This window comes from Streptomyces sp. NPDC107575, assembly GCF_055657265.1.
Window position 1 is genome coordinate 1,017,370 of record NZ_JBVKBG010000003.1, and the last position, 57,671, is coordinate 1,075,040.

Here is a 57,671-nt window from a genome sequence, read left to right on the forward strand (position 1 = left end):
GACACCGGCGGAGGCCAGCAGCGGCGCGAGGTTGATCTTGAACGCGCCGAGCACCATGAGGGCCGCGGTGCCCAGGATCACGAACGAGGCGACCGAGCGCAGCACGCTGCCGATGGCCTCCGAGCGCTGGCGCCGTCGCTCGGTGTTCACAAGAAGACCACCGAGTGCGGTGGTGGCGCCGCTCTCGCCACGACGGTTCATCCGGTCGACGAACTTGGTGATGGCACGGCGTATCACCGCGCGCAGCACGAAGGCGATGACGACGATCAGCAGGATCCGCAGACCCACGCTCAGCCAGGTGGACCAGTTCTGCTCGACCCAGCCGGCGGCCTGTCCGGCCTGCTCCTGGGCGTCCTTGAGGGTGGGTTTCGCGGGGTCGGACGAGGCGTCGCTCGCCCCCGTTTCCGACAGGACGGACAAGATCACGGCAGGTACCTCCAGGCGTAGCCATCCGCCCGCCTCGGGGCGAGGCTCGGGGACAGGAGCGGGCAGACCCACCACACTAACGGGGCATTGTGTGTGGATCATCGTCACATTCCACGGAGAGACGGTGCTCACGTGAAGCCGCGTGGCGCGCCAGGGGACTTCACCGGCCGGGGACCGGGAATGAGATGCCTTGTGGTCGAAAACACTCCAAGGCCGTTACGCGGACATGGTGGCGCACTGACCAGCCGTGAGGGGAGACTGGCTAGGAGATCGTCCCGGCGCGAGCCACGCGCCGCCGGCGTACAAGGAGGCATCCGTGCCGCATGTCCTGGTCCTCAACGCGTCGTACGAGCCCCTTGGCGTCGTACCGCTCCGCCGCGCGCTCGTACTCGTCCTCGAGAACAAGGCCACGTGCCTCGAGGAGTCCGGCGCCTTCATGCACAGCGCAACACGTACCGTCGCCGCTCCCAGCGTCGTCCGGCTCAAAAGGTTCGTCCGGGTTCCGTACCGGGGGCCCGTTCCTCTGACCCGACGCGCACTGTTCGCCCGTGACGGCGGCCGGTGCATGTACTGCGGTGGCGTCGCAACCAGCGTCGACCACGTGATCCCGCGCAGTCGCGGGGGTCAGCACGCCTGGGAGAACGTGGTGGCGTCGTGCCGCCGCTGCAACCATGTGAAGGCCGACCGCCATCTGGTGGAGATCGGCTGGCGCCTGCGCCACAAGCCCGCCCCGCCCTCGGGGCTCGCGTGGCGCATCATCGGGACCGGACACCGGGACCCGCGCTGGTTGCCGTATCTGCAACCGTTCGGCGCGGACGAGGCCCTGGCCCGGATCGAAGGCATCTCAGCCTGACGTCGATCCGGGTCTTCCTTGTCCCTGGGGCCGCGCACGAGAAGTGCGCGGCCCTTCCCTATTGACGCCCCGTTCACCCGCGGCTTACCTTCCTCGCAACCGAATAGGAAACCTTCCTAACAGTACGAGGAGGCCGGTCCCCGACCATGGCTGTCACCCCCGGCACCCCGAGCGTCCTGCGCGCCATGAACGACCGCGCCGCGCTCGACCTCCTCGTCGCCCACGGCCCGCTCACCCGCACCCGGATCGGCGAGCTGACCGGCCTCTCCAAGCCGACGACCTCGCAGCTGCTCGGCCGCCTCGAAGCGGCCGGGCTCGTACGGACCACCGGCAGCCAGACCGGCCGCCCCGGCCCCAACGCCCTGCTGTACGAGATCGCCCCCGGCGTCGCGCACGTCGCCGCCCTGTCCGCGGACCCGACCGGCATCACCGCGGTCGTCGCCGACATCACCGGCGCCGAGCGCGGGCGCCGCCGCATCGAGGCCGACGCCGTCAGCGAGGACGTGCGGCACCGCACCGCCCAGCTCGTCGCCGAGGCCGTCGACGGGGCCCTGGCCCAGGCCGGGCTCGGGCACGGAGACCTGGCCGCCACGGTCATCGGCACCCCCGGCGCCATCGACCCGGGCACCGGACAGCTCCGCTACGCCCCGCACCTGCCGGGCTGGCACTCCCGCACGCTGCGCGACGACCTCGCGCAGGTGCTCGGCACCCCCGTCTCCATCGAGAACGACGTCAACCTCGCCGCGATCGCCGAGCAGTACGAGGGCGCCGCGCAGGACCACGACGACTTCGTGCTCGCCTACGTCGACGAGGGCGTGGGCGCCGCGATCGTGCTCGGCGGCACGCTGCTGCGCGGGGCGACCGGCGGCGCGGGCGAGATCGGCTACATGCCGCTGCCCGGGGCTCCCCTCGCCCGCGGCGGCTCCGACTCCGTCGCCCGCCCGGACGGGGGCGGCGGCCTGCAGAGCCTCGTCGCCGCCGCCGCGGTCCGTGAACTGGCGGGCGGCGTCAAGGACTTGGCGGAGGCACTCACCGAGCGGGACATCCTCGACGAGGTGGCCCGACGCCTCGCCACCGGGCTCGCCGCGGTCGTCGCCGTCGTCGACCCCGAACTCGTCGTCCTGTCCGGACACGTCGCCCGGGCCGGCGGCGACGCCCTGCGCGACCGCGTCGAGGCCGAGCTCACCGGGCTCGCCCTGCCCCGCCCCCAGCTGCGCATCAGCGACCTGCCCGGCGACCCCATCCTCACCGGTGCCCTGCGCACGGCCCTCACCCAGGCCCGCGACTCCGTCTTCGACACGAGCAACCCCGCGTAACCCCCTCCCCGTACAGCACCCCAATTCCCGTACACGTAAAGGACGTTCGCCATGCCGCGATGGCGCATACCCCTGCGCGCGCCCGTAGGGCTCGCCGCGGCCGGACTGCTGCTCGCCGGCTGCGCCAATCCGAGTACCGGCAGCGCCGCCGACGACCCGACGAAGCCCGTGACGCTGAAGTTCTGGCACGGCTGGTCGGCGCCCGGCGAGGTGAAGGCGATCAACGACTCGATCGCCCGCTTCGAGAAGCTGCACCCGAACATCAAGGTGCAGGCCACCGGCAACGTCTCGGACGCCACCACCAATCAGGCCCTGCGGGCCGGTGGCGACGAGGCCCCCGACGTCGTCTCCTCCTTCACGACGAACAACGTCGGCCAGTACTGCGACTCCGGCATGTGGGTCGACCTCGACCCCTTCATGAAGAAGACCGGGCTCCAGAAGGACAAGGTCTTTCCGAAGTCGCTGCTCGACTACACGAGTTACCGCGGCAATCAGTGCGCCCTGCCGCTGCTCGCGGACGCCTTCGGCATGTACTACAACAAGGACGCCTTCAAGGAGGCGGGCATCGAGCGGCCGCCGCGGACCATGTCCGAGTTCGTCGCCGACTCCAAGAAGCTCACCGTCAGGAACGGCTCCTCGTACAAGCGCGTCGGTTTCATGCCGGACTTCCGGCTCTACCAGAACAGCCCGGACCGGCTGTTCGCCCAGTGGGGTCCCAAGTACTTCGACGCGAAGGGCAATTCACGGCTCGCCGAGGAACCGGCCTCGTACGAATTCTTCAAGACCGCGAAGAAACTCCGGGACGCGCAGGGCGGTTACCAGGCGCTCGAGCGGTTCCGGACCTCGTTCGGCGACGAGATGTCGAACCAGAACGCCTTTCTCAGCGGGAAGCTCGCCATGCACATGGACGGCGAGTGGCGCGGGCTCATGCTGAACGAGGCGAAGGCGAAGTTCGACTGGGGCGTCGCCCCGCTGCCCGTCCCGGACGACCAGGCCGAGACGTACGGGCGCGGCTATCTGACCGGCACCGTCGCCGGCATCGCGCACAGCAGCAAGCACCAGAACGCGGCCTGGGAGCTGGTGAGATTCCTGACCGCCGACACCGATCAGGTCGTCAGTTTCGCCAACGCCATTCACAACGTGCCGTCCACGTTCGCCGCGCTCAAGTCGCCGAAGCTGGACGCCGATCCGACGTTCCGCACCTTCCTCGACATCGCGAAGAACAAGCACAGCCAGGTGATGCCGCCCTCGGCGAACGGCGGCATGTACATCACGCAGCTGCAGGACTTCTCCTACGGCGAGGAGGCCGGTGAGGTCTCCGACCTGAAGTCCGGTCTGCGGCGCCTCGACAAACTCATCGACGCCGACACCCTGCAGTCGCAGAACTGAGGAACGGGACATTCTCGTATGGCACTCACCCTTTCCAGGCCTGCCCGCCGCAGACTGCGCACCGTGGGCTTTCTCTCCCCCTGGCTGATCGGATTCAGCGTCTTCTTCGCCTATCCGCTGCTCGCCACCGTCTATTTCTCGTTCATGCACTACAACCAGATCAAGGCGCCCACCTTCGTGGGGCTGCGGAACTGGGTGTACGTGTTCCGGGACATGCCGCTGTTCGGGCCCGCGCTGTGGAACACGGTGTGGCTCGTCGTGGTGATGGTGGCGCTGCGCGTGGTGTTCGGGCTCTCGCTCGGACTGCTCGTCACGAAGATCAAGAGCGGCGTCGGGTTCTTCCGGACGGCCTTCTACCTGCCGTATCTCGCGCCGCCTGTGGCCGCGACCGTCGCCTTCGTCTTCCTGCTCAACCCCGGCTCGGGCCCGGTCAACGAGCTGCTCGCCAAGATCGGCATCGACGGACCGAACTGGTTCAACGACCCGGCCTGGGCCAAGCCCTCGCTGGTCCTGCTGTCCCTCTGGGGCATCGGCGACCTCATGGTCATCTTCATGGCCGCGCTGCTCGACGTACCGAAGGAGCAGTACGAGGCCGCCGAGCTGGACGGCGCGGGCCCCTTCGCCAAGTTCCGCTACGTGACGTGGCCCTCGATCACCCCGATCGTCATGTTCGCCGTGGTGACGGGCGTCGTGCAGACCATGCAGTACTACACGCAGGCCCTCGTCGCCGGAAAGATCGCCTCGGGCGTCTCCATCGGCCCCGGCAGCGTGATCCAGCCGGGCTATCCCGACCACTCGACGCTCACCGTCCCGCAGCTCGTCTACTCGATGGGCTTCCAGAACTTCAACACCGGCGCGGCGTGCGTGCTCTCGCTCGTCCTGTTCGCCATTGCCATGGCCGTGACCTCGCTGCTCATGCGCAAGCGCTCGGGTCTGCTCGCGGCGGAGGACTGATCGACATGACCACTACGACACTCAGGCCGGGCACCGCCGTCACCGCCGGGCCCGCACCCGAACACGGGCCCGCCGCACGCCGCGCCCGCCGTCAACGGGTCCTGAACTGGATCGCCGTGCACAGCATCGCCATCGCCGTGGCGCTGCTCTTCGTCCTCCCGTTCGTGTTCGTCTTCCTCACCTCGGTGATGAGCGACGGGCAGGCGATGAGCGGCGACCTGTGGCCGGACTCCTGGCACTGGGAGAACTACAAGGCGGTCCTGGAGACCGACGGCTTCCTCGACTGGTGGAAGAACTCGCTGCTCTACGCGGGGCTCGGCACGCTGTTCACGGTGTGCTCGGCGATCCCCGTCGCGTACGCCCTCGCCAAGTTCCGCTTCCGCGGCCGGCGCACGGCGATGCTCCTCGTCATCTCGACGATGATGCTGCCGCCGCAGGTCATCGTGATCCCGATGTACCTGGTGTGGGCGCAGCAGTTCCACCTCTCCGGGACACTGTGGCCGCTGATCATCCCGATGGCGTTCGGCGACGCGTACTCGATCTTCCTGCTCCGGCAGTTCCTCCTGACGATCCCGAAGGAGTACATCGAGTCGGCGAAGGTCGACGGCTGCGGCGAGCTGCGCACGCTGCTGCGGATCGTCGTGCCGATGGCCAAACCGGGCATCGCCGCGGTCGCCCTCTTCCAGTTCTTCTACTGCTGGAACGACTACTTCGGGCCGCAGATCTACGCGGCCCAGAACCCGGCTTCCTGGACGCTGAGCTACGGCCTGGAGTCCTTCAAGTCCGCGCACAGCGTCAACTGGAACCTGACGATGGCGGCCACCCTCCTGGTGATGGCGCCGGTCTGCCTCGTCTTCTTCTTCGCACAGAAGGCCTTCGTCGAAGGCGTCACCCTCACCGGAGTAAAGGGCTAAGGGATTTCTATGAAGCTCGCCGTGGTCGGCGGAGGATCGACCTACACACCCGAACTCATCGACGGGTTCGCGCGGCTGAGGGACACGCTGCCGATCGAGGAGCTGGTGCTCGTCGACCCGGCCGCCGACCGCCTCGAACTCGTCGGCGGCCTCGCCCGCCGCATCTTCGCCAAGCAGGGCCACCCCGGCGTCATCCGGACGACGTCCGACGTGGACGCGGGCGTGGCCGACGCGGACGCGGTCCTCCTCCAGCTCCGCGTCGGCGGCCAGGCCGCCCGCAACCAGGACGAGACGTGGCCGCTCGACTGCGGCTGCGTCGGCCAGGAGACGACCGGAGCGGGCGGCCTCGCGAAGGCGCTGCGGACGGTGCCGGTGGTCCTCGACATCGCGGAGCGTGTCCGCCGGGCGAACCCCGACGCCTGGATCATCGACTTCACCAACCCGGTCGGCATCGTGACGCGGGCGCTGCTCCAGGCGGGCCACAAGGCCGTCGGCCTGTGCAATGTGGCGATCGGCTTCCAGCGCAAGTTCGCGAAGCTCCTCGACGTGACGCCCTCGCAGGTGCACCTGGACCACGTCGGCCTCAACCACCTGACGTGGGAGCTGGGCGTACGCCTCGGCGGCCCCGGCGGCGAGAACGTGCTCCCCCGCCTCCTGGCGGACCACGGCGACGCCGTCGCCGAGGACCTCCACATGCCGCGCGCGCTGGTCGACCGCCTCGGCGTCGTCCCGTCCTACTACCTGCGCTACTACTACCAGCACGACGAGGTCGTACGAGACCTGCGCACCAAGCCGTCCCGGGCCGCCCAAGTGGCCGAGATGGAGCGCGAGTTGCTGACGATGTACGCGGACCCCTCCCTCGACGAGAAGCCGGAACTGCTCGCCAAGCGCGGCGGCGCCTTCTACAGCGAGGCGGCGGTCGACCTGGCGGCCTCGCTGCTCGGTGGCGGCGGCTCCCCGCACCAGGTGGTGAACACCTACAACAACGGCACGCTCCCCTTCCTGCCCGACGACGCGGTGATCGAGGTCCAGGCCTCGGTGGACGCGAAGGGCGCCAAGCCCCTGCCCGTCCCTGCGCTCAACCCCCTGTACGCGGGCCTGATCGCGAACGTCACGGCGTACGAGGACCTGGCCCTGGAAGCGGCCCTCAAGGGCGGCAGGGACCGCGTCTTCAACGCGCTCCTCTCCCACCCCCTGATCGGCCAGATCGAGTACGCGGAGAAGCTCACCGACGAACTGATCGCGCACAACCGGGAGCACCTCGCGTGGGCATGACGGTCCTTGCCATCGACGCGGGGAACAGCAAGACCGACGTCGCGGTGGTCGCGGCCGACGGCACCGTCGTCGGCGCGGCCCGCGGCGGCGGCTTCCAGCCGCACCGCTCGAACGCCGAACCGGCCGTGGACGTCCTGGCGGAAGCGGTCGACCGGGCGTTCGCACAGGCGGGAGTGGCGTCGGTCGACCACATCTCGGCGTGCCTGGCGAACGCCGACCTCCCGGTGGAGGAACGGCAGTTGGCGCACGCCCTGACCGCCCGCCGCTGGGGCTCGCGGGTCGACGTCCGCAACGACACCTTCGCCGTACTGCGCGCGGGCCTCCTGGAGGACGCGGAGCCGCGCGGCGTCGCGGTCGTGTGCGGGGCGGGCGTCAACTGCGCGGGCATGCTCCCGGACGGCCGCACGGCCCGCTTCCCCGCGATCGGCCGCCTCTCGGGCGACTGGGGCGGCGGGGGCGGCCTCGCGGAGGAGGCCATCTGGTTCGCGGCCCGCGCGGAGGACGGCCGCGGCGAGGAGACGGCCCTGATGCACGCGTTGCCGGCCCACTTCTCCCTCCCCTCCATGTACGCCCTGATCGAGGCACTCCACCTGGGCCACATCCCGACGGCCCGCCGCCACGAACTCACCCCGGTCCTCTTCGCGACGGCGGCCGGGGGAGACCCGGTGGCCCGCGCCCTGGTCGACCGCATGGCGGACGAGGTGGTGTCGATGGCAACGGTGGCACTGCGCAGGCTCGACCTGCTGGAGGAGGACGTCCCGGTCCTCCTGGGCGGCAGCGTCCTGGCCGCCCAACACCCTCAACTCAACGACCGCATAGCCACCTTGCTGTCCACCCGAGCCCCCCACGCCCTCCCTCGCGTGGTGTCGGAACCCCCGGTACTCGGCGCGGCCCTCCTGGGCCTGGACGCAACAGGAGCACCCCCAGAGGTGCACGCCCGAGTACGAACCCACTACAAATCAGGACCCGTCGACGATTGAGGCGCGGGTCCATATCAAGCCCCTGCGGCGATTGAGCAGCGGGGCCCGGGGCGGAGCCCCGCGACCCCAACCCCGGCGCCGCAGACACAAACAGGGAACCGAACCCCCCGCCCCCACGTGTTCCAGAGCGGAGCGCTTCCGCACAAGATCCAGCGAATGCCCGTGCGGATGTCAGTCGCGGAAGCGATACTTGCGACCGACGTACGACCATGGGGGAGGGTCGAAGTGACATACCCGTCGAACGGGAGCGTGGCGCCGCCGGAGCGCCCCGCCGCCGCGCCGTCGATGCCGGGCGTGCCACCGCAGGCACAGCGGGGCGGCGGCCCACCGGCCGCGCCCGCGCCCCGGCGGCGTACCGCCTGGGCGGAGGGTGTGGACCGGCTGAAGGCGGGGGCCACGACCGAGCCGGGCCGGCTGCGCATCATCGGCGCCGTGCTCGCGCTGCTCGTCGTGGCGTTCGGCGCGACGACGGCCTGGCAGATGACGGACCGCTCGGCGGCGGCGGACGACGTACTGCACTCCAGTCAGCCGCTGAGCGCCGACGCCGCCGACATCTACCGCTCGCTCGCCGACGCCAACACGGCGGCGTCCAGCGGGTTCCTGGCGGGGGGCCAGGAGCCGGCGGCCGCGCGCGACCGGTACGAGCGGGACGTCAGGACCGCCGCGGACAAGCTGGTGACGGCGGCGACGAGCACCGACCCCGGCACCCGCTCCGCGGAGACGATCGCGCGCCTCAACAAGCTGCTGCCGCAGTACAAGGGCCTCATCGAGCGGGCCCGGGCCAACAACCGGCAGGGCTTCCCGCTGGGCGGCGCGTATCTGCGGTACGCGAACGAGAAGATGCAGACCGAGATGCTCCCGGCCGCCGAGGACCTCTACAAGACGGAGAACCAGCGGCTGCGGAACGACTACGACTCGGCGACGCCCTACCCGTGGATCGCCATCGCCCTCGGCGTGCTCGCCCTCGCGGGCCTCGCGTGGGCGCAGCGGCGCAACTACCGGCGTACGAACCGGGTGTTCAACCAGGGCCTGCTCGCCGCCACCGCCGCGTCCACCGTGGTGCTGCTGTGGCTCGTCGTCGGTCACACCGTCGCCCGCAGCGGACTCAGCGCGTCCTACGACCATGGCGTACGGTCCTTGAACGTGTTGCACGACGCGAGCATCGCCTCCTTGAAGGCACGCGGCAGCGAGAACCTGACGCTGGTCAGCCGGGGCGCCGAGACGGTGTCCGTGAAGGGCGAGACCAAGGACAAGTACGACGTCGACTTCCAGCAGGAGATGACCGCGCTCGCCGGCAAGCTGAACGCCGCGTACGCGCTGGCCGACGGCGAGGGCGACACCGCGGGCCGTACGCCCGTGACCAAGGCGAACGACAGCATGAAGGAGTGGCGCAAGCGTCACCAGGACGCGCGCGAGCAGGACGACTCGGGCAACTACCAGGGCGCGCTCGACAAGATCATCGGTTCGAAGAAGGACAAGCCGACAGGTGAATGCTTCGATCTGGTGGACAAGAATCTGGACACGGCCCTCGTGCACGAGCAGCGTCAGTTCAGTGACAAGGCGAGCGGCGGCCGCGACGCGATGACCGGACTGCCCGTGGGCGCCGCAATGCTGGCCGTGCTCGCCGCGGCGGGCGCGGTGTTCGGCATCGGGCGCAGGCTTTCGGAGTACCGGTGAGAGGGGGTGCGGCGATGAGCGAGCCAAGGACCGTGCGGAAGGTGACCCTGCGCGGCTGGGGCGGCGTGGCCGCCATGGCGGTGGCCTGCGCCCTGACGGCGGTGTTCGCGCTGCTGCTCCCGCTGACCCAGCAGCACCGCCCCGCCGACAGCGGCACGACGAGCTACGCCTCCGGCGGCGTCGCCGAAGGCACGCAGGCCAGGGCGGAGGCCTGCGACCCCTCGGTGAAGGGCAAGGAGCCGGAGCGCAGCCTCTCCCCCTCGGGCAGCGAGAGCGGCAGCGCGGTGGGCGCCATCAAGGACCGCGGCTATCTCTCGGTGGGCGTCGACCAGAACAGCTACCGCTGGGGTTACCGCGACCCCAACAGCTCGGCGAAGAACAGCGAGTTGGAGGGCTTCGACATCGATCTCGCGCACGAGATCGCGGGCGAGATCCTCGGCGACCGGGACGCGGTCCGCTTCCGCGCCATCCCCACCAACGAACGCATCCCGGCGATCCAGCGCGGCGACGTCGACATGGTGGTCCGCACGATGACCATCAGCTGCGAGCGCCTCAAGGACGTCGCGTTCTCCACCGCGTACTTCCAGACCGGCCAGCAGGTGCTCGCCCCGAAGACCTCGGACATCAAGGGCTACGGGGCCTCGCTCGCCGGCAAGCGGATCTGCACGGCGACCGGATCGACGGCCGCGTCCTCGCTGGACGACGGCAAGAAGAAGCCGGTGGACGAGGGCGGCCTCCCGCAGAGCACCGACATCTCGACGACCGTGCCGAACCAGCTGGACTGCCTGGTGCGGCTGCAGCTCGGCGAGGTCGACGCGGTGGTCACCGACGGCGCGCTCGCGGCGAGCCAGGCCGCGCAGGACCCGACGGTGGAGCTCAAGGGCGAGCCGTACACCAAGGAGTTCTACGGCGTCGCCATGAAGAAGGGCGCGGACGACCTGGTGCGCCGGGTCAACCAGGTACTGGTGGACTACCGCAAGTCGGACGGCTGGCAGAAGTCGTACGACCACTGGCTGAAGCCGGCCCTCGGCTCCTCATCGGGGCCGCCCGCACCCAAGTACAAGTAGCGGCAGGCAGGACGCACGACGCAGCGCGGCAGGGACTTGACGGAGACTCGGGAAAGCGAGAGGTGATCGATGGGCGTCGCGGGACCCGCCGGCCCAGTGATGGACCGGGACGAGGTGGACCGTGCCCTGGCCCGGCTCGGCGCGGAGCACGAAGCGATCGAGACGTCTCTGCTCGCCCTGCAGGACCACGCGGGGCGCAGACTCCTGGAGGGCGCCCGGCTGACCGGGACGACCGAGGAGCGCTGGGCCTCGGCCGAGCAGGAGATCACGCTGCTGTGGGCGTACTTCGACGCGTACGCGGGCGCGCTGCGCACGGCGCGGGAGGTGCGCGCCCGGCGCCGGCTGCCCAGCCGCGGCGACCTGGTGGAGCTGACGGAGCTGCTGCGCGGCGAGTCCGTCACGATCGCGCCGGGCCCGGCGATCGAGGGCGGGGGCGGCACCTCGGCCTCGATCACCGGACCCGCGAAGCTGTCCGAGCAGTTCACGCTCGCGGCGCTCGTCGACCGGATGAACGCGCTGTACGCGTCGTCCCTCGACATGGTGGTGGCCGCCGACGCGGTGTGGTCGGCGCTGCCCGCCCGCATCGACATGCTCGCCGCCGAGCTGACCCGCACCCGGCAGCTCGCGCACTCGGTGGGGGTGCGCCCCGGTGAACATCCGGCGGGCGACGACCTGGAGCGGATCACCGGCTCGCTGACCCTGCTGCGCGAGGAAGTGGTCTCGGACCCGCTCACGTACTGGCGCAGGACGGCGGGGAGTTCGGCGCCCGGCGGCGGCCGCCCCGACACGACGGCGTACGACCGGGAGGCCCGCGCCCTGGAGGACGTGCGCCGGGAGATCGAGGCCGTGCTCGGCGTGCGGCAGGACGCGGAGGCGCGGCTCGGCCGGCTGCGGGACGTGCTGTCGCGCGCGGACCGCACGCTCGCGGAGGCGCGGTCGGCGCGCGGCGAGGTGCTCGCGAAGATAGCCGGTTCCGACGTGCCCGCGGTGTCGGGTCCGCCGACGGTGCTGCAGGAGCAGTTGGCGACGGCGGCCGAGTACCGCAGGCACGGCCAGTGGAACCGGCTCTCGCCGCTCCTGGAGTCGCTTGAATCGAAGGCGGAGGACGAACTGCTGCGCGCCCGCGCCGAGTTGACGGCGGTGACGGCCCCGCTGGCGGTCCGCGCGGAGCTGCGCGGGCGGCTCGACGCGTACAAGGCGAAGGTGGCGCGGCTCGGTTTCGCCGAGGATCCGTTCCTGGTGGAGCGGTACGACGCGGCGCGGCGCATGCTGTGGAGCGCGCCCTGCAATCTGCGGGCCGCGGAGGCGGCGGTGCTGCGGTATCAACGGGCGGCGGCGGACGCGCTGTCCGCGCCCGCCGACAGAACGGCCAGGGGGGAGTCGTGAGCGTGGCGCAACAGAAGTGCAGCAGAGCGGGTTGCACGGGCTCGTACGAGGACATGGGCGGGGAGCTGTACTGCAATACGTGCGGCCTGAAGCCTGAGACGGCTGGCGCCGGTGCTGGTGCCGGTGGCACCTACGGGGGCACCGCCCCCACGCACCGGCCCGCCCCGCGACCGCAGAGCGGCCCCGTGGCCGCCCCCGCGGCGGCGTCCTCCTGCCAGCGGCCCGGCTGTTCCGGTTCCTACGAGGACATGGGCGGCGGCGAGCTGTACTGCGACATGTGCGGGCTCGCCCCTGTGGTGTCGCAGACCGGCATGGTGGCGTCGCCGCCGACCGGGATCGCCGGTGGCGGGCAGCGCGGTTCGCAGAGCTCCGGCTCCAGTTCGCGGGCCTCGGCCAGGACGTCGGCGCGCTCCTCGCAGTCCCGCAGGTCGGTCTCGGGCCGGCTCTCCCGCTCCCTGTCGGGGAGTTCGACCTCGCGCTCGGTGTCGGTGCGCAGCTCGGGGGCGGGCGCGAGCGGTTCGGGCCGGGCGCGGCTCGGCGTCGGTCTGGTCAACGTTCCGGACGTGCCGCGGCCCGATCCGCGCGCGATGGTGCAGGAGCACCCCGAGGTCCCCGAGCGGAAGCGGTTCTGCTCACGCTCCGACTGCGGGGCCCCGGTGGGCCGTTCGCGGGGCGAGCGGCCGGGCCGCACCGAAGGCTTCTGCACCAAGTGCGGCCACCCGTACTCCTTCGTGCCCAAGCTCGACACGGGCGACGTCGTGCACGGCCAGTACGAGGTCGTGGGCTGTCTGGCGCACGGCGGCCTCGGCTGGGTCTATCTCGCGGTCGACCGGGCCGTGTCCGACCGCTGGGTGGTCCTCAAGGGCCTGCTCGACACGGGCGACCAGGACGCGATGGCCGCCGCGATCTCGGAGCGCCGCTTCCTCGCGGAGATCGAGCACTCCAACATCGTCCGCATCTACAACTTCGTCGAGCACCTCGACCAGCGCACCGGCTCCCTGGACGGCTACATCGTCATGGAGTACGTGGGCGGCAAGTCCCTCAAGGAGATCGCCAACGAGCGGCGCACCCCGCAGGGCAGGCGGGACCCGCTGCCGGTGGAGCAGGCGTGCGCGTACGGCATCGAGGCGCTTGAGGCGCTCGGCCATCTGCACAGCCGCAATCTCCTCTACTGCGACTTCAAGGTGGACAACGCGATCCAGACCGAGGACCAGCTCAAGCTCATCGACATGGGCGCGGTCCGCAGGATGGACGACGACGAGAGCGCGATCTACGGGACGGTCGGCTTCCAGGCGCCCGAGGTCGCCGAGCTGGGGCCCTCCGTCGCCTCGGACCTCTACACCGTGGCCCGTACGCTCGCGCTGCTCACCTTCGACTTCCAGGGCTACACGAACGTGTTCGTGGACTCCCTGCCCGACCCCGACAACATCGAGGTGTTCCGCACGTACGAGTCGTTCTACCGGCTCCTCGTGCGCGCCACCGACCCGGATCCGGCCCGCCGCTTCGCCTCCGCGCAGGAGATGGCGGAGCAGCTGACGGGCGTCCTGCGCGAGGTCGTCGCGCTCCAGACGAACCGGCCTCGGCCCGCCCTGTCCACGCTGTTCGGGCCCGAGGTGAAGGTCACGGACACGGAGCTGTTCGGCCTGCTGGAGGGCGAGGTGTCGCCGCTCGGCGCGCGCGAGGCCCCCGTGCGCGCACGCAATGGCCGGGGCTCGCGGAAGGCCGCGGCGGCGCTGCCACCGCCGCCGGTCGCACCCGCCCTGCCGCCGTCGTCCGCCGAACTCGTCAAGCCGCTCCAGACGCAGGGCACCGCGCTCGCGCTGCCGGTGCCGCGCGTCGACCCGGGCGATCCGAACGCCGGATTCCTCGCGGGCCTGATGGCCTCGGCGCCCGCCGAGCTGATCGCGGCCCTGCACGCGGCGCCCGCCGACTCCCTCGAACTGCGGCTGCGCGAGCTGCGGGCCCGCCTCGAAATGGGCGAACTCGACTCGGCGGCCCGGGGCCTGGCCGCTCTGGAGGCCCTCCATCCCGACGACTGGCGGGTGGTCTGGTACCGGGGCGTCGCGGCGCTCGCGACCGGGGACCACACGAACGCGGCGCTGTCCTTCGACGCCATATACGACGCGTTCCCGGGCGAGCCCGCGCCGAAGCTGGCGCTCGGCGTGTGCGCGGAGGTGCTCGGCCAGCTGGACAACGCGGCGGAGTACTACCGCCTGGTGTGGTCGACGGATCCGAGTTACGTCAGCGCGGCGTTCGGCCTCGCGCGCGTGCAGCTCGCGTCCGGTGACCGGGGCGGCGCCGTGCACACCCTGGAGTCGGTGCCCGAGTCGTCGATCCACTACACGGCGGCGCGGGTCGCCGCGGTGCGCTCACGGCTGCGCGGGCGGACGGCCCAGGGGCTGAACGGGGACCCGTTGCTGCACGACCTGACGGCCGCCGCGGGACAGGTCGAGGCGCTCGACGCGTTCGGCCTCGACGCGGTGCGCCGCGAGCAGTTGTCCACCGAGGTGCTCGGCACGGCACTTGACTGGGTACTCTCCGGTAGGCAGGGTTCCGGTCCGCCGCAGGGTCCCGTGCGCACGGTGGTGCTCGGCAGCGATCTGGACGAGCGCGGCCTCCGCCTCGGTCTTGAACGCTCGTACCGGACTCTGGCCAGGCTCGCTCAGCGCGGCGAGGAGAGGATCGAACTGGTGGAGCGGGCCAACCGCTACCGCCCCCGGACGTGGGTGTGAGGATGTCGCAGACGCACAAGGCGGCCGCTATGTCGGTGTGTCCCAGTTGCGAGGAGCCTCTGGAGGAGGCCGATCGCTTCTGCGGGGCATGCGGATACGACCTGTCGTCGGCTCCGCGACCAGGGGCACAGGACGCCGCGGAGGAGCCCGCGTCCGTCGAGTGGCCCGCCGCCCCCGACCTGGACAGTTCGGACCTGCCCGCGCCGGTGCACCTGCCGACCGATCTGCAGGGCACCGACTCGGGCGGCACCGAGATCCCGGCCGCGGTCCGCTTCGACGGCCCGCCGGCCGACGACGGGTTCCGGATCGCCGCCCCCGACCCGCGCACCGCGACGCCCGCGGAACTGGGGGCCGCGACGCCGCCTGCCGGCACCAAGCTGTGCGTGGCGTGCCGCTCGGGGCACGTCGACCCGGACGGCTACTGCGAGAACTGCGGACACGCCCAGCCCCGCGAACGCGACCACATGGAGCAGGAGTTGGGCGCGGTCGCCGCGGTCAGCGACCGGGGTCTGCGCCACCACAGGAACGAGGACTTCTTCGCGATCTCCTCGGCCGCGCTGCCCGACGGCTCGGCCGCGGTCGTCGCCGTGGTCTGCGACGGAGTGTCGTCGGCGACCCGGCCCGACGACGCCTCGCTCGCCGCGTCCCGCGCCGCCACGGAGGCGCTGCACGAGGCGCTGCCGCGCGGCACGCACCCGCAGCAGGCCATGCACGAGTCGATCGTCGCGGCCGCCGAGGCGGTCAACGCCCTGGCGGACGAGCCGGAGACGGCCCGCGAGCACAAGCCGCACCAGAACGCGCCGGCGTGCACGTTCGTCGCCTCGGTCGTCACCAAGGAGCTGCTGATCGTCGGCTGGATCGGCGACTCCCGGGCCTACTGGGTGCCGGACGACCGCGAGGCGCCCGCCGCCCGGCTCACCGAGGACGACTCGTGGGCCGCGCAGATGGTCGCGGCGGGCCTGATGAGCGAGGCGGAGGCGTACGCGGACGAGCGGGCGCACGCGATCACGGGCTGGCTCGGCGCGGACGCGTACGAACTGGAGCCGCACACCGCCTCGTTCAAGCCGGACCGCCCCGGCGTGGTCGTGGTCTGCACGGACGGGCTGTGGAACTACGCGGAGTCGGCCGACGAGATGGCCCGGGTACTGCCCGCGGACGCGGCCCGCAACCCGCTGCACGGCGCCCAGGTCCTGGTCGGCCACGCCCTCGACGGCGGGGGCCACGACAACGTAACAGTGGCGGTGCTGCCGTTCCCTGTGCCGCAGTCGGGGGCAGGATCGGCGTAGCGCGGGAAAGCCGCACAAATGGTCTTGTTCAGGGGGGACATGACACCATGGCAAATTTCTCGAAATCGCAGCGGCCGCAGTTCGCCGTCGAGGTCTACCAGAACGAATTCCTGCCGGAGGGCGGCCGCGACGTCAACGCGATCGTCACGGTGACCTCGACCGGGGGCGGCACCGTGGGCGGCGCGGTCACCGCTCCCCACCTCTACAGCGTGGCGAGCGGGGGCACGGACGCCGCGGTCGCGCTGATGGTGGACTGCTCCGGCTCGATGGACTACCCGCCCACCAAGATGCGCGGCGCGCGCGAGGCCTCGGCCGCCGCGATCGACGCGTTGCGCGACGGCGTGCACTTCGCGGTGATCGCGGGCGCGCACGTGGCCAAGGAGATCTACCCGGGCAACGGACGCCTGGCCGTCGCGGACACGACCACCCGCGGGCAGGCCAAGCAGGCGCTGCGCAAGCTCTCCGCGGGCGGCGGCACCGCGATCGGCACCTGGCTGCAGCTGGCCGACCGCCTCCTCGCCTCGGCGGACGTGTCGATCCGGCACGGCATCCTGCTCACCGACGGCCGCAACGAGCACGAGGCGCCGGAGGATCTGCGGGCCTCTCTGGACGCGTGCGCGGGCCGCTTCACCTGCGACGCCCGCGGCGTCGGCACGGACTGGGAGGTGAAGGAGGTCACGGGCATCGCCTCCGCCCTCCTCGGCACCGCCGACATCGTTGCCGACCCGGCCCATCTCGCCGAGGACTTCACGCAGATGATGGAGACGGCGATGGGCAAGGAGATCGCCGACGTGGCCCTGCGGCTGTGGACCCCGCTCGGCTCCGAGATCAAGTTCGTGAAGCAAGTCGCGCCCACCGTCGAGGAGTTGACGGACCGCCGCACCGAGGCGGGCCCGCGCGCAGGCGACTACCCCACGGGCTCCTGGGGCGACGAGTCGCGCGACTACCACGTGTGCGTGCGGGTGCCTGAAGCGGATCTCGGCCAGGAGATGCTCGCGGCCCGGGTCTCCCTGGTGATCCCGCAGCCGGACGGCTCGGCGCAGACCCTCTCGCAGGGCCTCGTACGTGCGGTGTGGACGGACGACATGGTGGCCTCTACGTCGATCAACCCGCAGGTCGCCCACTACACGGGCCAGGCCGAACTGGCACAAGTCATCCAGCAGGGACTCGACGCACGAAAGTCGGGCGATGCGGACGGGGCGACCGCGAAGCTGGGCCGCGCGGTGCAGCTGGCGGCCCTCTCGGGGAACGCGGATACGGCCAAGCTGCTTTCGAAGGTGGTGGACGTGGTGGACGCCGCGGAAGGTACTGTTCGATTGAAAGCGAAGGTCGCGGAGGCCGACGAGATGACTCTCGAGACCCGGTCGACCAAGACGGTTCGCGTCAAAAAATAACCACCCACGCACTACGGCAAGCCCTGCTTGCACTTGAAGGAGAGGGGGAAGCGCCGACATGCCGACCTGCCCGAACGGACACCAGTCGGGTTCCGAAGACTGGTGCGAGGTCTGCGGTCACCGCATGGCCGGTGCCGTGCCCCCGCCCCCTCCGCCGCCCCCGGCCGCCGGTTACGGCTATCCGCAGCCGGCCGCGCCGCAGGCGCCGCAGGGTGGGGCCGGTACGCCCGAACTGTGCCCGCAGTGCCGCACACCGCGTGAGGGCGGCGCGCCGTTCTGCGAGGAGTGCCGCTGGAACTTCCTCACGAACACGGCGACGTCGTACACGCCCGCGGCCCCGAACCCGCCGCTGCCCACGTCGGGCGGCCAGGGCGGACCGGGTGCGCCCGGCTTCCCGCCGCAGCAGCAGCCCCAGGACCCGCAGGGCCCGAACCCGGCGCTGCACTTCCAGCAGCAGCCTCCGGGCCCCGACTCGTACGAGTACCAGGGCTCGCGGCCCTCGCAGATGAACCGGCCCGCGGAGCCGATCCCGCCGTCCCCGTTCGGGCACGAGCCGAACGGCCAGACGCCGCCTCCGCCGCCGTCCTTCGACGGCCCCGGGTCGCACGAGACCGGTGGCGGGGCCCCGCAGGGCTTCCAGCAGCAGGCTCCGGCCCCCGCTCCGGCGCCGCCCGCGCAGCCGGGCCCGCCGCCCGGTCCGCACGGCCTGCCCGGCCCGCCGCAGGGACCGGCGCAGCCCGTGCAGCCGGGGCCCATGCAGCCCCCGCCGCCCGGCTTCCCGCAGCACCAGGACCCGCAGGGCCCGCCGCCCCCGCCGCCCAACCCGTCGTTCGGCGGTCCGGGCGGTCCCGGTGGGACCAACGGGGACGACTGGATGATCCCGCCGCCGTCCGACCCGTCTTCGGCGCCCGCGGGGCCCTCGACGACCCCGCCGCCGTTCCAGCAGCAGCCGCCGCAGCCGCAGGGCCCGATGACGTGGTCGGCGACGATCGGTCCTGACCGCGACTACTTCATGGCGATGATGCAGCGCAGCGGCCCCGAGGCCTCGGGCCTGAACCTGCCCGCGTACTCGCCGGAGCAGCAGCGCCGGCTCACGGGGAACCAGCTGTCGATCGGCCGGCGCCGGCACTCCACCGGGGAGTCCCCCGACATCGACCTGTCGGTGCCGCCGGAGGACCCGGGCGTCTCGCACCAGCACGCGGTGCTCGTGCAGCAGCCGGACGGCACGTGGGCGGTCGTCGACCAGAACTCGACGAACGGCACGACGGTCAACGGCGGCGACGAGCCGATCCAGCCGTTCGTCCCCGTCCCGCTGCAGGACGGTGACCGGGTGCACGTCGGAGCGTGGACGACGATCACGATCCGGCGCGGCTGAACCCACGGAGTCGTGGCGGAGTTGCCGGGTGCCCTACGGGGTGCCCGGCAACTGCCATGTGTGGGGTCCTTCCGGATCGTCGAGCCACGCCCACTGGCGGCCGTCGTCCCGCACGGTCACCCCGAACCGCTCGCGCTCGGGCCTGCCCTCCCGCTCCCACAGCGCGAGCACGTCGCGCGGGTCGATGCGGCCCGACGCGAGCGCGAGCAGGAACCGGAACGACTCGTCGCGCAGCACGGGGTGCGGCAGTCCCCCGCCCCGCGGCTCGGGCGCCCGGCCCGCGCCGCCGCGCAGCGCCATGAAGTACGCGGGCGTGTGCAGGAACCGCCCCTGCGCGGATCGCCCCGCCCCGTCCCGTACGTCGAGGGCCACGAGCCCGGTCGACACGGGCGCGAGGATCCGCGCGCCGGGCCTGCACTGCCCGAGCCACTCCACCGGCACGGAGGGCAGCGCGCACGTCGCCATGATCCGGTCGTACGGCGCCCGCTCCGGGCAGCCCCGCGCCCCGTCACCGGTGACGACGGCCGTCCGGTACCCGGCGGCGGCGAGATGGGCCCTGGCGGACTCCGTAATCTCCGGATCGAGATCGACGGACGTGACGTTCCCCGCACCGACCCGGTGCGCGAGCAGCGCCGCGTTGTACCCGGTCCCCGCCCCGATCTCCAGGACCCGGTCCCCGTCCCGCACCCGCAGCTCCGCGAGCATCCGCGCCATCAGGGACGGCTGGCTGCTCGACGACACCAGCTCCCCGTCCCGCAGCCGGGTGGCCAGCGGCTCGTCGGCGTAGGCCCCGCGCAGCCACCGCTCGCGCCGCTCCGGATCGGGATGCTCCCCCCACAACCGCTCGTACCCTCCGGTCACACCCACGAAGTAGTACGGCACGAACAGGTGGCGCGGCACCTCCTCGAACGCCTCCCGCCACACCGGGTCCGCGTCCCAGGCGCCACTGTGATCGATCTCGCGCACGAGCGCGGCCCGCGCCCGTACGGCGAGCTGCTCGAGGTCCCGGGTGTGCTCTGCGCCCATATGTCCACTGTCCTGCGCCGCAACGGAATCGGCGAGCCCTGTTCCGGTGCGGGAGGGGGCCTAGGACCCGGGTCCTGGTCCGGTGCGTCTGAGAGCATGGAGGGGTGACTGAGATCCCGCGCGACACACTCCAGGAGCAGACGTTCTACGAGCAGGTGGGTGGCGAGGAGACGTTCCGCCGCCTCGTGCACCGCTTCTACGAGGGCGTCGCACAGGACGAACTGCTGCGTCCCATGTACCCGGAGGAGGACCTGGGCCCGGCCGAGGAACGCCTCGCCCTCTTCCTGATGCAGTACTGGGGCGGCCCCCGCACCTACAGCGACAACCGCGGCCACCCGCGCCTGCGCATGCGCCACGCCCCCTTCCAGGTCGACCGCGCGGCCCACGACGCGTGGCTGAAGCACATGCGGGTGGCGGTGGAGGACCTGAACCTCTCCGAGGAACACGAGCGCACGCTGTGGAACTACCTGACATACGCGGCGGCGTCGATGGTGAACACGGCGGGCTGACACCGCCTTCAAGCCGCCGGTGCGGCGGGTGAGCATTTCAAGCCCCTGCGGCGATTGAGCAGCGGGGTCCGGGGCAGAGCCCCGATCTTTCAAGCCCCGCCGGCGATTGAGGCGCGGGGCCCGGGGCAGAGCCCCGCGACCGCAACGCCGTCCCGGCCCCCCGCTCACGCGGGGCTGAGGGAAATCCCACCCAACGTGGCCGACGCCCGCCGAACCGCCACGGACCCGTACGCGGTACGCAACCGCACCCACGCCCCCGCCGCCAACAGGTCGACCTCATCCCCCCGCAGGAACCCAAGAGACGCCGCCGCATGCACGATCCGCACCGGCGCCCCCGTGCCCCCGATCTCCCGCGACCAGACCTCCCCGCCAATGCGGTCGAGCTCACCACGCGTACGCTCCTGCGGCGCCAACTCCTCGACCCGCGCCCGGAACTCGGCCACCGCCGCCTTCACCAGCGCGCGCAACGCATCCGCATCCGGAAACCCGTCCACCCGCTCCCACCCACCGACCGGCGGCAGCACACCCGCCCAGGGCGGCCCGGTGACAGCGGCAGGCACCGTGGCCGTGGCCGTCCCCTCGTCGAGCGAGTCGAGCAACTCCCCCGCCGACACGGTCACATCGAGCGCGTCCTCGATCCCGTTCTCGTACGGCTTCAGCAGCCGCGCCGTACGCACGGCCAGCACCTCGAACGAAGGCGGCCGCCCGAACACCGCGAGCGCCTGCCCACCGGCCTGCGCCCGCAGCCGCACGGCGGCCGCCTTGTCGTAGTGCAGCAGCCGGCCGAGGAAGGCGGCGAGGTCCGCCGCCTCCCCCCGGTCGGCCAGGAACAGCTCGGGCGCGCTCATGCGACGAGCGCCTCCGCACGGTCCGCGTCGTCCCGGTACTCGCCGAGGAACTCCCGCTCCTCGGCGGTGATCCGGCGCGGCCGCTGCGCCTCGAAGTCGAACGGCACGACGACCGTCGAGGCACGCACGTACACGACGTCCTCGTCCTTGACCTCGTACGAGAGCGTGAACGAGGCGGCCTTTATCTCACTCACCCACAGCTCGATGTCGACCGGCCGATGCCGGTGCACCAACTGCCGCTTGTAGTCGATCTCATGGCGCGCCACGACCGACCCCTGCTGGAAGTCCTTGTCGGGCCGGAACAGGAAGTCGATACGGGCCTCCTCCAAGTACCGAAGGAAAACCACGTTGTTGACATGCCCGTAGGCATCCATGTCGGCCCAACGCAGGGGGCAGGCGTATACGTGGCGAGCCATCAGCCGCGGGTCAGCTTCTTGTACGTGGCGCGGTGCGGACGCGCGGCGTCCGGGCCGAGCCGCTCGATCTTGTTCTTCTCGTAGGACTCGAAGTTGCCCTCGAACCAGAACCACTTGGAGTCACCCTCGTACGCGAGGATGTGCGTGGCGACCCGGTCGAGGAACCACCGGTCGTGAGAGACGACGACGGCACAGCCGGGGAACTCAAGCAGCGCGTTCTCGAGGCTCGACAGGGTCTCGACGTCGAGGTCGTTGGTCGGCTCGTCAAGAAGCAGCAGGTTGCCGCCCTGCTTGAGGGTGAGCGCGAGGTTCAGGCGGTTGCGCTCACCGCCGGAGAGCACGCCGGCCGGCTTCTGCTGGTCGGGCCCCTTGAACCCGAAGGCCGAGACGTACGCCCGGCTCGGCATCTCGACCTGCCCGACATTGATGTAGTCGAGCTCATCGCTCACGACGGCCCAAAGCGTCTTCTTCGGGTCGATGTTGGCGCGGTTCTGGTCGACGTACGAGATCTTGACCGTGTCGCCGACCTTGATGGAACCGGTGTCCGGCGTCTCGAAGCCCTGCAGCATCTTGAACAGGGTGGTCTTACCGGCACCGTTCGGGCCGATGACACCGACGATGCCGTTGCGCGGCAGCGTGAAGCTCAGGTCGTCGATGAGGACCTTGTCGCCGAAGGCCTTGCCGAGGTTCTCGACCTCGACAACGACATTGCCCAGACGCGGGCCCGGCGGGATCTGGATCTCCTCGAAGTCCAGCTTCCGCATCTTGTCGGCCTCGGCGGCCATCTCCTCGTAACGAGCAAGACGCGACTTGGACTTGGTCTGCCGCCCCTTGGCGTTGGACCGCACCCACTCGAGCTCTTCCTTGAGCCGCTTCTGCCGCTTCTCGTCCTTCTTGCCCTCGACCTTGAGGCGCTCGGACTTCTTCTGCAGGTACGTCGAGTAGTTGCCCTCGTAAGGAATGGCCCGCCCGCGGTCGAGCTCGAGGATCCACTCGGCGACGTTGTCGAGGAAGTACCGGTCGTGAGTAATGGCCACGACGGTGCCCTTGTACTGGGCGAGGTGCTGCTCCAGCCAGTTCACGGACTCGGCGTCGAGGTGGTTGGTGGGCTCGTCGAGGAGCAGCAGGTCGGGCGCCTCGATGAGCAGCTTGCAGAGCGCGACGCGGCGCTTCTCACCACCGGAGAGGTTGGTGACGGGCCAGTCGCCGGGCGGGCAGCCCAGGGCGTCCATGGCCTGCTCCAGCTGACCGTCGAGGTCCCACGCGTCGGCGTGGTCGAGGTCCTCCTGGAGCTTGCCCATCTCCTCCATGAGCTCGTCGCTGTAGTCGGTCGCCATGAGCTCGGCGACCTCGTTGAAGCGCTTGAGCTTGCCCATGATCTCGGCGGCGCCGTCCTGCACGTTCTCCAGAACGGTCTTGGACTCGTCGAGCTTCGGCTCCTGCATGAGGATGCCGACGCTGTAACCGGGAGAGATGAACGCGTCACCGTTCGAGGGCTGCTCGATCCCGGCCATGATCTTCAGCACGGTCGACTTACCGGCACCGTTCGGACCGACAACGCCGATCTTCGCCCCGGGGTACATGCTCAGGGTGACGTCGTCGAGGATCACCTTGTCGCCGTGCGCCTTGCGCGCCTTGCGCATGGTGTAGATGAACTCAGCCAAGAGAAACCGTCCGGCAGTCGAAGTGTGTATCGCAGTAAGGGGCCCGCGTGCTGCGGCTCCACCGCGTGAGGGCAGATACACCCCATCTTGCCGTACAGCCACCGCTGGGCGGAAACCCGTATCGCCCCGGACCCCTGAACTGGGGGTTCTCACCGTGACCTGGTAGCCCTGTGGTCACTGTGCGTCGTGCTCGGCGTGCAGGTCTTGTGGGGGTCGGTGCATCGCGGGACGGGGGCGATCAAGGGGTGGGTACGCTCGCCGCGTGCCGATTCCGAGCGAGTTGTCCACGGAAGTGAACCCGCAGGACCCACGCCCGCACTTCGCTCTGCTCGGGCCGCCCCAGGCCTGGCGCGGCGGTGGCGCGCTTGAGCTCGGGCCGGTGCGGGAGCAGGCGCTCCTGGTGGCGCTGCTGTTGCGGCCCGGGAGGACGGTCGGCCGGCAGCAACTGCTCGACGGGGTGTGGGGGACGGAGCCGCCGGGGACGGGGACCAGGGTGATCCCCGTGTACGTGCACCGGTTACGCCGCCGCCTGGATCTCCCGGGGCAGACACGTTCCGTGATCGAGACGGTGCGCGGCGGGTACCGCTTCGTACCCGGCAGCGCGTCCGTGGACGTGGCCCGGTGGGAGGCGGGCGCCGCCGAGGCGCACGCGGCGAGGAATTCCGGGGATCTCGGCGCCGCGGTGGACGCGTGGTCACGCGCGTTGGAACTGTTCCGCGGCGAGCCCCTGGCCGAGCTGCCCGGGCCCTTCGCGGAGGGCGAGCGGCTGCGGCTCACGGAGCAGCGGCTCCTGGCGGCGCAGGAGAAGGCCGACTGCCTGCTGCGTTCCGGTCGGCACGCCGAGGCCCTGGCCGAACTGTTCTCCCTGACCACGGCCCACCCGTACAACGAGGCCCTGGCCACCCTGCTCATGCGCGCCCTGCACGCCGCGAACCGGCAGGCCGACGCGCTGGACGTGTACGCGACCGTGCGGCGCCGCCTGGTCGACGGGCAAGGCGTGGAGCCCGGCGCCGAGCTGCGCCGGGTGCACGCGGCGGTGCTCCGCGGCGACGACCCGTCCCCGCTCGACGACGCCGCGTCGCGACGGCCGACCGTGCCCCGGCCGCGTACCGACGACTCGCCCCGCAAGCACCGCGCACGCTACGAACTGCCCGTCGACACCAGCAACTTCACCGGCCGGGAGCGGCAGCACCAGCTGCTCGTCGCGCCCGCCGACGACCGGGAGGTCACCGTCCGGGCGGTCGACGGCATGGCAGGCGTCGGGAAGACCGCCCTGGTCGTGCGCGCGGCGCGGGCCCTGCGCGGCCGGTACCCCGACGGCTGCCTGTTCGTGGAGCTGCACGGGCACCGCGAGGACCGCGAGACGGCGGGGCGGCAGCGCGTACTGCGCCGATTATTGCGGGCGGTGGGCGCCGGCGAGGGGCAGGACTCCGAGGACCTGGACGAGCTCGCCGCGTCATGGCGGGCGGCCACCGCGTCCCTCCGCCTGCTCCTCGTACTCGACGACGCCGCCCGCGCCGAACAGGTGCGCCCCCTGCTGCCCGCCGGGCCCGGCTCCCTGGTGATGGTGACGAGCCGCCGGCGCCTGACGGGCCTCGACGTCGACCGCAGGGTCTCGCTGTCCCCGCTCGGCATCGACGAGGCGACGGAGCTGCTGACCCGGATGGTCGGCAGTGAGAGTGAGGAGGAGGGGGCGGCCGAGGACGAAGCGGCCACGGAGGCCGGAGCACCGGCCGACCGTGACCGGGCCGCCGCGCGCGAGTTGAGCGCCGTACGCGAGCTGGCCACCCTGTGCGGGCGGCTTCCCCTGGCGTTGCGGATCGTCGGCGCGCGGATCCAGGACCGTCCGCCCTGGGCGGTGGAGGCCCTGGCGGCCCGGCTGACCGACGACGAACGCCGCCTCGACGAACTCGCCGTGGAGGACCGCAGCGTAGAAGCCGCGTTCGGCGTCTCCTACGCCCAGCTCCCGACCGCCGAGCAGCGCGCCTTCCGCGTCCTGGGCCTGTCGCCCACCGTGCGTCTCGACCGGCTGACGTTGGCCGCCCTTCTCGACCGGCCGCCCGCCGACGCCGAGCGCGCCCTGGAGAACCTGGCCGAGGCGAGCCTGGCGCAACGGGTGACCGTCGACCGCTATCGCCTGCACGACCTGGTGGCCGTCTACGCCCGCCGCGTCGCCACCACGTCCCCCGACGAGGCCTCGGCGGCACGGGAACGCGTGTTCCGGCTGTACGTCGCCGCCACCCGCTGCGCCAGCGACTGGGGAACCTCGTCCACCCCGACCGGGCCGCAGGGCACCGGCCCCTTCACGGGCTGGGAGGAGGCCACGGCCTGGCTGGACGAGGCGGGCGGCGAACTGGTCGACGTGGTCGGCCAGGCGGTCGCCGTCGGCCGGATCGACGAGGCCTGCTGGATCGCCGAGGGCCTGGTCGACTACCTCACCAGACAGGGCCGTTTCCACGAGTGCCGCACCGCGCTGGAGATGCTGCTCCCGCTGCTCGAACAGGCCACCGACCGCCGGATGGACTCCGCCCTGCGCATCGGCTTCGGCATCCTGTACGGGGTTCAGGGCCGATACCGCGAGGCCCGCGCCTGGTTCGCCGAGGCGCTGGACATCAGCCGCCGCGCCGACGACCACCATGAGCAGGCCCGCGCCTCGGCCGGTCTCGGCACCTTCGCCAATCTGGAGGGCCGGATCGCCGAGTCCATGGAGCACTTCGCCGAAGTGCTGCGCCTGGCGGGCGGGTTGACGCACGACGACTGGCTCACCGGCTCGATCATGACGCGGGCCGGCGACATGCACCATCAGCTCGGCGAGCACGACAAGGCGTACGACCGCTATCTGAAGGCGATCGCCCTGGCCGAGAAGGCGGGCAGCCCCCGGCTCCTCGGCAAGACCCTGCTCCGCCTCGGCGGGCTCCAACTCGACCTGGGGCGGCCCACCGAGGCCGTCGGCACGCTCGGGAAGGCCGAGAGCCTGGCCCGCCGTCTCGGCGACGTCCCGCTGTACGCCGCCGCCCTCGACCGGTTGTCCACCGCGGAGGCCGACCTGGGCAATCCGGAGGCGTCCGCGGATCTGCGGCGCCGGGCCCGCACGGTCCTGGACGAGGCGACCGACACCGCCCCGGAGATCGCGCTGCGGCACCGGCTGCTCTGGCACGAAGCCGTGGCCGAGGACCTGTCCGGTTCCCGTGACTTCTTCGAACGCGGCACCGCCCTCCCCGTCGCCGACGCCAACCGCGCTCGCATCTCCCGCGTCCTCGGCGACCTCGACGGTCGAAGACAGGCCCAGGACGGGGATGGTCCGGCCGGCCAGTAACCGGCCGGACCACTCCCCCGATCCTTCAGGTGGTCCTACGGCCCTACGGCTCTACGGCCCTACACGGGGTCCCCGTTCGGGTTGAGCCACTGAACGCCGTTCTGCCCGCCCTGGTCGAGGCTCTTGGGAATCGCGACCTCCGGGTACAGCGGGTGCAGGTCGAAGTACCTGGGCGCGTTGGCCAGGGACCTCAGGTCGCACACCGGGTCGCCGACGATGCAGAACCGCTTGACCGGGATCCCGTCGAAGTCCGTCGGCCCCGCGCCGGGCGCGGAGGCCACGCCGGGGATGCCGAGCCCCTTGGGGACACGGGCCCCGAAACCGGTGTCCGGCTGCATCGGATCGGCGTAGAGCATGCCGTCCACCTGCGACTTCGGAATGCCGGTGTCGCCCTTCGCGATCTGCTGGAGCACCACGTCCGCCGCCTGGGCGCCCTGGGAGTAGCCGGTGATCGTGAGCCGGGCGTCGGGGTGCGCGTTGTGCGTGTCCTGTGCCGCCTTCAGCCCCCGCTCGATGCCCAGCCGCACGCTGGCGTCGTAGGTGGGCGCGGTGAGGGCGTCGGGGTTGACCTGCGCGGGCGGCTCCACGAGTCCGCCGTTGGGGCCGATGATCGGGCCCGCGGTCGCCGGGTAGCAGACCTTGATCGCGGAGGCGCCGAGGCCGAGCCGGTCGTTCGCGGTGTTGTACGAGGAGTTGGTGTTGGGGCAACCGCCCTCGTTCGTCGTCCGGCCGGTGCCGCCGATCTCGATGTAGTAGTGCTCCGCGCCGTCCGCGTGCGCGGCCGGCGCGAACGCGACCGCGCTGCCTGCGGTCAGCACCGCCGCCACGGCAACGGCGCGAACCGCCCCCGCCGCCCTGCTCTTCCTCGACATGCGCGCTGTCGACATGTGCGATCCCCCTCGGGTTGTGGACGTACCGGTCAACCAACGCACTCGACGCTAGGGACCGGTGATCACATCCCGTTGACATGTGGATGACAGCGCAGGTGGGACGGGGGTGGCGCGCTCATCTGGTGCCGGGGAGACTGCCCCCGGCACCCACCGTCACTCGCCGTCGCCCTCGCTCGGCGACTTCTTCTTGCGGCCCAGGACGACCGACGCCCCGCCGACCAGGACCAGCAGCACCGCGATGCCCGCGATGATCGGCGTCGCGTTCGAACTGCCCGTCTCCGCGAGGTCCGTGCCGGTGCCCGCGCCGGCCCCCGTGCCGCCGACGGAGGCGGGGCTCGGCTGCGTCGTCGCCTGAGTCCTCAGGCCGCCGTCCGCCGCGGAGCCCGCCCGCGAGGTCGTCGCGCAGTCGAGCACGCCACGTATCCGCTTCTCGAAGCCGTGCGGCCCCTTGATCGTGAAGTCGTACGCCTGGTCCTCCTGCAGCGGTATCGTCACCGTCCGCGTCTCACCGGCCGGGGTCGTGTACCGGGTGCCCATCAGCGTGAACGTGTACGGCGCGTCCCCGTTGTTGGCGGTCGTGATGTCGACGCCGCCCTTCGCGCAGTTCTCCCGCGCGGACAGCGCGGGCACGGCGCCCTCGCCCGCCCAGGTCGCCGTCGCGGTCGCGGAGACCGTGGACTCGCTGGAGCCCGCGAGGATCTGCGTCTGGCTTCTGGTGTCGGAGGCGAAGGCACGGCCGACCGGAACCGTCGTCGACGCCTGCACGGTCAGCTCCGCCGAACCGGCCTTCGCGCGCTTGGGTACGTCGAAGTAGATCCGGCTGCCGTTCTTCGCGGTGGTGACGGGCTCGCCCTTCTCGTCGACCAGCTTCACCCCGCCCGCGGCGGCCTCGGCGGGCGGCATCACCGTGACGCTGTCGGCGTTCGTGTGCACCGTGACCGGGCCGACCCTCTGCCCGGCTCCGGACTTCGACCCGTCCGGGGAGGGCGAAGCGGAGGGCGGCGCCTCGTCGCCGGGCCGCGCGGAGACGGCCTGCGGCGTCAGGGTCAGCGAGGCCTGCGGCTCCGCGAGGTCACGCGCGCTGCGCTGCAGATAGTCGGCGAGCTTCTCGGCGGCGGGGCTGACCGCGTCCACGTCGACCTTGTCCGAGTAGCGCCAGATCGCGACCTGCGTCCCGGCCGCGGCCTCCTGCTCGGTGAGGCTCCCCGCGTGCGCCTTGCGGGCGAGCGCCGCGAGATCGTTGACCTGCGGGTACGAGTTCTGCAGGATCCAGCGGATGCGCCCCGCGTTCGCGTTGTCGTGCAGCGACGTACCGGACCAGGAGGTCTCCCGGTACTTGGCGTCCGGCTGCGTCGGGTTGTGGACGTCGACGCAGTACGTCTGGAGCGTCCCGCCGTCGTCGACGGCCATCCGGAACAGGCCCGCCGACACCTCCTCGTCCTTTCCGGCCTCGTGGATCACGGCCGCGCCGTACGTCTCCAGGCCGGCCAGAGTGGCGCTCGCACCGCTCTGCTCCGTGGCACCGTCGTCGGCTTGCGCGACGCCCGCGCCGGATATCGCCCCTGTCGCCATGAGTCCCGACATCAGGGCCGCCGCGGCGAGACGGGCTGCGCCTCGTCCACGCCGTGCGGTCCGTGAGCACACAGAAAACACGAAATTCCCCTTCAGGCGGGACGGGTGGTCACATGGGGGGGGTGGTGTCCCGCCGGCAGAATCAACGCCAACCACAGTGATTCGGCTGGCCCTTGCACTCCCGTCCCGTCGCTGCACCTGGTGCGCAGAGGTCCCGACGAGCCCCGGAGTCACGCTCGGCATCCTAGGGAAATGATCTTCAGTGATCCCCGGAGCCGCCTTCCGGCAACCGATCCGAATCGCAATCGTTATCGCCAACACCGTTTCCGAGCTGGGCTTATCGACAAATCACCAGCATGTCGGGGCCGATAAGCCGCAGTTCGGCCACGGTCATCCCACGGGCTGCGGCTCCGCCACGTCGGGCTCGACCTCATCCGAATTCCCTGCGTCCGGCTTCGCTGCGTCGGACTTCATCACCACGTCCGACTTCGCCACGTCCCACGGGGAGTCACCCCGCGGCGCGCTCTCCACCCGAGGCTGCTGCACCCGGCGGAACGCGGAGGTGCCGCGCGACAGATCGTGCCCGATCGCGACCGCCTCGATGTCCGCCGACGTCCAGTGCTGCCCGCCCCGCTCCTCGTCACGCACCTTCAACTTGCCCTGCACCATCACCGGTTCACCGAGCGACAGGGAACTCTGCACGTTCGTCCCCAGCGCTCGCCAGGCCCACACCGTGAAGAAATTGGTGTGCCCGTCCACCCAGGTGTTCTGCACGCGGTCGAAGCGGCGGGTGTGCGCCGCGAGCCGGAACCGGGCGACCGGCCCTGTCGGCAACTCCCGGAACACCGGCGTCGTCGCCACGTTCCCCACCACGGTCACCATCGTCTCGCTGCTCATCCGGAACCCCTCCCGTACCCCCGCCCGGCCCGGCTCGGCCGCGACGTCCGTGTGCGGCCCGAGCCCTTCCCGAGCCGCGATCACAGAGTGCCCCCGCGCCGCGATCCCCGCCGACGCCTGTGGCCTACCCGCGGGTTGTGGAAACTCCCGTCACTCCCCCGGTCACCCGTACGTACTGCTCCCGCACCTCCCGGTACCGCAGCAGCTCCGCCGCGACGGGGTCGAGCACCCGCGCCCTGCCGCAGGCCGCGGCCGCGTCCCTGAGCCGTCGCTCGGCCTCCTGCCCGTACCGCCGCGCGGGCCCCCGCGCCGCCATCCGGCAGGACCACTCCACGCACGGCCCGCCCACGAGCCCCGCGAGCACCAGCAGGAGCGGCACGCCGAGGTTCGCCGAGAAGACCCCGACGAGCTGCCCCAACAGCCACAGCACACCCAGGACTTGCAGCAGCGTCATGGCCACCTGGGAGAACACCGCGACCGGCCACCAGCCGGGCCGCGGCGGGCGCCCGGCCCCGTGCTCCGGCTTCAGGTGCTCGGCCCCGGCGCCGGAAGCGACATCGGACGCGGCATCGGACGCCAGCTCGTCGAGCGCCTCGGGCAGCCCCTCCCCGGCCCGCGTCGCGGCCTCCCGCACGGCCTGCCCCCACGCGGCGGGCAGCCCGGTCGCGGCGGCGTCGCCGACCACCCGTACCGCGTGCTCGACGCGCTGCCGGGCCGTGACCTCCTCGTCGTCGGCCGGGACCACGGGGGCCGTGACGGTCGAGCCGGCCGCGCGCCGGTCCTCGTACCAGCGCCAGAGCCTGAGCCACGGCGTGCCGCAGGCGCGGTTGGCGCCCCGGCTCCACTCCCGCTCGGCCGCCTGGCCCGCGGCGGCCGCGCCGACGGCCTCGGCGAGCCGGTCCGCGAACTCCTCGCGGGCCTCCTCGCTCAGCCCGCTCTGCCGCCCGGTCGCGTACACCTGCTTGAGATGGTCGGCGGCGGCGTCGACGTCGGCGCCGATCCGGCGCGCGGCGGCCCGGCGTTCGGTGGTGACCTGGTCGAGGCAGTCGCGCAGGTCGTCCACGCCCTCACCGGTGAGGGCGGAGAGCGGCAGCACCGTGGCGCCTGGCTCCCCGTGCTCGCCGAGCGCGATGCCGTCCTCGTCGAGCAGCCGCCGCAGATCGTCCAGGACCTGCTCGACGGCGTCGCCGGGCAGCCGGTCGACCTGGTTGAGCACGACGAACATCACCTCCGCGTGCCCCGCCATGGGCCGCAGATACCGCTCGTGGAGCATCGCGTCGGCGTACTTCTCGGGGTCGACGACCCACACCACGGCGTCCACGAGACCGAGCACCCGGTCGACCTGCTCACGGTGTTCGAGGGCGGCGGAGTCATGATCGGGCAGATCGATCAGCACCAGCCCATCGAGCGCCGCCTCTCCCTGCTGCCCCGGCTGCACCTGCGCGGGGCGCCGCCGGGCACGCCCGGGGATCCCGAGCCGGTCGAGCAGCCCGGCGGCCCCGTCCGTCCAGCTGCACGCGATCGGCGCGGAGGTGGTGGGCCTGCGCAGCCCGGTCTCCGAGAGGGGCATCCCGGCGAGGGCGTTGAACAGCGTCGACTTGCCGCTCCCCGTGGCCCCCGCGATGGCGACGACGGTGTGCCGCGACGACAGCCTCCGCCGGGCCGCGGCCTCGTCGAGCACCTGTCCGGCCTCGGCGAGGGTCGTCCCGTCGAGCCGGGTGCGCGAGAGCCCGACGAGCTCCCGCAGCGCGTCGAGCCGCTGCTTCAACTGCCCGTCGTACGTCCCCGATCCGGCCGGCACCGCCGCCTCGCCGCCCTGCTTGGCGACACGCCGCGCGATGAGACCGTCGTCCCAGGGGGTGGACTCCGTACGTCCCTGGGGAATCCCGACGCCGTGGGCGGCACCCTCACCGCCAGCCGACACGGCCTCGCGGGACGCCACGTCCCCCGGCCCTCCCGCCTCCCCGAGATTGTCCGCAAGATCCGTGAGATCGGCATCATCCGCGGAATCGGCGCGATCGACGGAACTCGCGGCATCGACGGAACCGACGGAGCCGGCGGGATCGCCTGGACTGACGGGGTTGACGGAGCCTGTGATGGAGTCTGCGGGATCCCTGGGGTCGGGACCGGTCTGATCCGTGACGGCGGCGCTCAGCGCCCTCACCTCACCTTCTGCAGCAGCGAAAGGGCCGCGATCAACTCGGCCTGGGATTCGGGTGTGATGTCGAGCGCTTCGAGCGGCGCGAGCCGGCGCTCGCGTTCCGCGCCGAGCACGGTGTCCAGGTACTCGTTCAGGAGCTGCCCGCCCCGGTCACGCAGCCGCAGCGCACCCTGCGCGCCGATCCGCTCGGCGAGGTTCTCGCCCGCGGCCCTGCCCCGGCGACCGCCGAGCAGGCCGGTGGCGACGAGCGCCGCGACGGCCTCGGCGTCGGGCGGCGAACCGTCCATGGCCTGCGCCGCGACCCGCACCTCTTCCTCGGCGTACTCCTCGAGCACCCGCCGCCAGCGCCGTACGGCGAGACCGATGCGCTGCTCGACGGTGTCGGACTCGGGGCCCTGCCTACGGAGTTCGGTGGCACGCGCGCCCGGTTCGCGGCGCCATGCCTCGTCGACCCGCTCGTCCGCCGCGGTCACCGCACACGCCAGGAGGGACCCGAGACTCTCCACGAGAGCGTCGAGCAGCTCACCGGCCGCACAGTCCGCCGGGTAGCTCCGCCAGTGCTTCAGGGCGTTCCCCGAGAGCACGCCGCCCTTCCGCAAACGCTCCAGTACGCGCGCGTGCTCGGACTCGTACGCGTCGTCCACGGCGGTGGTGAGCCGGACCATGGCGGAGTGCTGCGCGGCGACCGCGGACGCCAGTTCGGGCATCCGGGCGCGCAGCGAGTCGAGCGTGCCGCGGGCGGTGCGGGCCACGGCGCGGGCCCGGGCCTCGGAGTCCTGGGCGCGGTGGGTCAGCCAGGCGCGCAGCGGGGCGACGGCGGTGGCGGGCAACAGCCCGCCGTTGCCGGTCGACTCCGGGAGCTCCGGCACGGTGAACCGCGGCACCTCGCCGAGCCCGGCCTTGGCGAGCAGCGCGCCGTACTGCCGGGAGACCTCGGCGACGACCTGGTGGGGCACGCGGTCGAGCACGGTCACCAGGGACGCGTCGTACTCCTTGGCGGTACGCAGCAGCCGCCACGGCACGGCGTCGGCGTACCGGGAGGCGGTGGTGACCATGACCCACACGTCGGCGGCGCTGATGAGCCGTGCGGCGAGCACGCGGTTCTCGGCGACGAGGGAGTCGATGTCGGGGGCGTCGAGCAGCGCGAGCCCGCGCGGCAGGACCCCCGAGGTCTCCACGCGCAGCACGCGCGCCTCCTCGTCGGGAACGGGCTCGAGGTCGTCCTCCTCCTCGCCCTCCCCCTCCGGGCCGCCGTCGGCCTGTTTGGGCATCCATACGCGCGTGAGGTCGGGCAGCACCCGCACCCCGGAGAACCAGTGGTGGTCATCCGGATGGCAGACGAGGACCGGAGTACGCGTGGTGGGCCGCAGCACGCCCGCCTCGCTGACGACACGCCCTACGAGGGAGTTCACCAGGGTCGACTTGCCCGCGCCGGTCGACCCGCCCACCACGGCCAGCAGGGGCGCTTCGGGAGCCCGCAACCGGGGCACCAAATAGTCGTCGAGTTGTGCGAGCAGCTCGCCGCGGTTGGCACGCGCGCGTGGCGCCCCCGCGAGCGGGAGCGGAAAGCGCGCGGCGGCGACACGGTCGCGCAGCGCGGTAATTGCGTCGAGCAGCTGAGGCCGAACGTCCAAGGTCACCACACGTGAAGAATGCCCAATTTTGGCCGCATTATGAAGCATATGACCATGCCTGCGCGCCGATAAGTCACGCGATACGGCACAGGAAGCACACAGCGGGACGGAAGGGGCGACTGGGGGCGCAGGCATAACGAGTGCACAACACCCGAGGCGTATGACGCCAAAAGCGCTGCAGGATTCGTACCTACCTGCGATTATCGGGACCGCTTCACTGAACCTCCACATCGTGCCGCGGAGGCGAAGCAGCAAGGGCAGGGACCCGGGAGCCCTATCCTTGTCCCCGGCAAGGTCACGGATCACCCCACGTCCCCCGACCAAGCCACCGGCCACACACCGGCCCCCGTAGCTCAGTGGATAGAGCAGGCGCCTTCTAAGCGCTTGGCCGCAGGTTCGAGTCCTGCCGGGGGCGCTCAAATCCTGGCTGGTCACCGTGCGCGTGGCCGGGTGACGGCATGACCGTGCGGCGGGTCAGCTCACCCAGATCGGCGGCGAGCGCGGCCGGAATCGTGACCGTCAATCCGATCTCACGGTGGATCCGGTTGTAGCGGACCTCCAGCCGGAACGCGTCGTAGAGCTTGCGTTGAGCGGCCTCGGTCAGCTCCGCGAATCGGGCGGGGTTCGCGCTGCGCCATCCGGCCAGGCAGCCCCTCCCGGCCGGATGCCGTGGAGGCTGCGTTCACCAGCACAGGGCAGCCCCACTCCCCGCGCCGCCGCCCAGCCGGTCCGCGCCCCCGCACTCAGCCCACAGCAGCTTCCCACCCCGCCCACCCGGGAACGAGTACGCACCCCAGTCATCCGCATAGGCCCGCACGAGAAACAGCCCGCGCCCACCCTCCGCACACGCATCCGCGCGCGGCCCGCCCCGCTCGAATCCCGGGGGAATCTTCGGGTCGTCGTCCCACACGGCCACACGAACCCGCCCCGGGTCAGCGACGCCAGGGCCAAGACGCAGCGTGTACGGGCCGGTGGTGTGCAGGTGCGCGTTGGTCAGCAGCTCCGAGCTCAAGAGCTCGGCGTCCTCGACGAGTTCAGCCCTGCCGTGCGCTTCAAGGACCATGCGAAGCATGGCGCGGGCGATGCCGGGGGCGCGAGGGTCGTGGGGCAGCTGGAGGGCGTACGTGCCCGGGAACAGGCCGGAGCCGGCCGGAAGCGGGGATACGGTGGTCATGGAAGTCTCCCTTCGAGCAGGCGAGTTGGAGTGCCGGCCGAGTGGAACGCGTCAGCCGGTGCCCAGTGACCAGGTCGCTCCGTCGAGCGGGATGCTTCTGGGCGAGGCGCCTGATTTGAAGGTAGCGGAGCTGGGATAAACTCTTATCGATAAGAGCGAAAAACCCTTAGGCGCCATCCTTGTGGGTGACAGCGTCGCCAAGGAGGCGCAGAGTCAGTGCGGAGCAACCCGGCAGGGCGTCAGCTACGCCTAGGTTCTGAGCTGCGCAAACTGCGTGAGCGCGCCGGACTGACCTCCACTCAGGCCAGTCAACTACTCGGCGTGAAGCAGAACCAGGTCAGCAATACCGAGTCTGGACGCATGGGCGTCAGCCCCGACCGTGTACGAGCACTTGCCTGCCACTACGGCTGCGCGGACGCCGCGCTGGTCGACGCGTTGGCGAGCATGGCCAACGAGCGCGTACGCGGCTGGTGGGAGGAGTACCGCGCCATACTGCCCGCCGCGCTGCTCGACCTGGCCGAAGTGGAGCACCACGCTCGGCGCATGCGCACGGCCATCACGGTGCACATCCCCGGGCTGCTCCAGACCGCCGAGCACGCACGGGAGATCTTCCGTCAGGACGTTCCCGCCATCGCGCCGCCGGAGATCGAGCATCGCGTCTCGTTCCGCATCAAGCGGCAGGCCGTCCTGTTCCGGGAGGAGCCGACGCCCTACCAAGCGATCATCCATGAGGCCGCGCTGCGCATGCAGTTGGGCGGGCCTGCCGTCGCCAAGAGGCAACTCCATCACCTGCTCGACATGAGCGAACGGCCCGGAGTCGTGCTCCAGGTGCTCCCCTTCAGCGCGGGCTCCTTCGCCGGATCCGGGCAGTCGATCTTCTACTCGCACGGCCCCGTGCCGAGCCTCGACACCGTGCACCTGGACCAGTCGCACGGCCCCGTCTTCCTGGACGCAGAAGCCCAGCTGGCCAAGTACCGCGTGCTGATCGAGCGCATGGAAGCCATCGCCCTGCCGACGTCAGCCTCACGAGACTTCATCCACACCGTCGCCAAGAGCCTGTGAAGGAGCTCCAATGCCCACGCCCACCTGGCAGAAGTCGTCCTACTGCGCGCAAGGCGACTCCTGCGTCCACGTCGCCGCAGACGCCAACCGCGTGCTCCTGACCGAGTCCGCCGACCCCCGCGAATCCATAGTCACCGCCACCCCCGCCGCCTTCTCCGCGCTCCTCGCCATGGTGAAGCGGAACACCTCCCGCCGTGGCTGACGGCCTCCCGATAGCCGTCCCCGAAGCCCTCACCTGGCAGCGAGCCGCGCCCGACGATGCAACCGGCCCCGGCCCCTGGATCGAAATCGCCTTCGGCGACAGCAACTTGGTGTACCTGCGTGAAACCTCCGCCCCAGGCAACGTCGTCACTACGACACGGGCCAAGTGGGAGGCCTTCGCACGTGGCATCCAGGCTGGCGAGTTCGACCACTTCGTCGACGGGGCCTAGCGAACCAATGCCGGGTCCTGACGAACCCCCACCCCCAGGCACTCTTCCGCCTCCCCTGCTTCGACATCGACCAGACGAACATCAACCCCACCAGCGGTCCCCGAGCTAAGGAAACACAGAACCCGGACAACAGCAGCGCCCGAGGCGTGTAGCGCAGTTGACATGATTCGCACCGAATCGGAGCTGCCGACCAGCCAACAGCCCGCGCTCAACGCCCTCAGATAGCGTCATACCCTGCGTACCTGGCAGGCCACTTCGACTTCCAGCCACCGGCGAATCGCGGTTCGCCATAGGTCAATCCGCTGCGCGGTCCGCGCGCAATCCAGCTTCTAGGAGTCCGCTCACGCTGCCCGGCCGGTTAGAAATCGTCGTCCTCGACCCTAACGCGCGCCCCTACCTGTGTGGCCTTTTGCTCAATGGCCCCCTGCGCGCCCTCCGTGGTGATAAGCGTGAAGCTCAGGCTCACGAGTTGATGGTTAGCGCTGGGTGCGTCTAGGACCTTGCTCAGCTCCTTAAGGAGTTGCCAGACCTCCTCACGGGCCTCCGGGGCAGTAATGCTGCGGTTGGTGAGTTCAACGATATATCGCTTGAAGGAGGTGGGATCCGAGCTGCCGGGGGTGCCATCTCCGGTGCCCGTCTCGCTGACCCGTCCTGCCGTCGCCCGATAGTCCTGGTCGTCGACGCCAAATAATCCGCTCGGCTCTCCGGCTCCGACTGGCTCGCCCAGCTGCTTAGGGATCGGGATCGTCGTCGTGCCCTTAGACGGAACACCGGCGGCAGGCACAGCCTCGGCCGCCTTGACGGCGCGGCGAAGACTTTGACTGATGGAACCGATCGAGATTTGTTCCGGGGAAGCGATGGCGAGCTTGTCACCGTCGGAGTCTGCCAGTTCCCAGCCGCTTCGAAGTAGAGCGAAGATTGCCTGGCGTATCTCGTCAGTCGCGGCAACCAGGGGGAACATCGAGTTCTTATAGAAAGATTGCACGACTTCACGCGGTGTCAGTGTTCGCTCGAAATTATCCAGCAGGGCTGCGAGATAGTCTGCCGAGAGCCCTGTCGTATTCGTTGCGCGACCAGCCTCGACGAGCGCCGCCCACACCTGATCGCCGTGCAGGGATGTCTTGCCGTCGTCGTCAAGTCGTTTGAACTCCACATGCAGCCCGTCCGAGGCTCGGACAAGGTAAGCGTAGTGCTGGAAGGCCTTTTCGATGTCCTTCTTGAGCTTGTCCTCAGCCTCAGTCACCTTGGTCGTAGCTTCTCGGAATTCGTCGACGTCCTCAGGGCTAATCTGCTTAAGCACACTGCGCCAAGCAAGGACCTCCCTGGCTCGCTTGCGCGCCACGTCCCGCCGCTGTGTGTTAACACAGGCCACGACGCAGCTGGCGGCATTGTCCACGCGGAGAGCGTCGGGTCCGAGCCCAAGAAGAGCGGTAATTTCCGAGCGGCTGACAGTGTCCTTGCCGTTTAGCAGAGTCCAACGACGCGAATCGAGCACCACGAGGCGAGTAACGGCTGAGTCCACCCCGTCAAATGTGCGCGGTAGGTCGATGTCCCCAGTAGCAATCGGCGCGTCGATGAAGCGGATCTCGTCGAAGGTTCCGCGCCGAGCAAGTCTCTGCGTCTGATCCCAGACCAGCCTTTCGCACGAGGGTGGATCCACGAGCGCAAGGGATGCGGTGAAGTACATCCGCAGCGTCTGCCTGATGGACAGGTAATAGCGCCCGGGGGCGTTGGTCGGCTGGGTGATCTCAAGTGCGCCAAGGCCATCCTCGCCGGTAAGGGCGTTGAAGATCTCCTCAGCGTCTGTATAGGGGGAACCAGGCTTCGGGGTCGGCTCGAGGATGGCCGCGAGCATCTCGGCCTTAGTCGCCCCCCGACCGCCGCGGGGGCGGGCGACCATCGAATAGCAGAACAGGGCGCTAGCCATGCGCACGCCCGCATGGTCCTGGCGGGCGGTGACACCGGCAATGCGCAGCCGCTGGTCGATGGCGACAGCGCGACCTGCGGACCCGTCTGTGCTGATGATGTCGGTGGTGGCGACGGAGCGATAGCCCTGGATGGCCCGGTCGTTGCCCATGAAGAGGCCGGAGGACAACAACTGCTCGAGCGCGGTGGTGAGGGGGATGTCGCCTACGCCGATGAGGGCTGGCGCCCAGCGCCCCGCCTGGTGCTCAGTAACCCAGTGCAGCGCGGTCCGGGCGAAGATCGCGACCGTGGAGCGAACACGCTGGAAGTTCTGGACCTGTGACCACTCCTCTCGTACCAGTCGCATGAGCTCGGGGTGGAAGGGATAGCTTGCTTCGACTCGCTCGGCGAAGCCTGTCAACGCACGGTTCGGGCCAAGCTTGTCGAGCACTTTGTCTCGCCATGCGGTATCGCCTATCGTTTCGTACTGCTTGGCAACGTGCGACGCCGCAGCTCCCACCTTGGCCGGCTCGAACAGGCGGCGCTGGATGATCGAGGCGAAGTCGTGGGACTCAGTCACCGCAACCCTGCCATCCGGGCCGTTACGCACGAGCCGGTCAGACACATAGCTACGGAAATCATCGGCGAGCGGCGGATACCCGCGCTCGTCCAATTCGCTCCGTATCATGACCACGACACATACGACGCGAGGAACGTCGTCGCAGGCGTCCATGAGGGCGTTTAGGAATGCCTTCTCGTTGGGCATGCGGTCGACGTTGGTCGCATCGGCGAGCTGCAGCACGTAGTCCATGAGCTCGTCAAGCAGAATTAGTACCGGCCGTCCCGCGTCGCTGAGCGCTTGCTGCAGTGTCCCCTTGTTTGGCCCGCCATCGACGTAACGTTGGTAACGGTCCATATCGCCGCCCGTCAGCGACCAGAGGAATCGCTCGAACAGGTTCGTGGCCGGGCCAAATGTCTCGCTGGGCCTACCTGGGCTGAAGTAGTCGGCCGTGAGAACTACGGCCTGGGCGCCGGTGAGGTCTACGTCGCGGCCACCCTGCCCCGCTTCGCTCCGGACCTTCCGGCCCAGCTCCGTGGCAAAGAAGTCCTGCGGCGAATTGGCCATGTGGTAGAGCCCAACAAGGGCATGGCTCTTGCCTCCGCCCATGCCTTGGTCCAGGTGGAACAGCGCCGTGGTCTCGGCATCGGTACCTAGCCGACGAGCAACGCGGCTGAAGAAGCCAACGAGATTCGGGGTCGGCTGGGTGATGTCACCGTAGTAGTCGACCTTGCGGTACGGCACGTCAACGGTCTGGTAAACGGCTTTGTGCAGACTCATCTGCAGCTCGCCAACTGAGCCGTCGGACGCGGTGACCTCGGGTCGGAGCGTGAGGACATCAGCCCAGTGGGAAGTCGTGCTGGTCGACATGCTCAGGACTCCTTGGTGGTGAACGGCAGGATGAGCTGGTCGTTGCGCTCGCTGGTAGCAAGCTCAGTGGCGACGCGGTGCGCAAGGTTGGCGATAGTGCCTGCGTTGCGCTGAACAGCGGTAAGAGCCTTGGCCACTGTGTCGCTGGGAGGCAGCTGGGCAAGGATCTCCCCGACGACCGCCCACAGATGCGCGTCAGTGGGCTGCTGGTCAGACTCAGCGACGACAGCGGCAACACCTTCGGTGGCGCCCTGGTCCCAGGCAGCGGCCATAGCCCGAACCACCTCGAACGTAGAAGACTTGTCGTTGACGGCGCTCGGGGCATCGAGACGCAACTTGTAGCCGCTCTTACTCTCCGTGAGTAGCGCACCGCGCAGATCCTCCAGACGGAGGTTGTCCGCCTGCGCCTGAAATCGGGCCTCGCCCTTGGGAACGTCCGACCGCGCGAAGAGCCGCTGCCAGAAGACAGCGAACCGGGTCGGTGCGTCAAAGGTCTCAAGGGGCAGCTCATCCAGCTTGAGCGCTGTGGCGTCGCGGACCGCGGTGCGCGCCAGCGTGAGGCAGCGGTCGAGCTCGGCCTGACTGCCGTCAGGCTTGAGAACCTTGGAGTACCGGCCGAAGACCTCCATCGCTGGCCCATAAGCGGCCATGAGCTGGTCATTAAGGGCCAAACCGTCACGGTCCCACTCCCGTACGGCGGTCTTGACTCGCTCGGCGACCTCACGGTCGACCTGAGCGGCGGTGGCGACCGGCCGGTTCACGGCAGCAACGCGACAGCCGATCGCGACTGTAACCTTAATGCTCGCCACCCCGGTCGAGGCCGTCTCGGTCCTCGACGGCCACGAGCTGGTGACGACGAAACCAGCATCGTAAAGGGCTCCAAGCAGCCGGCGCCACGCGTCAGGATCGGAGTGCCCGAACACAACGACGAGGTGACCGTCGAGTCGCAGCACGCGCCGTGCCTCGCCGAAAGCACGGCTGAGCATTTGCTCGTAGAAGTCGCGGGTTCGGTGCTCACCCGGAGCATTGCCGCGCTTAACGATGATCTCGTCGGTCTTGTCCTGCAGCCCTGGAACATCGAAAAGATCGGGGAACACGTCGAAGAGGCAGCGCTTCAGCCAGACGTGAAAGAGATCCGACGCATCGGCATAGTCGATCATGTTGTAGTACGGCGGGTCGGTTACGACCGCATCCACCGACCCGTCGCGGAAGGGGAGGGCTATCGCGGAGGCGCGGCGGAATCGGCCCGGCCGTCCTGCATCGTTTCCTTGGATGACCTTCTTGAGCGCCTGCAGGCCGCTGTCAGAGACACTGTCCCAGGTGCCCGGCCCGGTGCCCGGCCCGGCCTCAAGGTAATCGAACTGGAAGGACACCTTGCTCTCGTCCGCGAAGATGTCGTGGACCTGGACCCACGTGCCCTTGCGCGAGGCGTTGCCACCGAAGGCAGCGAGCTTTGCGCCTCGGGTAGAGCGCCGGAGTCGTCGCTGCATGTTCGCTGCCGCATAGGCCGTAAGCGCGTCCGCGTAGTCGGTGGTGAGTCGCGCAGTCAAAAGGTCTGCGCGAATGCCCCGAATAGCGCGAACTGTCTCCGCGAAGAGAAGAGCCTGCCGGTCGTTCATGAGGGCGCCGTAGGTGCGGTAGCCGTAGCCACTGGCCCGGATTGTGTCTTGGTTACCAGGCGGGATCATCTCGTCTGGAACAGCAGTGAAGGGTCCGAAGCTTTCGAGTTGGGCAAGGTCGACGGACTTCGCAGCTGTCATCTCGTCAGCCGTCGGGGCACGGAAGGTCTTGCCGACTCCCTCGTTCTCCTCGCCGACGGCGAGGAGTTCGTCCTCATACTGGCCGCCGAAACCCTTCGCCTTGACGGTATCGAGCGTGTGGACGTGTCCGCAGGACGGAAACGGGCAGCGAGCACTCTTGCCCTTGCGGCCCGCCGCGGCCGAGAACGTCGGCTGCTGGGTGGGGCCTCCACCCACGACCTGGGGACGCCACCGGTCCCCGTCGATGACGAGTTCGAGCGACTGCCCATAGTCCCCCTCGCGCCCAGAGGGAAACTGCAGCCGCATGCCGCCGACGAGCGGGAAGCGTCGGCGACACTGGTCACAGGGGATGCTGACGGCCCACAGATACGCCCAGGGCACCTTGCCGCGAATATCGGCCGGGTAGTAGGGCGCGACAGCCTTAGCCACACGCTTGTTCACTTCAGCGAGCACGGCGCGGACATCACGCAGCAGCCGCGGCTCATCATCGCTGAAGAGTCCGTCTTCCGGCTCGGCTCCACTGGCAAAGGGAACAGCAGCCTCAGTCGACCAGTCGCGCAGCGGGTAGTCAGCCAGGAGACGGCCACCCAACGTTGCGACCGGGCTGAGGTCTGTTCCGACAGCTGTCGCGCCTAGGCGCGCTGCCTCAAGAGGAATGATGCCTCGGCCGCTGAAGATGTCGAGTACGACGGGGCGGCCGGAAGGGTACTCCTCCGCGATGGCTTCTCGAAGACGCCCCAGCGCAACGCTGCTGCCCGCCTCTACGGCCAGTCGGACATCTGTGTGAAGGTCATCGCGGTCAGGTAGCAGGGTGGTAAGTACGGCGGCACGGGCCTGCGCGATAGGGCGAGAAGCGAACCAGGTGAAGAGCGCCTTCTCGCTCCGGCCGGATCCCGCCGGAGTGCCGACGGCAGCGTCAACCGAGGAGCACGGGAACCATTGGTCGATCAGGCGGCTGCGTACGTCACTGACGGGATCCGCGTTGCCAGTTGCGCAAGTCGACGGCACTTGGGTGGTGGTCACCGATGTTCTCCCATCAGCCGACGTAGGTCGGCAACCTTGATCTGAAACCGCTCGATGCGCCGTGGCCCGGTGGCTAGCAACCCAGCCGGGTCTTGGGCACGGACGAGGACTGTCGGCGATACGGCGCAATCGGCAACGACGTAGAGCCAGTAGTCCTGGCCGCGCTGCTGCGCCTGAGCCCACTCGTGCTGCTCCAGCCACACCGGCTCCAAGCCTGCATAGAAGCCCTTGACCTCAACGAGGCGTTGTTCTCGGGTCGTGCCGTGCCGGGCGAGCAGGTCGTAACCGACGCCAGCGGTCTGACGGTCGTCCACGTCGAACCCGAGCCGGTCCAGCTCGGCCAGAACGGTAGCCACCGCGACCGCCTCGCTGTCCGGGTCGTAGCCGAGCTGATCGGCGCGGGCCTCACCGATGACGTGTGCCCAACCGACCAAGCGGGGAGCGCTCTGCCCGACCTTGTTAATGTCATCGAGCTGCGCGAGACGGTGGCGCTTGAGCTCCTCGAAGCGAGACATCCGCTCACGCCGTTCGGTGGCGGGCAGATCCTCGAGCTCATCCATGTAGCGGTACTCGACTTGGTCAAGCTGCTGGCGCGCCTTGTCGACCCAAGCCTCCCGCTCCGCCCGCGCGCGGAGGACCTCGCGCGTGAGCGCCTCGCGGGCTTCCAGTTCGCTGTCGTGCCTCAGCGCTGGCGACAGGGTTGGCGCGACACGACTGGCACCGATTGGCCGGAGCAACATGAGGGACTCCCAAGCGCTCTCGAATGCTCCGGCGCCGGAGTACCGGACAAGGACCGGGGACTTGCGCCGCTGCCGGCGGATGCCGTCGTGTACCTCGACCTCGGCGTCGTAGACCAGGATGGTGTAGTTCGTCAGCGACGCGGGGTCGCTGAGGACCGTGCCCCGGAAGAGCTCGCTCTCGCCGGTACGCAGCGCAAGGTCGGTCAGTTCAGCAAATGACTCTTCGGTAGGCCCAAGCACGATGACGTCATCTAGCCCTTGAGCCCCGTCATTGATCGCCTGCCGCACGGAAGAACCGTCAGCAGCGACCAGCGCCTCGTGCTCACCGCCGAAGGTTACCGGCAGCAGCCGGGCCGAATTGATTCGGCGGATACCCTTTGCCGGCCCCGGGCCGAGGCGCCACTGCTCAGCACGGGCGAGCTGGTCGACGAAGCCGTCAACAATGACGGGGTTGATCGCCTCAAGGCGATCGCTACGGAACCGATCCAGCGCGGCCTCGGTGTTGGCGGGCGTGTGAAGCCGGTCCTCGTCGTTGACCAACTCCTGTGCCTTGCACAATAACTCGGATGTATTGGGAACCGTGACGGCCTGACCGGCTTGAGCGTCGATGAGCGCGCGCGTGTAGTCGAAGCCAGCCCGGGCGGCGGTCGCGTCGAGCAGATCGAAGATCCGCCCGTCGAGCGCCTCTCCAGCGGCCTCCAGGTTGCCGAGCATGACCTCCTGAACCCGGCCCTCACGGGTATCGGGCGCAACGAGGTGGTAGATGTGCACCGGCTTGGTCTGGCCGATACGGTGCAATCGACCCATGCGCTGTTCGAGGCGGACGAGGGACCACGGAATATCCCAGTTAATCATGACGTGGGCGGACTGTAGGTCGATGCCCTCGCCGCCAGCGTCGGTGGAGACCAGGACCTGGAACTCACCAGCGAGAAAACGCTGCTGGAGCTGGTCGCGCTCATGGTGCCTGACTGCACCCTCGAGGGTCTCGACGCTATACCCGTCGTGGCTGAACTGACTGGCGAGCCAGCGGGCAGTGTCGGCGAACTCGGTAAAGATGAGCAGCTGGCCTTGCCCCGGTGCGATGCCATGGTGGGTGAGAAGCTTCTGGGTGCGGAGCCACTTCGTGGAGGGGCCAGCGGTCGTGGCCAGCCGAATGGCCGCAATGACGCCGTCAATCGCCGTGAGCTCTTCACTCTTGCTTCGGCTGCGGGCGTTGACGACGATGCCCTCGGCACGCTCCCACGCCTCGTCGTCCTCGACAGCAAGGTTCACTGAACCGTCGCCCTGAGTGAACTCGTCAGGTATGGGGCCGTTGACTCGGCCGACCGCTGGGCCCTTGAGGGCCTCGTGCCGCCGTGTGATCGTGGCGGCAGCAGCCACCAGTGCAGAGGCGGCCCGCTTGCCGTAGATCGAGCGGGCCAGCGTTGCGTTCTCGCCGTAGTAGGTGTCGACGTAGTCCATCACCGCGGTGTAAGCCGCGAGTTCGGGGCCGCTGAGGTCGACCGACACAGTCTCGGCGTAGCGAGGCGGGAAGAGATCATTCCCCTCGAAGTCCTTCAGCTCCTCCTTCATCCTCCGCAAAAAGGACAACGCCGAGGGCCGCAGCGCATTGTCGTATTCGGTCTGTCGCGAGTCCCAGGGGTACAGCGTGGGGTCGAGGAGGCTGAGCAGGCCACGGAAGTAGTGCTCCTTGCCCCGGTGCGGCGTTGCAGTCAGAAGCAGGAGGTGGTGGGTGCGGCTCGCCACATCCCTTGCGGCGCCCAGGTACTGAGAAGTAGGAGTCAGCCGGTGCGCCTCATCGAAGACCGTGAGCGACCACGATGCCCGGACCCCGGAAATCTTGCGTCGAACGTCCGTATTGTAGGTGTACAGGTCCACACTCACGACCCACACACTGACGCGCGGGTCAAGGTCGCGAGGATCCCTGGCCACGTCGGGGGTGACCGTGGCCGCCTCAATCGCGAAGTAGCGACGCAAGTCCCGCTTCCACTTCTCCACGAGATGCGCGGGTACGATGATCACCGTTTTGCCAGGTATCAAACCTCGCCGCGTCCCCTCGGCGATGTACATGCCTGACATGATCGTCTTGCCGGTACCCGGTTCATCGGCGAGCAGGAATCGCAGGCGCGGCTGGGCCAGCATGTGACTGAATACAGCCTCGTCCTGGTGCGCATACGGCCGCAGCGGGCGGGTGGCGAGGACAGCAGAGCGGATACGGGGCACGGCGTACTGCATCCACCGGCCCCACAGTGCGACCAGCGCCCGGGCAGGATCACCATCGGCGTCATTGGCAGGCACAACAGCCGCATGCAGTTCAGCAAAGCTCACCGCGACGTCGGTGAGCGTGCCGTCACTGCGGCGCACGACGAGGTCGACGCCATCGCCGGCACCGGCAGCCGCGACGACAGTAGCCATCCCCCCGTCGATGAAGAGTTGGCTACCAGGGGACGGTAAATCGCCCGAGCCATTCCCGCTCACATCTAACCCCGCTCACGGCCGACAGCGTCCACCGGGACACGCCCACCAGAAGTCCTTCGCGGCGCCCAGCACCCCCCGGACACCACCGAGAATTGTGCAGAACTGCACGTGTTTTTAGAAGAGTTGGTTAACAAAAACCTCTGGGACGCCGCACTCGCGCACGCCGCTGACGTGCCCCCCTTGGAGATGAACCGAGACTGGTTAACGGTCGTGTGGATCATCATGCACGCCGAGAGGGTGGCGTAGAGATTGCGTGATCAAAGTGTGATCGCGTCAGGTGTCACTGCGAACGCGACCAGCGTCCGTGAGCATGTGTCAGCACCTCCATCGCAGCGACATCCTTCCCACCCACCCTGCAGGGCAAGCCAGTTCAGATGTCCTGTCCCATGTCCTGGGTTCCAGTTCTGGTGGCTAAACGGTTGACCCTTCACGGAAGGCTGGCAGTCATGCCTCGTCCCTATCCTCCGGAGTTCCGGGCGCGGGCCATCGCGCTGGTCCGCTCCGGCAAGCAGGCCAAGCAGACCGCCATCGAGCTCGGCATCCCCGCTCCTTCCTGTCCTCCTGCGAGGCAGGATGGAGACATGGCGCCCACCCACCTGTCTCAATTGCGGTTGCCCCGCGAGTGCCGTGAGGCTCTTGCCAAGCAGAGGTCAGAGCGGATCGATGGTCACACCATCACCATCGCCGCCGACTGGTGGAGCAACGAGATAGCCGCCGCTCGCCTGCCCGGTGCACCCGTAACCCGGCCAGCTGTCACGCAGCTGAGTCGCGGCGACTTGTTCACGGATGCGGCCGACCTTGGTGCCACCTCCGAAGAGGAGCTGCTGCGGTTTCTGTGGCGAGTCCTCGCCTGGGGCAGCGGCATGAAACTCCGTCTCAACCGCCAACGGATCCGTGCTGTAGCAGAAGACCCGTCCTCAGCCGTGGCGGCTCTGCGCAAGGCTTTGCAGGCGGCCAGCGAGGATCCGGCGCGGGCGTACGAAGCTCTACGCCCAGGAGGCCGCAACGCGATTGCGTATCTGGGCCCGGCGTTCTCGACCAAGTTCTTGTACTTCGCCGGCAGAGGCGCTCTCGACCACCCGTGCGTGATCCTCGACTCTCAAGTAGCCGCCGCACTCAGGCACACCTGCAAGTGGGACTCGCTCGGTGAGGACGGGTGGCCGACCAGCACCTACGTCCGGTACTGCGCGCTCCTTGAACGCTGGGCTCACGAGGAGGGCAGGCAGGTCGGGCGTCGCATCGGCATCGACGAGATCGAACGCTGGCTGTTCAGGCCCTGATCGGCGAACCGCGTTGTCGACTCGGTTTCCAGCAGGGCCACTACCCTTGCCTCATCCCGCCCGAGGAGGAGTAACGCGTTTACAAACAGATGCGTTTCCAGCCCTCAAGACCATGATGATGAAGGTCGTTTCCGTACTGCTGGCAGTCACAGAGCACCGGTTAATTGCCCCGTGTTGAGAGCACCAGTCACCCAAAGGCGATCGGCGGTGCGCTGCGCGAAACTCGTGCCAGGGATGTGTACCCGCCGAACTCTGGCACCGCCTCCCAGAGGAAGTCCATGGAGCCGTCGGGCTTGAGGGTCAGGCTCTCCTCGTAGTGCTCGTCGGTGGCCTCGTCGTCGACCTGGTGGCGGCCGGTGCCGTCGGTGTTGAAGTCGTCCTGCTCCAGGCGCTGCGCCTGCGACATACCGAGGTACTCGTCGGAGTCGCCGTAGTGGTAGGTGGTGATGTTCCGCAGGAAAAGGCGGTCATCGCTCGGGCCGAACGTGTAGATCATCTCGACGCGCGTGTGGATGTCGAAGAAGTACACCCTGGCGTGACCACTGCGCAGCGCGAGTTCGACAACGCGGTCGACGCGCCCACTCTCGTCATCCACCGAGGCAGCGCAGTACGGGGTTCCGGCCTTGTGGGCGGCCTCGGCTTCCTGCACGGACAGCGGCTTGATGGGCTTGCTCAGCCGCTTGTTCCACCGCTGGCAATACACGACGGACATGGTCCGATTCCCCTTCGTTACGTGTAGATGTTTCCCAGAGGGTCGCGGATGGCGATGTCCAGTTCCTGGGCGTACTCGATGATCTCCTGCGGGACGGGAGTACTTTGCACCGGCACCTCAAGGATCATTTCACCTTGGAGCGGGGCCCCATCTAGGTCGGGGTACTTGTTGCTGCGGATGATCGTGTCCGGCTCGTACTTGCTGACGATCTCGTCCAAGTAGCTGCGTGCCGTCTTGGAGTCGACCTCGCCGAGCTGGGTGTGCTTCCGGGAGACGATCTCCTTGCCGGGGTTGTAGGAGTCCAGGCGCTTCCCGTTCTCGAGGTGCACCTCGTTGGCGGGATAGCGCGGGTAGTTCGCCTTGTTGAACCTATTGCCCCGGAGGAAGTTCTCCAGGACCTCCTTTGGAAGCTCTTTCCAGGCGATCCAGATGTCTTTGAAGCCGGTCCCGCCGCCACCAGCAATGCCTGCACCCGCACCCGCCGGAGCCAGGCGTGAGGGTCCGACGTTGAGGGCCGGCATGTCGATCGAGTTGAGAACGGTCTTGATGCCGCCCGCGTTCTTGATGGCCGAGGCCGAGCTGCTGGCACCGGCGAGGGCTCCGCCCAGGACAGCGCCGTCCACTCCGGCCTCGCGGGCGTGCTCAAGGCTGATGCTCTCCTGGTCGCCTGCGGCAATGTGCAAGGGCTGAGCGACGGCGAGGTCTACGGCGATGGATTCGATGGCGCCGAACGCGACTCCGGTCATGGTCATACCGATGACACCGGCAATCTCGGCCGACACTGTGACGCCGATGCTCGCGGACGTCGCGATCACTGCCTCGGCCGCTGCCGTACCCGCCGCGGCCGCCGCACCTCCTGTGACGATTGCAAGCAGGACGCCCGCGCCAAGTGCGGCAGCGGCAATCCCGATCTCGGTACGCAGGTGGCTGATCGCCTCGTCGACGGTGTCCGCGTACTTGTCGAGGGCCTTGGCCATCGAACGTGCCGATTCGGCGAGGTCGTCGAGCCAGCCGGACTTCGCACCCTTGTGATAGCGCGCCCAGAACTCGCCGAAAGCCTCGATGGACTGGCCCTCGTTGCCATCGATGATGCTGCGGGCCGACTTGTGCGTGAGCGCGGTGACGTCGTCGACCGCCTCGGCGAAGGCGCGCCAGGCGGAGGCAGCTTCGCGCAGTTGGCCCGAGTCGGCGTCCGGCCACCACATGCCCAGCTTGAGCAGGGCGTCCTTGAGTATCTCCTCGACATCCACCAGTGGGTCAGTGCTCCTTGGTGGCGGAGTCGAAGACGTCCTTGGTCGCCAGTTCGTTCTCGTCGTGGTTGTCGGACATCGCCTTCAGCGCGTCGCCGATCGACTCCAGGCCAGTCACGAGCGTGGCGCCGGCCTTGTCGACGCCCTTCTTGGCCGGGCCGTACTTCGCATGGAAGTCGCTCCCCTGCTCGTCGTCTCCCCAGGGAGCACCCAAGGCAGAAAGGCGAGACTGGAGTGTGTGCAGGGCGTCACGCAATTGGTCGCTCTGGCGGTGGAAGACCGGTGCGGCATCTCTGAGTTCGTCGGTGTCCACCCGCATGCGCTCGCTCACGTCACTCGCTCCCCTCGAGTCCAGTCGATCAAGAAACTCGAACGTATCGCACGCCTCTGACAGAGAAGCGATCCACCGAACCAGTCGGCCGCCGGAGGGTATGCCTCTCGCTCAGCCCTGTGTCGAATGTGGGTCGAAGTTCCCGGGTGATCAACCCCACGAGACTTCACCAACCTCACCCCGAAGACCTGCTCACTGCCTGGAGATAGCCGAGAGCGAAAGCCGGAGCGGACTCGCACTTCGGGCCGGAGCGCGAGTCCGCCCCCCTCACGACTCGCTGTCGCCAGCGGAGCCCGGCAGCCCGACGGGCACCAGCCGCCCCCGCCCCTCTACCCGCACCGTCGCCCAAATCCGCAGATCACCCCCGCCCTCACGACCAGCCATCGTCAGCGGCTCCCGCCGGGGGCGCCTTTCCTAGGTCCTACTCCGGTAGGGCCTTTTTGCTGGTCAGGGGGTGGCGGTGGCGGACAAGCTCAGGTCAGGGCTGCCGCGAAGATCTTGCTGTGGGTTGTCGTGAAGGCGTGTTCCTCTTCGGACCAGTGGATGCGATCGCGGATCTGGTGGGGGTCCGCCGCTCGCGGGGGCGGGGATGTGAGGTGGGTGCGCCACCATTCGGCGTTGCGGAGTTGGCGGGTCAGAACCGCGTCCAGCAGGTGCGCGCGGGAGGCGGCGTCCAGGCCGTATGCGTCGGTGAGGGTGCGGAGCCGGGCGGCTTGGGACGTTGCTGGGGGTGCTGTGGGTTTTGAGCTGATGCACCAGGTCCACGCCATGTAGCCGAGGTCTTCCAGGGGGTCGCCAGGAGCCGCCGTGTCGAAGTCGATGAAGGCCACTGGGACGCCGGCCGAGAACACCGTGTTGTTCGGGCCCGGGTCGTGATGGCAGATCACCGGGCGGGGGCCGGTGAGGTCGCTGTTGCGGGTGGCGTCGTGGAAGGCGCGGAGCAGGGTGCCCGCGGCGGCGACCTGGTCCGTGCTCCACGTCTGGAAGCGTGCGGGTACCCAGCCCGGTATGTAGGTGAGGATCTCGCGGCCGTGCTCGTCGAAGCCGAGGTGCCGCGGGGCGCCGGTGAAGCCCTGGTGGTGGAGGTGGGTCAGTAATTCCACGGTGAAGCGGGAGGACGGGGTCGCAGGGCGGCGCACCGTGTCTGCGACCTTCACCACTCCGGGCGTCATGCGGCCGCCGGGCAGCGGTACTTCGTTCTCCAGGGACGCCTCGTTCCGCTCGTTCGCCTCCGACTCCATGAGGTCATCCTGCACGTCGCTGCCCGCCCCACCCCTTTCGTCACCGTTCCGCAACAGCCCCCGTCCACCCGTGAACCGCCTCGTCAGACGCCCCGTAGAGCCCACTGTGCGCGGATCTACGACCGCGGCGAGTCGAGACGAGAGAAGGACGCGAGATGGCCGGCGGCAACATTCAGATCAGCCCGGACGAGATGCGGGAGGCGTCGGTCTGGCTGCAGAACCAGAAGGAGCTCATGCAGCAGAGCCTGCACGAGGCCAACACCAAGATGGACGAGATGGTCGAGGCGGCGTACGCGACGCCGGGGTCCGAGTCCAAGTTCCGCCCGTTCTGGGAGGAGTACAAGAACGGCACGGAGAAGGCCATCGAGGGCCTGCAGGGTGTCAGCGAGTTCATCAAGCAGGTCGCCGACGCCTTCGTCGACACCGACGACCAGACGTCCGGCTCCATCGGCTGATGTCTCCTCATGTCCGGCTCCGCCCTCGCTGGGGGCGGGGCCGGGCTGCCGGAGCGGGAAGGAGACATCGATGGGGCGCATCAGCGTTCCCGTGCAGGATCTGAAGGACACCGCCAAGGAGCTCGAGAGCATCGGGGAGCTGATCGGGAACTCCGCGACCCTCTTCCACGCCGCGGGCGACGACAAGTCGTTCAAGGACTTCGTCGGTGACGACACCCTCGCCGACGCGCTCGACCAGTTCGACAAGGACTGGGTGGCGGGGCACGAGCGGGTCGCCGACAACGTGAAGGTCTTCGTGGAGAACACCGACAAGATCGCCGAGAACTTCACGAAGACGGACGACGAGAGCGCCGAGGCGCTGGAGAAGGACGCGTGACAAGAAGCGTCGTGCAGAAGGGAATCGCGTCATGACGCATCCGGTCACGGAGCGGCCGCCCGGGGCGCCCGCCGGCTACCGCCTGAAGTTCCCCGGTTCGTGGTGGCACCTCGACCTGGACCCCGGCACCCGGGACGCCTCGATCCGCCGCAAGGTCGAGGCCCAGGTGAAGGGCGTCCCCGGGCTCTCCCGCGAGCAGGTGGACACGCTGGTGCGCGACACCCGGCGCACCGCCCGCGACGCGTACGCGCAAGGTGCGCTCCAGGCGTCGGGGATGCTCAGGGTCCTCAACTACAGCGACGGGCCCGTGGTGCTCAGCGCCACCACGATCGTGCTGCGGGTGTCCGTGCCCGAGGACCAGTCGGAGGACCTCGCGGACCTGGTCATCGCGGCGGCCATGCAGCTCGGCACCGAGGCGGAGGGCTCCGGACTGCCGGTGGGCGAGGTCGAGATGGTGGATCTGCCCATGGTGGGCCCGGCGGGCCGGATCACCCGGATCGAGGAGGTCGACATCAAGGGGCGGCGGGTGCCCACGGCGATGCGGCACACCCTGATCCCGGTGCCCGACAGCCGGGACTATCTGGTGCTCGCCTGCTCGACCACCAGCATGAACCTGGCGGACCAGTTCTACGAGGTCTTCGACGCGATCGCCGATTCGTTCCACTTCGAGGACCCGCCCACCACGCCGGGTGAGGCCCCCTCGAGCACCGAAGACACAGGAAAGTGAGGTCGCGACCATGGTGCGGCCAGAGGTATCCGAATGGGAACGGGTCTTCGGGTTCTCCGACGACCCGACTCCGGGCGACGCGGACCTTCTAGAGAAGCTCGCGAACAGCTACCGCTCCGTGGCCAACGACGCGGGCGACGCCCTTCCGCTCGTCACCCAGCTGGAGAACCAGCAGGTGGGCGAGGGAAAGTCCATGGAGAAGCTCCGGGACAAGCTCGGCGATCTGGCCAACCAGGTGCGCAAGCTGCACAGTTCGTACGATCAGGCGGCGACCGCGCTGAGCAGGTACACGCACTCCCTGCGTGACATGCAGAAGAAGGCCGACGACGCGCTGGCGGACGGGCAGAAGGCCAAGGAGCGGCTGGAGTCGGCGACGGCGGTGGTGGCCGCGGCCGGGGCCGACATCGGGCGGCTGGACGGTGCCATGCCTCCTCCGGACGAGCACGAGGCACGGCAGAACACGAGGCGCGCCCTGGACGAGGCCAACACCCGGCGGTCCACCGCACAGGGGCACGCCAACGAGGCGCAGGACGATCTCGACGCGGCCCGACTGCTCGCGGAGGACGCGCGGGAGGTGCGCGAGGGGGACGCCGCCACCGCGGCCCGGGCGCTGGACGAGGCGCGGGACGAGGCGGTCGCCGGCAAGAGCATCTGGGAGAAGATCCGCGACAAGCTCAGCCTCGCCTTCGGCATCATCGGCGGCGTCCTGGGCGTGCTGGCCATGCTGATCCCCGGTCTTCAGGGCCTCGGACTCGCCCTGACGATCGGCAGCTTCGCGTTCAGTGCCGCGGCGTTCGGCATCAACATCGCCAAGAGCATCCAGACCGGTGAATGGGATCCGCTCGACATGGTCCTGAGTGTCATCGGGCTCGGACTCGGCGCCGGCGCGATCTTCAAGGCTGGCGGCTCGATCGGCACGCTGCTCAAGGGCGCCGGGGGCGAGTTCAAGGAGATCATCCCCACGGTCAAGAACCTCCCCACCACCATCAAGAACTCCCTCGACTCCTTCAAGGACCTCCCCGGTGACATCGGCAAGGCCCTGAAGGGGATCGGCTCCAAGATCGACGACCTGAAGTGGCTGAAGGAGTTCCCCAAGAACCCGATGGGCGCACTGAGCACTTCTCTGAACCAGAGCATCAACGCCTTGGTCGACTTCCAGAAGCTGCCCATCAAGATGCCGGGCGTCGGCGCGGTGCTGGGTGTCGTCGGCAGCTGGTCCCGTACGGAGGTGGCGGGCTTCTTCCTGGGGGTCGCCGGACTCATCTATGGACCGGCCGCCTACGCGGGGCACACCGGTAAGCAGGCCCACGACTCCAGTTATCTTCCGGGCACCACCTGACCGGGCCGCGGCCCCCTACGCGTTGAGGGCTCCTTCCCCCGCCACGGCCGGGGAAGGAGCCCTCAATTCGTATGTACGAAGGGTCAGTTCAGCGCCGGCGGCAGCACCGTCTCCGGTACCTGGACCGTGCGCAGCACCCCGTCGCCGAGGTGCAGGATCGCCCGCCCTGCGGTGGGGGCGTTGAGGCGGCTGCGGGGGATCTTGACGCCGATCAGCTCGCCGTCGCTCATGTTCTGCGGCTTCAGGAGCAGGCCGCAGCGGTTGCGGCGGGCCTCCGTGTGCCAGCCGGAGAAGCCGGAGGAGAGGCGGTCGGTCTGGCCGGCGATGACCAGGCCGCGGCCGTTCTCCGCGCCGGTCTTGGCGATCTGGGTGAGGACCGGTTCGGCCTTCGTCTTCAGCAGCAGGTCGGCGTCGTCCAGGATCACCACGGCGCCCTTCGGCGCGGAGGCGAGGACCTCCTCCAGGGCCTTGGGGTCGATGTCGGACTCGTCGTAGACCGCGAGGACGCCTGGGCGGCCCGCCAGTTGGCGCAGCTGCGACTTGGCGGGGGCGCCGATGACGATGGGCCTGCGCACCGAGAGCAGCGACATGGCGAGCGTCGCGAGGACGGTGGTGCGGCCCGAGCGTGCGGGCCCCGCGACGAGGAACGTCGGCGTGACCGAGAAGTCGGGCCCGTGGGCGAGGAGTTCGTCCCCGCCGACGCCCGCGATGGCCCAGTGCGCGGACGGCAGCGGCCGCGGCAGGTACCGGGTCGCCTCCTCCCAGCTGAGCCGGTCCGGCAGCGTGTCGACGCGGAACGGGTTTCTCGTGGACGGCAGTTGGGCCGCCTGCGACCGGCAGTGCTCGGCGATCCGGTGCAGCTCCCCCGCCTGCGCCTGCCCCTCCGGGTTGTCCGTGAGGAGCGCGATCTGCACCTCTGCCTTGTCGGCGGCGCGGAAGGCGCGGCCCGGCGGGATCTCGTCGGGGACGTTGCGCTGGGTGATGCCGATGGCGCCGTACTCGGACTTCTCGTTCAGCTTGAGGACGAGCTTGTCCTCGGTGGTGCCGTTGACGCGGCTGGAGAACAGTGCGCGGTCGCCGGTCATCAGCAGGTGGATGCCGACGCTCGCCCCGTCCCGCAGCAGGTTCATGACGGAGGTCAGCAGGTTCCCGGAGTCGTACTCGCCGAGCTGCTTGTCGAAGACCTCCCAGCGGTCGATGAACAGGACGATGTGCGGCGGGCGTTCGGCCTCCGGGAGCGCGCGGCGCAGTTCCGGCAGGTCGGCGCTGCCGCGGGCGGCGAGCATCTCCTGGCGGCGGGTCAGCTCCTTGGTGAGGCGGGCGAGGAGCCGGGCGACGCGGTCGGGCTGGGTGCGCTGGGTGATGGCGCCGCAGTGCGGCAGGCCCTCGATGGGAAGGAGTGCGCCGTTGCCGCAGTCGATGCCGTACATGTGCAGCTTGTCGGCGCCGTGCGCGAGGGCCATGGCGCCCGCGATGGTGCGCAGCGTCTGTGACCTGCCTTGGCGGGGCGAGCCGACGACGTGCAGGTGGCCGAGGGTCGCCGGGTCGATGACCAGGGGCTGCCTGGCCTGCTGCGCGGGCAGGTCCACGACGCCGTACGCGACGGGCTGGAGGTCGTACGTCGTGGCCGCGGGCGCCGGGAGTTCGCGGGTGACGAGGGCCTCGGGCAGCGGCGGGAGCCAGGGGCTGTGCTGCCGGGGGATGCCCATCTCGCGGTCGGCCTCGCGGATCGCCGTGACGAGCCCGGTGAGGTCGGTCTCGACCTCGGCGGGCGCGGCGGCGGCGCGGGGCCGCGCCGGGAGCGGGTCGCCGAGCCGTTCCCAGCCGACGGCGACGGCCCAGGGCGCGGGCAGGGAGCTCGCCTGCGCGCCGGGGCGGCGGCCACCGACCCGGCCCGACTGGAACGGGACGAGGGAGTTCTGGCCGAGGCGGACGTACGCCCGCCCCGGGTTGCTCTGCGAAATCCCGGCCGCCTCACCGGAGTTGATGACGTCCTGGCTCTCGCCGGAGTCGGTGACCCGGAGCGCGATGCGCAGGTTGGTGTTGGCGCGGATCTCGGAGGAGACGACGCCGCTGGGGCGCTGGGTCGCGAGGATCAGGTGGATGCCGAGCGAGCGGCCCCGCTGGGCGATGTTGACGAGGCCCTTCACGAAGTCGGGCAGGTCGCGGACCATCGAGGCGAACTCGTCGATGACGATGAGGAGTCGGGGCATCGGGTCGCGGCCCGCGCCCGGTTCGCGCTCCAGGAGGTCGACGTAGTCCTCGATGTCCTTGGCCCCGGCTGCCGCGAGGATGTGCTCGCGGCGGGTGAGTTCGGCCGTCAGGGACACCAGGGCGCGCTCGACGAGGTGCGCGTCGAGGTCGGTGACCATGCCCACCGTGTGCGGCAGGTCGACGCAGTCCTTGAACGCGGAGCCGCCCTTGTAGTCGACCAGTACGAAGGTCATCGCGTCGGGGCGGTTCGCCACGGCGAGGGAGGCGACGATGGTCTGGAGGAGTTCGGACTTGCCGGATCCTGTGGTGCCCGCGACGAGGCCGTGCGGGCCGTCGCGCTTCAGGTCCAGGTGGAACGGGCCGTCCAGGGAGACGCCGACCGCCGCGCGGGTGGAGCGGCCGCCGGCCGTCCAGCGGGAGCGGATGCCGGAGGCCTGCGGCGGGTCGAGGGCGATGACGTCGAGCAGGCGCGCGGAGGCGGGCAGCACGTTGGCCTCCTCGTCGCCGCCGCCCGGGTCGCGCAGCGGGCCCATCGCGCGGGCAAGGGAACGGCAGTAGTCGACGGAGACCAGGTCGGGCCGGACGCCGGTGACGGTGCCGCGGCCCGAACGGCCCACCCGGACGGTGCCGCCGGGCTCCTCGGCGACGACGGCGAGGCACTCCTCGGGCAGCAGCAGCTCCTCGGCGTCGAGGCAGACCGCGCGGACGCCGACGGCCGGGCCCTCGCGCAGGATCTGGGTCACGCCGGGCAGCGAGCGCAGCCTGCGGGCGCCGTCGAGGACGACGAGGACGTCGGGTCCCGCAGGCTTGCCGCGCCGCTCGGCCGCCGTGGCGGTGGCGCGTTCGGCGATCAGCGCGGTGAGTTCGGCGACGCGGCGGGCACAGCTCTCGGTGCCGTAGCCGATGGACGCCGGGGTGTCGCCGGACTTCTTGCGGACATGCGGGAGCCAGCGCAGCCAGGACCAGCCGTCGCGGCCCTGTTCGCCGGTGGTCAGCAGGTGGATCTGGAGGTCGCGGGGGCTGTGCAGGACGGCGGCCTGGGCGACGGCCCAGCGGGCGACGGAGCGCGCGGCGGGGCCCTGGCCCGCGATGCCGAGGACGTGGTGCTCGCGCAGCGGGACCGTCACGGGCACGTCGTACGCGGTCCACGGGTCCTGGCGGCGGTGCTCGTCCTTCGTCGGGTCGTGGAGGACGACGTCGGATTCCATGTCGTGGGTGCCGACGCGCAGTTCGAGGAAGTCGCCGTCGGTGGCGCGGCGCTCCCAGAGGCGGCGCCGGGGGCCCACGGCGGTGAGGACGACCTCGGCCGGGTCGGGGAAGCCGCGGCGGCGGGCGGTGCGTTCGGCCGTCAGGGCCTCGTTGGCGTCGCCCTCGATGCGGGCCTTCTTCGCCTCGAACTCGGCGACGCTGTCGGAGTGGGACTGCTTGCCGGTGCGGCGGCTCATCACGTAGTTGCCGACGATCACGACCGGGGACAGCAGCCCGAACAGCAGCATCGTCATGCGGTCGAAGGCCAGCGCGCCCACGACGGCCATCACGATCGGGGCCGCGGCGGTGATCCACGGCAGCGGCCGGGCGGCGAGCGGGGCGGGCGGCGAGGGCAGCGCGAAGTGGGTGGCGCGCTCGGCGGGGTGCAGCCGCGGCGGCCGGTTGTAGTCCCAGCCGGCGCCGTCCTCGGAGGGCTGGAGCGCGGCGTCCGGCTTCTGCGGCAGCGCGAGCTCCAACAGGGTGCCGCCGACGAGGAGTTGGCCGCCGACGGGCCAGGACGTGGCCTCGGTGAGGGCCTC

44 protein-coding genes and 1 tRNA gene (2 of these 45 only partly in view) are annotated in these 57,671 nt (G+C 69.9%); 25 read left to right on the forward strand and 20 right to left on the reverse strand.

The genetic code is table 11. The features are described 5' to 3' along the window. Positions 1-426: the 5' portion of a mechanosensitive ion channel family protein gene (locus ACZ7L4_RS17835; protein WP_472103489.1), read on the reverse strand. Its footprint begins 651 nt before the window's first position; only the first 426 of its 1,077 coding nucleotides appear in the window; its start codon is at positions 424-426; its stop codon lies beyond the left edge, outside the window. Between the two features lie 316 nt (positions 427-742). Between ACZ7L4_RS17835 and ACZ7L4_RS17840 the strand changes: the two genes are divergently transcribed. The 10 genes from ACZ7L4_RS17840 (at position 743) to ACZ7L4_RS17885 (ending at position 12,237) form a co-directional block, all read left to right on the forward strand. After that, the gene (locus tag ACZ7L4_RS17840; protein ID WP_306323117.1) at positions 743-1,279 is read left to right on the forward strand and encodes an HNH endonuclease; all 537 of its coding nucleotides are present in this window, start codon (positions 743-745) and stop codon (positions 1,277-1,279) included. Between the two features lie 146 nt (positions 1,280-1,425). Next, positions 1,426-2,595 carry an ROK family transcriptional regulator gene (locus ACZ7L4_RS17845; RefSeq protein ID WP_472103492.1) on the forward strand — a complete coding sequence of 390 codons (1,170 nt, stop codon included), beginning with the start codon at positions 1,426-1,428 and terminating at the stop codon, positions 2,593-2,595. Positions 2,596-2,646: 51 nt separating this feature from the next. Then, positions 2,647-3,984 (forward strand): ABC transporter substrate-binding protein, encoded by a 1,338-nt coding sequence (locus tag ACZ7L4_RS17850; protein ID WP_472103494.1) that lies wholly within the window; start codon positions 2,647-2,649, stop codon positions 3,982-3,984. 18 nt (positions 3,985-4,002) lie between these two features. After that, positions 4,003-4,938: a carbohydrate ABC transporter permease gene (locus tag ACZ7L4_RS17855; RefSeq protein ID WP_472103496.1), complete on the forward strand. Its 936-nt coding sequence runs from the start codon at positions 4,003-4,005 to the stop codon at positions 4,936-4,938. Positions 4,939-4,943: 5 nt separating this feature from the next. After that, positions 4,944-5,852: a carbohydrate ABC transporter permease gene (locus ACZ7L4_RS17860; RefSeq protein WP_472103498.1), complete on the forward strand. Its 909-nt coding sequence runs from the start codon at positions 4,944-4,946 to the stop codon at positions 5,850-5,852. A gap of 9 nt (positions 5,853-5,861) precedes the next feature. Continuing rightward, positions 5,862-7,127, forward strand: coding sequence for a 6-phospho-beta-glucosidase (locus ACZ7L4_RS17865; protein ID WP_472103500.1), 1,266 nt, complete (start codon positions 5,862-5,864; stop codon positions 7,125-7,127). Next, complete coding sequence (locus tag ACZ7L4_RS17870; RefSeq protein ID WP_472103502.1) at positions 7,124-8,107, forward strand: N-acetylglucosamine kinase; 984 nt, start codon at positions 7,124-7,126, stop codon at positions 8,105-8,107. The genes ACZ7L4_RS17865 and ACZ7L4_RS17870 overlap by 4 nt, the downstream gene beginning before the upstream one ends. Positions 8,108-8,332: 225 nt before the next feature. Continuing rightward, positions 8,333-9,784 (forward strand): hypothetical protein, encoded by a 1,452-nt coding sequence (locus tag ACZ7L4_RS17875; RefSeq protein ID WP_472103503.1) that lies wholly within the window; start codon positions 8,333-8,335, stop codon positions 9,782-9,784. A gap of 14 nt (positions 9,785-9,798) precedes the next feature. After that, complete coding sequence (locus tag ACZ7L4_RS17880; protein ID WP_472103505.1) at positions 9,799-10,851, forward strand: glutamate ABC transporter substrate-binding protein; 1,053 nt, start codon at positions 9,799-9,801, stop codon at positions 10,849-10,851. 69 nt (positions 10,852-10,920) lie between these two features. Further along, positions 10,921-12,237, forward strand: a complete 1,317-nt coding sequence (locus ACZ7L4_RS17885) for a coiled-coil domain-containing protein (RefSeq protein WP_472103506.1) — start codon at positions 10,921-10,923, stop codon at positions 12,235-12,237. Between the two features lie 238 nt (positions 12,238-12,475). Here ACZ7L4_RS17885 and ACZ7L4_RS17890 read toward each other — a convergent pair whose 3' ends face one another. Further along, entirely contained in the window at positions 12,476-12,790 is a 315-nt protein-coding gene (locus ACZ7L4_RS17890) for a hypothetical protein (RefSeq protein WP_472103508.1), read from the reverse strand. A gap of 10 nt (positions 12,791-12,800) precedes the next feature. Between ACZ7L4_RS17890 and ACZ7L4_RS17895 the strand changes: the two genes are divergently transcribed. From ACZ7L4_RS17895 to ACZ7L4_RS17910, 4 genes are read left to right on the forward strand one after another with little or no spacing between them, the layout of a single operon-like run. Further along, the gene (locus ACZ7L4_RS17895) at positions 12,801-14,969 is read left to right on the forward strand and encodes a serine/threonine-protein kinase (RefSeq protein WP_472103510.1); all 2,169 of its coding nucleotides are present in this window, start codon (positions 12,801-12,803) and stop codon (positions 14,967-14,969) included. A gap of 2 nt (positions 14,970-14,971) precedes the next feature. Then, positions 14,972-16,255, forward strand: coding sequence for a PP2C family protein-serine/threonine phosphatase (locus tag ACZ7L4_RS17900; RefSeq protein ID WP_472103512.1), 1,284 nt, complete (start codon positions 14,972-14,974; stop codon positions 16,253-16,255). A 47-nt stretch (positions 16,256-16,302) separates the two neighbouring features. Continuing rightward, positions 16,303-17,649 carry a vWA domain-containing protein gene (locus ACZ7L4_RS17905; protein WP_472103514.1) on the forward strand — a complete coding sequence of 449 codons (1,347 nt, stop codon included), beginning with the start codon at positions 16,303-16,305 and terminating at the stop codon, positions 17,647-17,649. Between the two features lie 58 nt (positions 17,650-17,707). Continuing rightward, the gene (locus ACZ7L4_RS17910) at positions 17,708-19,024 is read left to right on the forward strand and encodes an FHA domain-containing protein (protein WP_472103516.1); all 1,317 of its coding nucleotides are present in this window, start codon (positions 17,708-17,710) and stop codon (positions 19,022-19,024) included. A 33-nt stretch (positions 19,025-19,057) separates the two neighbouring features. On the opposite strand, the gene ACZ7L4_RS17915 is transcribed toward ACZ7L4_RS17910, so the two are convergent. Continuing rightward, positions 19,058-20,050: a methyltransferase domain-containing protein gene (locus tag ACZ7L4_RS17915; RefSeq protein ID WP_472103518.1), complete on the reverse strand. Its 993-nt coding sequence runs from the start codon at positions 20,048-20,050 to the stop codon at positions 19,058-19,060. Positions 20,051-20,154: 104 nt separating this feature from the next. Between ACZ7L4_RS17915 and ACZ7L4_RS17920 the strand changes: the two genes are divergently transcribed. Continuing rightward, a complete protein-coding gene (locus ACZ7L4_RS17920) occupies positions 20,155-20,559 on the forward strand; it encodes a globin (protein ID WP_385769381.1) in 405 nt (134 codons plus the stop codon). A gap of 164 nt (positions 20,560-20,723) precedes the next feature. On the opposite strand, the gene ACZ7L4_RS17925 is transcribed toward ACZ7L4_RS17920, so the two are convergent. The 3 genes from ACZ7L4_RS17925 to ettA are packed head-to-tail and all read right to left on the reverse strand — an operon-like array spanning position 20,724 to position 23,487. Beyond that, positions 20,724-21,407: a DUF8010 domain-containing protein gene (locus ACZ7L4_RS17925; protein ID WP_472103520.1), complete on the reverse strand. Its 684-nt coding sequence runs from the start codon at positions 21,405-21,407 to the stop codon at positions 20,724-20,726. Beyond that, entirely contained in the window at positions 21,404-21,823 is a 420-nt protein-coding gene (locus ACZ7L4_RS17930; RefSeq protein WP_399230890.1) for an acyl-CoA thioesterase, read from the reverse strand. Before ACZ7L4_RS17930 ends, ACZ7L4_RS17925 begins: the two co-directional genes overlap by 4 nt. After that, a complete protein-coding gene (ettA, locus tag ACZ7L4_RS17935) occupies positions 21,823-23,487 on the reverse strand; it encodes an energy-dependent translational throttle protein EttA (RefSeq protein ID WP_472103521.1) in 1,665 nt (554 codons plus the stop codon). The genes ACZ7L4_RS17930 and ettA overlap by 1 nt, the downstream gene beginning before the upstream one ends. A 262-nt stretch (positions 23,488-23,749) precedes the next feature. On the opposite strand from ettA, the gene ACZ7L4_RS17940 reads away from it, so the two are divergent. Continuing rightward, a complete protein-coding gene (locus ACZ7L4_RS17940; protein ID WP_472103523.1) occupies positions 23,750-26,803 on the forward strand; it encodes an AfsR/SARP family transcriptional regulator in 3,054 nt (1,017 codons plus the stop codon). Between the two features lie 59 nt (positions 26,804-26,862). On the opposite strand, the gene ACZ7L4_RS17945 is transcribed toward ACZ7L4_RS17940, so the two are convergent. The 5 genes from ACZ7L4_RS17945 to ACZ7L4_RS17965 form a co-directional block, all read right to left on the reverse strand. Continuing rightward, entirely contained in the window at positions 26,863-27,690 is an 828-nt protein-coding gene (locus ACZ7L4_RS17945; protein WP_472103525.1) for a cutinase family protein, read from the reverse strand. 156 nt (positions 27,691-27,846) lie between these two features. Next, on the reverse strand, positions 27,847-29,346 hold the full coding sequence (locus tag ACZ7L4_RS17950; RefSeq protein WP_472103527.1) for a Cys-Gln thioester bond-forming surface protein: 1,500 nt from the start codon (positions 29,344-29,346) through the stop codon (positions 27,847-27,849). A 309-nt stretch (positions 29,347-29,655) separates the two neighbouring features. Then, positions 29,656-30,162 carry a single-stranded DNA-binding protein gene (locus tag ACZ7L4_RS17955; protein ID WP_472103529.1) on the reverse strand — a complete coding sequence of 169 codons (507 nt, stop codon included), beginning with the start codon at positions 30,160-30,162 and terminating at the stop codon, positions 29,656-29,658. A 124-nt stretch (positions 30,163-30,286) separates the two neighbouring features. After that, positions 30,287-32,260, reverse strand: coding sequence for a YfjP family GTPase (locus tag ACZ7L4_RS17960; protein WP_472104050.1), 1,974 nt, complete (start codon positions 32,258-32,260; stop codon positions 30,287-30,289). Positions 32,261-32,322: 62 nt separating this feature from the next. Continuing rightward, positions 32,323-33,966 (reverse strand): dynamin family protein, encoded by a 1,644-nt coding sequence (locus ACZ7L4_RS17965; protein WP_472103531.1) that lies wholly within the window; start codon positions 33,964-33,966, stop codon positions 32,323-32,325. Between the two features lie 333 nt (positions 33,967-34,299). Between ACZ7L4_RS17965 and ACZ7L4_RS17970 the strand changes: the two genes are divergently transcribed. Next, positions 34,300-34,372, forward strand: a tRNA-Arg gene (locus ACZ7L4_RS17970). A gap of 267 nt (positions 34,373-34,639) precedes the next feature. On the opposite strand, the gene ACZ7L4_RS17975 is transcribed toward ACZ7L4_RS17970, so the two are convergent. Further along, complete coding sequence (locus tag ACZ7L4_RS17975; RefSeq protein ID WP_472103533.1) at positions 34,640-35,131, reverse strand: ATP-binding protein; 492 nt, start codon at positions 35,129-35,131, stop codon at positions 34,640-34,642. Positions 35,132-35,347: 216 nt separating this feature from the next. Between ACZ7L4_RS17975 and ACZ7L4_RS17980 the strand changes: the two genes are divergently transcribed. The 3 genes from ACZ7L4_RS17980 to ACZ7L4_RS17990 are packed head-to-tail and all read left to right on the forward strand — an operon-like array spanning position 35,348 to position 36,624. Continuing rightward, complete coding sequence (locus ACZ7L4_RS17980) at positions 35,348-36,193, forward strand: helix-turn-helix domain-containing protein (RefSeq protein ID WP_472103535.1); 846 nt, start codon at positions 35,348-35,350, stop codon at positions 36,191-36,193. 10 nt (positions 36,194-36,203) lie between these two features. Further along, positions 36,204-36,395 (forward strand): DUF397 domain-containing protein, encoded by a 192-nt coding sequence (locus tag ACZ7L4_RS17985; protein WP_472103537.1) that lies wholly within the window; start codon positions 36,204-36,206, stop codon positions 36,393-36,395. Beyond that, entirely contained in the window at positions 36,388-36,624 is a 237-nt protein-coding gene (locus ACZ7L4_RS17990; RefSeq protein ID WP_472103538.1) for a DUF397 domain-containing protein, read from the forward strand. The genes ACZ7L4_RS17985 and ACZ7L4_RS17990 overlap by 8 nt, the downstream gene beginning before the upstream one ends. A 358-nt stretch (positions 36,625-36,982) precedes the next feature. On the opposite strand, the gene ACZ7L4_RS17995 is transcribed toward ACZ7L4_RS17990, so the two are convergent. From ACZ7L4_RS17995 to ACZ7L4_RS18005, 3 genes are read right to left on the reverse strand one after another with little or no spacing between them, the layout of a single operon-like run. Continuing rightward, positions 36,983-39,958: a DUF499 domain-containing protein gene (locus tag ACZ7L4_RS17995; protein WP_472103540.1), complete on the reverse strand. Its 2,976-nt coding sequence runs from the start codon at positions 39,956-39,958 to the stop codon at positions 36,983-36,985. A 2-nt stretch (positions 39,959-39,960) separates the two neighbouring features. Beyond that, positions 39,961-42,741 carry a DUF1156 domain-containing protein gene (locus ACZ7L4_RS18000; protein ID WP_472103543.1) on the reverse strand — a complete coding sequence of 927 codons (2,781 nt, stop codon included), beginning with the start codon at positions 42,739-42,741 and terminating at the stop codon, positions 39,961-39,963. Beyond that, positions 42,738-45,896: a helicase-related protein gene (locus tag ACZ7L4_RS18005; RefSeq protein WP_472103544.1), complete on the reverse strand. Its 3,159-nt coding sequence runs from the start codon at positions 45,894-45,896 to the stop codon at positions 42,738-42,740. Before ACZ7L4_RS18005 ends, ACZ7L4_RS18000 begins: the two co-directional genes overlap by 4 nt. Before the next feature lie 644 nt (positions 45,897-46,540). Here ACZ7L4_RS18005 and ACZ7L4_RS18010 point away from each other — a divergent pair. Beyond that, positions 46,541-47,239 carry an 8-oxoguanine DNA glycosylase OGG fold protein gene (locus ACZ7L4_RS18010; protein ID WP_472104052.1) on the forward strand — a complete coding sequence of 233 codons (699 nt, stop codon included), beginning with the start codon at positions 46,541-46,543 and terminating at the stop codon, positions 47,237-47,239. Positions 47,240-47,426: 187 nt separating this feature from the next. On the opposite strand, the gene ACZ7L4_RS18015 is transcribed toward ACZ7L4_RS18010, so the two are convergent. The 4 genes from ACZ7L4_RS18015 to ACZ7L4_RS18030 all read right to left on the reverse strand — a co-directional run bounded on the left by ACZ7L4_RS18015 (position 47,427) and on the right by ACZ7L4_RS18030 (position 50,773). Continuing rightward, a complete protein-coding gene (locus ACZ7L4_RS18015) occupies positions 47,427-47,951 on the reverse strand; it encodes a hypothetical protein (protein WP_472103546.1) in 525 nt (174 codons plus the stop codon). A 17-nt stretch (positions 47,952-47,968) separates the two neighbouring features. Further along, positions 47,969-49,201 carry a WXG100 family type VII secretion target gene (locus ACZ7L4_RS18020; RefSeq protein ID WP_472103548.1) on the reverse strand — a complete coding sequence of 411 codons (1,233 nt, stop codon included), beginning with the start codon at positions 49,199-49,201 and terminating at the stop codon, positions 47,969-47,971. A 7-nt stretch (positions 49,202-49,208) separates the two neighbouring features. After that, on the reverse strand, positions 49,209-49,532 hold the full coding sequence (locus ACZ7L4_RS18025) for a WXG100 family type VII secretion target (protein ID WP_472103550.1): 324 nt from the start codon (positions 49,530-49,532) through the stop codon (positions 49,209-49,211). 473 nt (positions 49,533-50,005) lie between these two features. Continuing rightward, entirely contained in the window at positions 50,006-50,773 is a 768-nt protein-coding gene (locus ACZ7L4_RS18030; RefSeq protein ID WP_472103552.1) for a phosphotransferase, read from the reverse strand. Positions 50,774-50,928: 155 nt separating this feature from the next. Here ACZ7L4_RS18030 and ACZ7L4_RS18035 point away from each other — a divergent pair, with 155 nt between their 5' ends. From ACZ7L4_RS18035 to ACZ7L4_RS18050, 4 genes are all read left to right on the forward strand, one after another. Beyond that, positions 50,929-51,228, forward strand: a complete 300-nt coding sequence (locus tag ACZ7L4_RS18035) for a WXG100 family type VII secretion target (protein ID WP_385770051.1) — start codon at positions 50,929-50,931, stop codon at positions 51,226-51,228. A 70-nt stretch (positions 51,229-51,298) separates the two neighbouring features. After that, positions 51,299-51,604, forward strand: coding sequence for a hypothetical protein (locus tag ACZ7L4_RS18040; RefSeq protein WP_472103554.1), 306 nt, complete (start codon positions 51,299-51,301; stop codon positions 51,602-51,604). Positions 51,605-51,635: 31 nt separating this feature from the next. Further along, the gene (locus ACZ7L4_RS18045; RefSeq protein WP_472103556.1) at positions 51,636-52,331 is read left to right on the forward strand and encodes a hypothetical protein; all 696 of its coding nucleotides are present in this window, start codon (positions 51,636-51,638) and stop codon (positions 52,329-52,331) included. Positions 52,332-52,341: 10 nt separating this feature from the next. Further along, positions 52,342-53,670: a hypothetical protein gene (locus ACZ7L4_RS18050; RefSeq protein ID WP_472103557.1), complete on the forward strand. Its 1,329-nt coding sequence runs from the start codon at positions 52,342-52,344 to the stop codon at positions 53,668-53,670. 83 nt (positions 53,671-53,753) lie between these two features. Here ACZ7L4_RS18050 and ACZ7L4_RS18055 read toward each other — a convergent pair whose 3' ends face one another. Continuing rightward, positions 53,754-57,671 carry the 3' portion of an FtsK/SpoIIIE domain-containing protein gene (locus ACZ7L4_RS18055; protein WP_472104054.1) on the reverse strand. Its footprint extends 465 nt past the window's final position, so the window shows 3,918 of its 4,383 coding nt (coding positions 466-4,383); its start codon lies beyond the right edge, outside the window; it ends in the stop codon at positions 53,754-53,756.

What these genes read in the sequence shown, in the direction of transcription:
- ACZ7L4_RS18030 (WP_472103552.1), bottom strand. Translation starts at nt 50,773, where the DNA reads ATGGAGTCGGAGGCGAACGAGCGGAACGAGGCGTCCCTGGAGAACGAA.
- ACZ7L4_RS17855 (WP_472103496.1), top strand. Translation starts at nt 4,003, where the DNA reads ATGGCACTCACCCTTTCCAGGCCTGCCCGCCGCAGACTGCGCACCGTG.
- ACZ7L4_RS17975 (WP_472103533.1), bottom strand. Translation starts at nt 35,131, where the DNA reads ATGACCACCGTATCCCCGCTTCCGGCCGGCTCCGGCCTGTTCCCGGGC.
- ACZ7L4_RS18050 (WP_472103557.1), top strand. Translation starts at nt 52,342, where the DNA reads ATGGTGCGGCCAGAGGTATCCGAATGGGAACGGGTCTTCGGGTTCTCC.
- ACZ7L4_RS18010 (WP_472104052.1), top strand. Translation starts at nt 46,541, where the DNA reads ATGGCGCCCACCCACCTGTCTCAATTGCGGTTGCCCCGCGAGTGCCGT.
- ACZ7L4_RS18045 (WP_472103556.1), top strand. Translation starts at nt 51,636, where the DNA reads ATGACGCATCCGGTCACGGAGCGGCCGCCCGGGGCGCCCGCCGGCTAC.
- ACZ7L4_RS18005 (WP_472103544.1), bottom strand. Translation starts at nt 45,896, where the DNA reads ATGGCTACTGTCGTCGCGGCTGCCGGTGCCGGCGATGGCGTCGACCTC.
- ACZ7L4_RS17925 (WP_472103520.1), bottom strand. Translation starts at nt 21,407, where the DNA reads ATGAGCGCGCCCGAGCTGTTCCTGGCCGACCGGGGGGAGGCGGCGGAC.
- ACZ7L4_RS18040 (WP_472103554.1), top strand. Translation starts at nt 51,299, where the DNA reads ATGGGGCGCATCAGCGTTCCCGTGCAGGATCTGAAGGACACCGCCAAG.
- ACZ7L4_RS17885 (WP_472103506.1), top strand. Translation starts at nt 10,921, where the DNA reads ATGGGCGTCGCGGGACCCGCCGGCCCAGTGATGGACCGGGACGAGGTG.
- ACZ7L4_RS17955 (WP_472103529.1), bottom strand. Translation starts at nt 30,162, where the DNA reads ATGAGCAGCGAGACGATGGTGACCGTGGTGGGGAACGTGGCGACGACG.
- ACZ7L4_RS17995 (WP_472103540.1), bottom strand. Translation starts at nt 39,958, where the DNA reads ATGTCGACCAGCACGACTTCCCACTGGGCTGATGTCCTCACGCTCCGA.
- ACZ7L4_RS17945 (WP_472103525.1), bottom strand. Translation starts at nt 27,690, where the DNA reads ATGTCGACAGCGCGCATGTCGAGGAAGAGCAGGGCGGCGGGGGCGGTT.
- ACZ7L4_RS17870 (WP_472103502.1), top strand. Translation starts at nt 7,124, where the DNA reads ATGACGGTCCTTGCCATCGACGCGGGGAACAGCAAGACCGACGTCGCG.
- ACZ7L4_RS17915 (WP_472103518.1), bottom strand. Translation starts at nt 20,050, where the DNA reads ATGGGCGCAGAGCACACCCGGGACCTCGAGCAGCTCGCCGTACGGGCG.
- ACZ7L4_RS17910 (WP_472103516.1), top strand. Translation starts at nt 17,708, where the DNA reads ATGCCGACCTGCCCGAACGGACACCAGTCGGGTTCCGAAGACTGGTGC.
- ACZ7L4_RS17880 (WP_472103505.1), top strand. Translation starts at nt 9,799, where the DNA reads ATGAGCGAGCCAAGGACCGTGCGGAAGGTGACCCTGCGCGGCTGGGGC.
- ACZ7L4_RS17905 (WP_472103514.1), top strand. Translation starts at nt 16,303, where the DNA reads ATGGCAAATTTCTCGAAATCGCAGCGGCCGCAGTTCGCCGTCGAGGTC.
- ACZ7L4_RS17860 (WP_472103498.1), top strand. Translation starts at nt 4,944, where the DNA reads ATGACCACTACGACACTCAGGCCGGGCACCGCCGTCACCGCCGGGCCC.
- ACZ7L4_RS17850 (WP_472103494.1), top strand. Translation starts at nt 2,647, where the DNA reads ATGCCGCGATGGCGCATACCCCTGCGCGCGCCCGTAGGGCTCGCCGCG.
- ACZ7L4_RS18015 (WP_472103546.1), bottom strand. Translation starts at nt 47,951, where the DNA reads ATGTCCGTCGTGTATTGCCAGCGGTGGAACAAGCGGCTGAGCAAGCCC.
- ACZ7L4_RS17985 (WP_472103537.1), top strand. Translation starts at nt 36,204, where the DNA reads ATGCCCACGCCCACCTGGCAGAAGTCGTCCTACTGCGCGCAAGGCGAC.
- ACZ7L4_RS17900 (WP_472103512.1), top strand. Translation starts at nt 14,972, where the DNA reads ATGTCGCAGACGCACAAGGCGGCCGCTATGTCGGTGTGTCCCAGTTGC.
- ACZ7L4_RS18035 (WP_385770051.1), top strand. Translation starts at nt 50,929, where the DNA reads ATGGCCGGCGGCAACATTCAGATCAGCCCGGACGAGATGCGGGAGGCG.
- ACZ7L4_RS17930 (WP_399230890.1), bottom strand. Translation starts at nt 21,823, where the DNA reads ATGGCTCGCCACGTATACGCCTGCCCCCTGCGTTGGGCCGACATGGAT.
- ACZ7L4_RS17845 (WP_472103492.1), top strand. Translation starts at nt 1,426, where the DNA reads ATGGCTGTCACCCCCGGCACCCCGAGCGTCCTGCGCGCCATGAACGAC.
- ACZ7L4_RS17865 (WP_472103500.1), top strand. Translation starts at nt 5,862, where the DNA reads ATGAAGCTCGCCGTGGTCGGCGGAGGATCGACCTACACACCCGAACTC.